This window comes from Algoriphagus yeomjeoni (assembly GCF_003259505.1).
GTDB classification, from domain to species: Bacteria; Bacteroidota; Bacteroidia; order Cytophagales; family Cyclobacteriaceae; genus Algoriphagus; species Algoriphagus yeomjeoni.
The window spans coordinates 1-44,494 of record NZ_QLLK01000018.1; the positions used below are offsets into that span (position 1 = coordinate 1).

Below are 44,494 nucleotides of genomic sequence, written 5' to 3' on the forward strand. Positions count from 1 at the left end.
CAATTTAGGCGGCCTAGCGCAGGGGTCCCACCTCTTCCCATCCCGAACAGAGAAGTTAAGCCCTGCAGCGCCGATGGTACTGGGGTTACACCCGGGAGAGTAGGTCGCCGCCTCATTTATTCAAAAGCCAGTCCCGATATCCTTCGGGACTGGCTTTTTTGCGTTACCCCCTGTTTTGGTAAGTGAATACAAAACCCGGAAGAACAGCCAACCATAGGAATCCAATGCAGCTTCATTTATCCTCAGCCCGATGGTTAATTCCATTGGGTTTTGGTTTTATATACTTTTTTGTATGCCAACTCATTCATTTATTAAGGTCAATACCTCATTTTTAAGGCAAAAGCCAGCTGTTAGAACTGGCTTTTAGTGGCTTAGACTTTAAGAAAAACTATTTATTATTGGGTAAAATAGAGGCTGATGATGTTTCTCAATTTGGTCAAAATTTAGGAGAAGGCTATTCATGCTTCAGGTTATTCCCAGATTCCGAACTGTTTGAAATGATGCTTAAAGTGCTTTGGGTGAAATATTTCCCACTCTTCATAAGTTAGAGAGCTGAACCTTGGGTGAACAGTTGTTGCATGAGGATCAAGTTCAAAGTAGGTATTATAAGCTTTTATGCTAGCTATGAGTTGTTGTTTCGCTTCATCTAGGTTGGAACTTCGTAGAGGCATTAAGTCACCAGCCTTCAAGCCAGGCGCTTTTATACCTATAGGAAATTCCATTGGACTTTCTAAAAGTGCTGTTTTCTGGAATTTTTGCTTTTCACTCAACTCAAACTCAGGAATCTTTAAACGGTTGTATGAAATCTTCACAGTGATGGTTAGGTGCTCAACCATATGCTGTGGTGTCATAATTCCAAATAAGGGTACTTTATCATTTTCTAATTTCTGTAACTTTTTGTCAATCTGGTTTGGGTCCATGTTTTAGTGTTTATTTGGCAATAAGTTATAAAAAAAGCGCTTGATCTCTCAAACGCTTTCTTGGTGATTCGTAAACTTTATATTTTAGCTTCCACACATTTCGCAGTTATCTGGGTCATCTAGAGAACATGCAATAGCATCTTGTTTTTGTGATTTTACTTCAACAATTTCTTGCTGAGCCTTTTCAACTTTAGGCTCAAAACCAGTTTTGTCAAGCGTGAATTTGATAGCACTTGTTGCTGCTTGGGATCTTAAGTAATACATACCTGTTTTCAATCCTTTCTTCCAAGCGTAGAAATGCATAGAAGTTAACTTACCAAAATTCGGATCCTGCATGAATACGTTCATACTTTGAGACTGACAGATATACGCTCCACGATCTGCAGACAAGTCAATGATGACCTTCTGGGAGATTTCCCAAACTGTTTTGTATATATCTTTTATGTGCTGTGGAATCCCAGGTAGGTTTTGTACCGAACCATTGGTGGAAATAAGGCGATTTCTCATGGTATCATCCCACAGACCTAATGCTATTAAGTCTTTCATCAAATGCTTATTAACAATAATGAACTCACCTGATAGGGTTCTTCTAGTGTAGATATTAGAAGTGTATGGCTCAAAGCACTCGTTGTTGCCTAAGATCTGAGAGGTAGAAGCAGTTGGCATCGGAGCCATCAACAGAGAGTTTCTCATGCCATACTTCTTTATCTTCTCTTTTACCTCAGCCCAGTTCCATCTTCCTGACTTTGGTTTTACTCCCCAAAGGTCGAATTGTAACTCACCTTTAGAAGCTGGAGAACCTTCATATGTTTCATAAGTTCCTTGAACTTTAGCTAACTCCATAGAGGTTTCAACTGCGGCAAAGTACATTGTCTCGAAGATATCCTCATTCAGACCTTTTGCTTCAGGAGATTCAAAAGGCATTCTGAGCATAATGAATGCATCAGCTAGACCTTGAATGCCCAATCCTATTGGACGATGACGGAAGTTTGATTTCCTAGCTTCTTCTACTGGGTAGTAGTTTACATCGATAACCTTATTTAGGTTTTTGGTAGCAACCTTAGTGATTTCGTAGAGTTTTTGATGATCAAAGAATAATTTCCCATCAGGACCTGAGGTTACAAACTTCGGTAGCGCTATTGATGCCAAGTTACATACTGCTACTTCGTCTGGTGCTGTATATTCAATAATCTCTGTACACAGGTTGGATGACTTGATCGTACCAAGATTCTTTTGGTTTGACTTACCATTTGCAGCATCTTTATAGAGCATGTACGGAGTACCAGTCTCGATTTGAGATTCCAATACTTCAAACCAAAGCTCTTGTGCTTTGATAGTTTCACGAGCTTTGCCTTCACGCTCATATTTTTCATAAAGTCTCTCGAATTCCTCTCCGTGACAATCAGAAAGTCCCGGTGCCTCATGAGGGCAAAACAATGACCACTCTAAGTTTTGCTCAACACGCTTCATAAATAGATCCGGGATCCAAAGTGCGTAGAACAAATCTCTAGCTCGCATTTCTTCTTTTCCATGATTTCTTTTTAACTCCAAGAAATCTTTGATATCAGCGTGCCAAGGCTCGAGGTAAATCGCAAAACTTCCTTTTCGTTTTCCTCCGCCTTGATCCACATAGCGGGCTGTCATATCGAAGTTTCTCAACATTGGCACAATACCATTGGAAACGCCGTTCGTGCCTTTGATATAGGATCCTTTCGCTCTTACGTGGTGGATGGAAAGTCCAATACCGCCAGCGGATTGAGAAATCTTAGCACATTGCTTTAAGGTATCATATATCCCATCAATGCTATCATCCTTCATAGTAAGCAAGAAACAAGAGGAAAGCTGAGGCTTAGGAGTACCAGCGTTGAAAAGGGTAGGAGTCGCATGAGTAAACCACCTCTCAGAAAGAAGGTTGTAAGTTTCAATTACTGATTCCATATCCTCTTTGTGGATCCCAACGGCCACTCTCATTAACATATGCTGAGGACGTTCAACAACTTTTCCATTCAAGCGAATCAAGTAACTTCTCTCCAAAGTCTTGAATCCAAAATAATCATACCCAAAATCCCTTTTGTAATCAATCGCTGAATCTAGTTTCGCAGCATTGTTCTTTATGATACCATATACCTCTGGATCCAACAAGGCTGCATTTTCGTCAGTCTTTGGATTCACGTGAGTATACAGTCTTTTCATTGTGTTTGAAAAAGACTGGCTAGTAGTTTTATGAAGATTGGAGATGGCAATTCTTGCTGCTAAGATTGCATAATCTGGATGCTTCACTGTCAGGGATGCACAAACTTCAGCAGCTAGATTGTCTAGCTCAGTAGTTGATACACCGTCATAAAGTCCATCGATTACCTTTTTGGCAACATCAATTGGCTGAATGAATTTTGAATCTAGCTCGTAGCAAAGGTTCTCAATTCTTGCCGTGATTTTATCGAATCGTACTGATTCGCGTCTTCCGTCTCTTTTTAATACTAGCATTTCTTTGGGATTTTTAGGTTGATGGAAAAGTTTGGATTAATTAGAAGTCCTCACCAATGGAGAATCTTGGTGAATCGTCTGACCCTTCAGTTGTTTTCATTACTCCTGCTTTTTGGTAGTCTCCCACTCTTTTCTCGAAGAAATTGGTTTTACCCTGAAGGGAGATCATATCCATGAAGTCAAAAGGATTTGTGCTATTCCATATTTTATCGCACTCTAGTTCATCAAGCAATCTATCTGCTACAAACTCTATGTATTGACACATCAGGTCTGAATTCATACCTATAAGTCTTACAGGTAGCGCATCAGTGACAAATTCTTTTTCGATCTCAACTGCATCTCTAATAATCTCTCTTACCGTCTCTTTTGGTAATTGATTATTCAAATGCTGTGTGTATAAATGACAAGCAAAGTCACAGTGTAGTCCTTCGTCTCTAGAAATTAGCTCGTTAGAAAAGGTAAGACCTGGCATCAATCCTCTTTTCTTAAGCCAGAAAATAGAACAAAAAGAACCAGAGAAGAAGATTCCTTCTACCGCAGCAAAAGCGATGAGTCTCTCTTGGAAGTTTCCATTATCTATCCATCTCAAAGCCCAGTCTGCCTTTTTCTTTACACAGTCAATATGTTCGATTGCATTAAGCAATTTGTCTCGCTCAGACGCATCTTTTATATAAGTATCGATAAGAAGACTGTATGTTTCAGAATGGATGTTTTCCATCGCGATCTGAAAACCGTAGAAAAACTTTGCTTCAGTATATTGAACCTCAGAAACAAAGTGCTCAGCTAGATTTTCATTTACAATTCCGTCACTTGCTGCGAAAAACGCAAGAACATGAGATATGAAGTGACGCTCACCATCATTCAATGCTTTCCAGTCAACCATATCCTGACCTAAGTCAATCTCTTCAGCTGTCCAAAAACTAGCTTCGGCTTTCTTGTAATACTGCCAAATATCGTTGTGTTGAATTGGGAATAAAACAAAGCGATTCTTATTCTCTTCTAATATTGGTTCGTACTGCATGCTACTTGGTTAGTTAATCGTAATGGAGTAATGCTTATATAATGGTATCCCAAAAGGATTTGGGATAAGAAAGGCTGCCTTTTTAGAACAGCCTTTGAGCAAATATGTGAATCAAAATCGGGAAATAAAACCTGTGAAGTTACTCTTTAAGGCCTTTTCTGAACGAAAGTCAAAAAGTATATAAAACATATAATATCAATTAGTTAGGCATATTCAAATATAGCTTTTGATTAATTGATTGGCTTGTTTTTAGGGGTTTGAAAAAAAATCAAATAATTTTGAAAAAGATTTTCAACCAAAATTCAAGACTGAAATTGAACTTTATTCAAGTATTTTGGATAAATAATTTTGCACTTCAATATTTTGATGATCAATATGTTGAGTAAAAATTACCGAAAATTTCCCCAATGATTTATCAATAAAATTGCCTTTTGTTTCGGAATTTTTAAGTTGGAATTATTTAAAAGATGACGAAATGCAAAGTTTGCCTTTAAAGCGGAAATAATATTTCTGAAGCCTGTTTTTTTGTTTCAATCAACTTTCCTATATTTGCACTCCGATTTCAAAAGAATCAAGAACTATGTACGCAATTGTAAACATCGCAGGAAAGCAGTTCAAAGTAACGAAAGATCAGTTTGTCTACGCTCCTAAGCTAGATTTAGAAACTGGCGCTTCCATCGACTTCGACCAGGTACTATTAGCTGAGGCTGATGGAACTGTGTCTGTAGGCGCTCCCCTTTTGGCTGGAGCAAAGGTATCTGGGAAGGTCCTAGATCATGTAAAAGGTGATAAAGTCATCGTCTTCAAAAAGAAGCGTCGTAAGGGCTACAAAAAGAAGAACGGTCACAGACAAGATTTCACCAAAGTTTTGATAGAAAGTATTACACTCTAAGTTTTCTTTTCGAAGACTATAAAAGAATAAAACCATGGCACATAAGAAAGGCGTCGGTAGTTCCAGAAACGGTAGAGACTCTCAATCTAAGAGATTGGGTGTTAAAAAATTTGGTGGCGAAGTAGTAATCGCCGGTAATATCATCGTAAGACAAAGAGGTACTAAGCATCACCCAGGTGAGAATGTAGGACTTGGTAAAGATCATACGTTGTTCGCAACATCTGATGGTGTAGTTACCTTCAGAAAGAAATTTGATGGCAGATCATACGTAAGCGTATTGCCAGCTGAAGCTTAACATAAGCAATCAACCAACACTAAAAGCTCCTTCATTCAAAGGAGCTTTTTTTGTGATTTTTTTTAGCCACAAAGCCCGAAATGAATTCGTAAAGAGTGCCTTCTGCCTTTGTGCCAATTGAGTAGATGATGAGATTTTAAAAAGTACAATACTTTCCAATAACATCGCATGTGTATTGGAAGGTTGCTTTAAAACTTAGGACTTGGAACAAAAGCGCTTAAGCATTGAAAAAGTAACTTAACTAACTCAAGGTATATTATCATAGAAAAGCCTGACTAATTATTAATTAGTCAGGCTTTTTATAGAGATTTTCATTTTATTAAAACGGTCTATAGCTCATTACCTCATCGATAAACGTCAAAGCACTGCTAGGGGAAACGATAAGAATAAACACAATTCCAAAGATCGCTCCATACAAATGCGCATCATGATTGATAGCATCATCTTGATTTTTGCCTTTGAAATACGAGTACATTAGAAATAATACACCCAATATAAATCCGGGTAAGCATAGAATCCCAAATAAACAAATATCCGAAAGTGGAAGGATGATAATACTTGCGAACACAGTGGCCGCTGTTCCCCCAGATGCACCAAGCGCTCTGTAGTAGCTGTTATCCTGATTTTTCAGATAGGTTGGGATGTCCGAATTAATAATACCCAAAAGATAGAACAGGACATAAATTGCTCCGCCAAAAGGAACCCCAAACTTGTATGCTAATATTTGTTCGACCACTCCACCAAAGAAGTAGAAGGTGAACATGTTGAAGAAAAGATGGATGTAGTCTTTGTGGATGAATCCGGAAGTTATAAATCTATCCCATTGACCGTTTCTCTTGATTTTATATGGAATGAACATACAGCGTTCCATAAAGGCTGCATTATTGATTCCATAGTAACTGCTTATTGCTGTGATAATAATCAGGACAACTGTAATTGATAACTCCATTTATTTTTCTCTGTGAATTAGGTCCTGTGTGATTTTTTTGAGTTCAAGAAAATAGTCTTCGTTTTTAAAATGTATAGCATCATACTGGGAAAATCCAGCCTTGAAATAAGAATTCATTTTGGCTTCAGCTATCACTTTGATGCCTAGCTTTTCATAAATTCCTTTTACAGCTTTTACTTTGTCTTCTTTATCAAAATCGGTTTGAGTGATCCAGTAGTTTAGTGCTTCTAAATCTTCACCTTCAGCCAATTCTAAAGCTTTGATCAGCAGGAATGTCTTCTTATTTGAAATGATATCACCACCAACCTGTTTTCCGAATTTTGCCTGATCTGCAAAGACATCTAATAGGTCATCTTTAAGCTGAAAGCCCACGCCTACATTTACACCAAAATCATAAAGTTTCTGAGCATCTTCTTTATCGGCTCCGGCGAGCAAAGCACCCAATTGCAGCGCAAAACCTAAGAGTACAGCTGTCTTTAAGCGGATCATATTCAGGTATTCCTCTTCCTGGACAGATTCCAAAGACTCAAAATTCATGTCGAACTGTTGTCCTTCGCATACTTCAGACGCTGTTTTGTTGAAGAGTCGTATGACTTCACCAAGCTTCTCTGCTTCAGTTGGCAAGAGTAAATCGTAGGCTTTGACTAGCATCACGTCCCCAGAAAGTATCGCGACGTTTTTGTTCCACTTTACATGCACAGCATCTTTTCCCCGTCTCAGCGGTGCATCGTCCATGATGTCGTCATGCATCAGGGTGAAATTGTGAAAAACTTCTACCGCTGCAGCCTGACTGAGGATTTCTTCTGGGTTGGATTTATAGATACCATAGGCCAATAAACTAAGCAAAGGACGGATTCTCTTTCCGTCCAAGCTTAAAATATAAGTAATGGGATCATAAAGTTCTTGGGGTGTTTTTCCTAACTCTAAAGCACTTGGGAGGTTCTGGATGAATGTTTCCAGCTTACCTAATAACTCGTGCGCGTGGTTTTTTCTTGTCATTATCGGCAAATTCCAAATCTATCGTTCTACGGTCAATATCGGTATTAACTACTCTGACCTTCACTTTGTCGCCCAAAGTGATCATTTTTTTTGTTTTCGAACCGACCAGTCTCATATTTTTCTGGTCAAAATCATAGTAATCGTCATCCATGTCTTGCACTCGAATCATGCCTTCACACTTGGTTTCTGTGATTTCCACAAACACCCCCCACTCGGTTACGCCTGCCACAATTCCTTCGTAATCTTTGTCTTCTGCAAGTGACATAAATTCTACTTGCTTGTATTTGATAGATGCTCTTTCTGCGTCTGCAGCTCTTTTTTCTCGCTCTGAGGAATGCACACATTTTTGTTCCCAGGCTTCAGCATCTGGGGACTTGCCATTTTCAAGATATAGCTCGAGTAACCTATGTACCATCATATCAGGATAACGACGGATAGGAGAGGTGAAGTGTGAGTAGTGGGCGAACGCCAAACCAAAGTGCCCTTTTGGCTCGGTGGTATATTTGGCTTTTGCCATGCTTCGGATCGCAAGTTGCTCCAGAACGTTCTGCTCAGGCTTACCTTGAATCTCCTCCATTAATTTGTTTAATGCAGTAGAGATAGTTCTTTCATTTTCGATTTCGAACTCATGTCCAAATCGCTTTGCAAAACCTGAGAATGTGTCCAAGCGCTCCATGTCCGGAGAATCGTGGGTACGATAGACAAAAGTGTCTTTTCCTTTATTCTTATTGAAAATGAACTCAGCCACATACTTGTTGGCAAGTAGCATGAATTCCTCGATAAGTTTATGGATATCCTTTCGCTCTTTGATCATTAGACCAAGTGGCGTGCCTTTTTCATCCAGCTTGAATTTGACTTCTACTGTTTCAAAGTTAACAGCACCCTGCTTGAATCTTCGTTGACGGATTTTCTTCGCCATCACATTTAGTAAGGTCAATTCTTCGAAATAATCGCCGGACTGCTTATCTATATTTTCCTGCGCGTCTTCATAAGCATACCTGCGATCAGAATGGATAACAGTTCTGCCAATCCAATGTTTCTTCACATTTGCTTCGTCATCCACTTCGAATACACAGGCAAAAGTCAGCTTGTCTTCATGCGGACGAAGTGAGCAAAGTCCATTACTCAATCGCTCAGGAAGCATCGGAATGGTTCTATCTACTAGGTAGACGGAAGTTGCTCTATTGTACGCTTCTTTTTCCAAAGCCGTTTTTGGTTGCACGTAGTGAGTTACATCTGCGATGTGAACTCCGATCTCGTGATTACCATTTTCTAACTTTCTATAAGAAATAGCATCATCAAAATCCTTCGCATCTGCTGGGTCAATCGTGAAAGTCAATACATCTCTGAAGTCTTTTCTCTTCTTGATCTCTTTTGCAGTTATTTTATCAGAAATAGCCTCAGCTTCTTTCTCCGGCTCCTCAGGATATTCGAATGGCAATCCGAATTCGGCCATGATGGAATGAATTTCTACTTCATGCTCTCCAGCTTTCCCGAGGACACGTGTCACTTCCCCAGTAGGGTTTTTGTCGCCTTCTCTCCATTCGGTTAGTTTGACTACTACTTTTTCTCCGTGCTGGGCTCCATTGAGTTCTCCTCTATGTACGAAGATGTCTTTGTGCATTTTCTTGAAATCAGGAACTACAAAAGCAAAACGTGGAGATATTTCTACACGCCCTACGAATTCATCCCGATTACTTTCTACCACCTCTAGTACTTTGCCTTCCACTCGACCGGTTTTACCCTTGAGCGGATAGACCATCACCCGGACTTTGTCCCCATCGAGCGCTTGCTTCGTGTCGGCTTCTTTGACCAAAATATCTCCATCGACTTTTTCTGGGTCAAGTGGGACAATGAATGCGAATCTTGGATTTACAAAGTCCACAATACCTTCAATAAATTCGGGATCTTGTGTGGATGAGTAATAATTTCTTGGGTTTCGAGAGACTGATCCAGCCTGTACCAACTTGCTAAGTACAGGTTCCACACCGCCTTTTGTAAGGGCATCTCTGATTTCAAGTTTCTTAATAATCTGCTTGGAGTTGAATTCTTCTCCAAAATGTGCATCTAAAAATTGAAGGATTCGACGGGCCAAGCTGGCAGCGTCTGTTTGTTTTCCTCCTTGATTTTTACTGTTGTTTTTTCTGTGTTGTTTTCTTCCCATGATTTGGGTTGTTGATTAGGGTTAAGGTAAAAAGATTTATGTCCCTGCAACCATTAATCTTTGTGATCTTTTTTTGAATTTTCTAAATGGATGATTTCTATTTCTAAGTCATCCGACTGCGGATGCATAGCCATGTATACACGAGCTGTGACTTCCACATCTCTCAGGCAATATTTTTTGATTTTTTCTACGTCTTTTTCCAGATGAAAAGTAGTGTTGACCTGACTCCCGTCAAGATCATCTTTTGAAGATGGAATTCCAAAAACTGAAGCTAGAAGCTCCAAGCGGGTGTAATGTTTATAGTCTCCAAACTTCCAAAGCTCCATCGTATCAAGATGACGAACTTCCCAAGGCTTTTTCCCTGAGATCTGCAAAGGCTCTGGCAAAGCTACTCCATTGATGAGCATTCTGCGGCAGAGGTATGGAAAATCAAATTCTTTACCATTATGGGCGCAAAGAATCCATTTTTTCTTCTCTAACAAAGCTTTAAACTCCAAAAGAAGTTCCCGTTCCTCTTCATGGGCATAACATTTCGATCTGAATGCCAGTTTTTTGTCTTTCTTTTTCCATTGGAAATAGCCTACGCCTACACAGACTACCTGTCCAAATTCAGCATGGATGCCTGCCCTATCAAAATATAAAGCGCCTGGATCGTGAAGATGTTCTGGAGATTGGATAAGCCGCTCTTTCTTTAGCCATTCATCTTGAATACGCTCTGGCAGTTCTTCAAATTTCTCAGTCAATGAGGCTGTTTCTATATCTAGAAAAAGAATGTCATTTAGTTGATCAAAAAAATCTGCCATAAGCTGTTATTATGAGTGGAGAACTCCTTCTAGCCCAATTTCGGGAATCATCTTGATGAATCCTGGATCGAAACTGCCTGAAGTAAAGATAAACTTTTTATCAAAAATCTGATCCATTATATAATAACTCACCCAAAACTCATTGTTCAAAACAAAAACCGAAGGATCAATTGCTTCAACTTTAGCTACAGCCTGCTCTCCAAGCTCATCGATTACGTGGCGAAGCGTGGAAGTCTTTTTCATTTCTCCATTTATCTCACCGTAGCCCTTAGAAGTGATCATCACATTCTTAAGTTCGATCAAATTCAAGTTGATGATATATACAGCCCATTCGGTTCCTGAAGCGGTTTCTTCTTTTGCTATCGCTAGCTTTACTCCAGTCACTGGACTGAAATCAATGTCTTTCTTCATATAAATTCTATACTCTCCATTTCAAATAAGTCGATCAAATGTTGCTTTACTCGAACTTTGACCTCTTGCATTTCTACTGTACGTCCCAATTCGAGGTGCAGTGATGTGACTGCTTTATCGTCGATTCCGCAGGGGATAATGTGACCAAAGTAACTTACATCAGAATTGACATTCAGTGCAAAACCATGCATGGTCACCCATCGACTTGATTTTACACCCATCGCACAGATTTTCCGCGGATTTTTCTGTTCCAAATGATCTATCCAAACACCCGTTAATCCTTCAATTCGCCCAGCTGGAACTCCATAATCTGCCAAAGTCAAAATGATTGCTTCTTCAAGAAAGCGCAAATACTTGTGAATATCAGTGAAGAAATTGTCAAGATCAAGAATCGGATACCCGACTAATTGCCCTGGCCCGTGATAGGTGATGTCACCACCACGATTGATTTTATAATACTGTGCATTATGATCTTTCAGCCCGTTTTCATCCAGAAGCAAGTTTTCTTCCTTTCCGCTTTTCCCCAACGTGTAAACATGAGGATGCTCGACAAAAAGTACATAATTTTTACTCGGGGATTGCTCGGCAAGAACCAAAGGACGATTGCTGATTTTTAGTGCAACAGTTTCCGCAAAGAGTTTTTCCTGATAGTCCCAGGCTTCTTGATAATCCAGCTGTCCGAGATCTCGGAATTCTACTTTTTTATTGATAATTTCATTCATTCGGCTAGTCCCGAGGGATTTACTTTTCAACTGAACTCAAAACGGGTTCGTTCATTGATTTTTCAAAATTAAACAAATATCCAAGATGGCTGAGCACAACGATTCCGGAAAACTCGCAGAGCAACAGGCGGCAGATTGGTTAGTAGGGAAAGGTTACGAATTACTAGATACAAATTATCGTTTTGGACACGCGGAAATCGATTTGATCTTAAAGCATCGTGGTCTTTTAATTTTTGTTGAAGTTAAATTCAGATCTGGTACTGGCTTTGGTTTTGCGGAGGAGTTTGTCGATTCGGTAAAGCGTAAACTGCTAATAAAAGCCGCAGATCATTACATTTTTGAAAATGATTGGCATAAGGATATCCGCTTTGATATCATAGGCGTTTACAAAGACCGGGCTGGAAAAATCAATTTTAGGCATTTTGAAGATGCTTTTTACTAAACGGCACCCCAGTTAAATTTTAAGAAATCAAGAAGTCAACCATGACCTAGATCGGCAGACTAAGATTCAATTATCTTTTCGATACACTAAATTTCCGTCCTTATCCCATTCAGCACGAATGTAAGGGCGGAAATTTTTTGTATAAGCAGTTTCCTGATATTGGATTTCCCGCTTTCGAATCGCTTTTGTGTTGTTCGTGTCCCAGTACTCTGTCCAAAGACCTACTTTTTCGCCATATTGATATTCTCCAGTGACGGCCACCTGTTTGTCTTCATAGAAGTAAAAGTAGTTTCCTTCCTCCAACCCGTATTGAACAGGAATTATTTCTTGAATGGTCTTTGAAGATTGATCGAAGTATCGAGTTCTTGATTCCCGAGGCCAGCCAGCCTCAAAGTGATTTTTATCCTGAAGCACATTGTTAGCATCGAAGAGCATCCAAGTTTTGTGTTTAGTGCCGTAGTAAAACATGCCGCTTTCTACCACTTCCTCATTGATCACCCGCTCATAAGGTCCATGAAGTAGGTAGCCATTGCCAGCTACATAGTCTTTGGTTTTTATACTTTTTTCCTGTGGATCGAACCAATATACATCTCGGATATAAGGATCAGGACGTCTATCTGCGTCTGTGTAATTGAAGTGCTCAAAAATCTGCTGTCCACGAATTTCTTGACGAGTGTAACCCTTTCTGGTTTTGATACCAAACCACTCATTCTTGCGTGCTTTCTTCTTTTTCTCCTTCTTTTCTTCCTTCTCTTTTGAGTCGTCAAAAAGTAGCAAAGGCATAGTTGTTGGTAGCAACCTAGAGTTTACCACACCACTGGAATCAGGATCTGATTTGGTTTTTTCCTCTTCGTTTTGGGCAAAAGAAACCTTGCTGATAAATAGCAAGAAAATAAAACTGATATAATATCTACTCATGTATTAGAAAAACGCAATATCCTTCGGAGTATTTTGTTCAAAAGTAACATTTCGAGATCAAAACCCATCGATTGTTTAGATTTTATAATCTTCTCTCTACTTTTGTGGAATTTGTAAAAAAAATCTCTCAAACAATGAACTCTATTTTATCAGACCGGATAATCAATATGGAAGAATCAGCCACTCTTGCGATGGCAAAAAAAGCAAGGGAGCTGAAAGCACAAGGAGTTGACATCATCAGCCTTAGTTTAGGTGAGCCCGACTTCAAGACACCAAAGCATATCCAAGAGGCTGCAAAAGATGCAATCGACGAAGGAAAGTACTTTTCATATCCACCCGTAGCGGGTTATCAGGATTTGAGAGAAGCTATCGCAAAGAAGCTTCGCGAAGAAAATGAAATCACTGAAGCTAAAGCAGAGAATGTAGTAGTCTCTACCGGAGCAAAGCATTCCATCGCGAATGTATTCATGTGTATGGTCAACGAAGGAGACGAGGTAGTAATCTTCTCTCCATACTGGGTGAGCTATGCCGAGATCATCAAGTTGGCTGGCGGAGTTCCTGTATTGATCGAAGGTACTTTGGAAAACAACTTCAAAGCCACTGCTGCTCAGCTAGAAGCTGCGATCACTCCTAAAACTAAGGGTGTGATCTTCTCATCTCCATGTAACCCTACGGGATCGGTATTTAGCAAAGAAGAACTGGAAGCAATTGCTGCTGTAGTTTTGAAGCATGAAAATATCATGGTGATCGCTGATGAGATTTATGAGAAGATCAACTTTGCAGGAAGAAATTACAGCATCGCATCCTTCCCTGGAATGTTTGAAAGAACCATCACTGTCAATGGATTTTCTAAAGGATATGCGATGACAGGCTGGAGAGTTGGTTATATCTGCGCGCCAGTTTGGATGGCAAAATCTGTAGAGAAAATACAAGGTCAGTTTACTTCTGGCGGAACGGGAATTGCTCAAAGAGCTGCCTTGGCGGGTATCGCTGGTGATCAAACGCCAACAACCGAAATGGCTGATGCTTATCTTAGAAGAAGAGGTTTAGTACTGGATTTACTTCGTGCTATTCCTGGTATCAAAACTCATGTTCCTGAAGGAGCATTTTATTTCTTCCCAGATGTGACAGCTTTCTTTGGCAAGTCAGCCAAAGGACATAATATAAAAGACGCAGATGATCTTTGTCTTTACCTTTTGGCAGAAGCACACGTGTCTTTGGTGACTGGGGCTGCTTTCGGAGCTCCTGATTGTATCAGACTGTCTTATGCAGCTTCTGATGAGGAGCTAGTAGATGCTTTAGGTAGGATGAAAAAAGCACTAGCTGAATTAGCTTAAAAATATCAATACTTAACCCCGGCAATAGTCGGGGTTATTTTTTGCCTCAGTAGAAAGGTCTATTTTTGGGAAAATTTACCCTATGGCTGACGTTATTGTAATCACTCCTGTTAAGAATTCTCTTGAAACTACCTTGGATACAGCAAGAGCAATTGCAGGATCCACCGTGCCTGTGAGGCATGTTATTTTTAATGACTTCAGTACTGCAGAGACCAAGACAGGTCTGGAAGAAAACCAAGCTGAGATTGGTTATGAGTTGATTCACTTGGAGGACCTAACCGATCATCCTTCACCAAACTATAAACTGGTGCTACAAACCGCTCAGAAAATGGCAAATGGGTCTGATTTGCCCCTTTTGGTTATTGAGTCTGATGTGGTCGTCAGGTCAACTACTATTGAGGATTTGCTAAAATTTCAAAAATCATCGGTAAAGTCAGGTTTGGTGGGATCTGTGACAGTCGATGAAAAAGACGTGGTGAATTTTCCTTATTTAAAATTCAAAGGAGTGAATGAATCAGTGATCGATACGTCCAGAAGTTTAAGTTTTTGCTGCACACTTTTCTCTACAGATTTATTGAAGGCCTACGATTTTTTGGGTTTGGATGAAGCAAAAGATTGGTACGATACCTTTATTTCAAAGAAATCAATTGAACTTGGTTTTAAGAATCATGTGCTCATGAATGCTCCGGTTTGGCACAGACCACATGCAAGCAGGCCTTGGAAGCAATTGAAATATAGCAATCCACTGAAATACTATTTTCTGAAGTTCTGGAAGGGGATGGATAAGATTTGATCGTCTTCACCTAAAGTGATTTTATTGAAAAAAATGCTCGAATTGAGTTAACTCTTTTTTTACAGCCAAGGTATCTCTGCCAAATTCCTTGAGGTTGTAATTCTCAGACCGAAGTAGTTGATAGCATTCCTCCAGATCCTGCGGGTTGAGGTTTTCGTTTTCGAAAATTATAGCATTCGGTTTGGTTTTTGGCACATCAAACATCTTCACGACTTCAAGGTCAAAGCCTTCTGCATCTATTTGGAGAAGGTCAATTTGGTGAATTGAGTAGGTTTTGATAAGTGTTTCAGGACTTATTACCTTGACTTCTTCAGACGTAATCTGTTGATCAGGGTCGCTAGGGATTTCTAATCCATTCTTCTCACAGTTTTTCTGTACTATCCCCTCGTCAAAAAGGCTTTTTATTTTTTCTTCTGAAAAGGAAGCCAGTCCAGTTGCCCATCTCATAGTGCTAAACCCAATTTTGTAAAGTTTTTGAGAGCCATCTTCATAGCCAATTGCAGCACACAACGGAGTTAATCCGGGATGATTTTTGTAAATCTTACTTAGAGATTCTCTGAATACATCAGGTTGCGGTTCTAGCAGCACTCCTTTCCATCTATCTCTTTTGATGAATTTATGAATTGGGTCATGTGTGATTCCATCATTTGCGCCGATCTGAATTACATGAAAATCACCTTTTTTGGATAAGGAGTATTGAGAAATAAAATCAGGTAAACTACCTTTTTTTGGAGCGTAGAGATATCGATAGAAAAACAGAAAAATATAATTGTCAGATGCGCTGAGGTTGAATCGAAGGTTTTTCCAAAATTTTTTGAATCCAGATTTAATTTGGAAGTTTGCCATTAGCTTAAGTGGAATTGTTTGGGGTTGTTTAGGTCGTTCTTCTGGTTCAAAGAGCCTGAAGCCGAATTTAAAAGTACTTATTTATGTAAGTTAAAATTCAGGGATTTTGAAATATTGTAAATAATTTGCCGATAAGAGTATTGATAAAACTGCTTTTCTAGGCCAGCTTATTTAAGAATTCACCTTATTTACTTCTATTTAATGAATCCGATTTTAATCTATACCATAGTCACCAATAACTATGATAAGGTGAGGCCAGCGCGAATTTTTCCTGGCTTTGATTATTGGCTGTTTACGGATGATCCTCATTTCAAAGTTGATGGCTGGGAGACAAAGGTAGTTCCCAAAAGTCCTAATCCGATTAAGCAGCAACGGCAGATAAAAATTAACAGCTGTGTTTATACCAAAGGGTATGATATCTCCATCTATATAGACGGGAATATGGAGATTATCAGAGATCCAGCCGATTTGTTGAAAAATCACTTTCATGGTGGATTATTGACAACGGTGCATCCCAAGCGAGCTACCTTGTGGGCTGAAGGGATGGAAGTGATTCGGAAGAAAAAAGATTTGGAGGAAAACGTAAATTCCACTTTGGAATTTGCCAAGCTAAATGGCTTCAAGGATGATTTGGGTCTGTTTGAGACTGGAGTGATGGTTAGGGATAAATCAAAGGATGTAGAAAAGCTGGAACAAAAGTGGTCAGAGCTACTTAAAGATTATTCGCATCGAGATCAACTGATTCTGCCCATCGCTTTGCATCTAACAGGCGTGTCTATCCATTCAATTCCTCGAAAAATAACCTTCTCTTATGTCAAATTTAATCGAGGACATCGCGTTTCATTGAAGTTTAGAAAGAGTGGGCAAGGATGGTTTTCTAGTTTGATTTCCCGATTGAAACGTTAATATATGCCATGGTTGAAATGAAAACATCCTTTTTTCTATTTGTAGGAGGGTGATCTAGATAGATCGATTTGTTGTAAGTTTATTTCGGTTTGTTCCAAAAAAACCAAACAATAATTTGTTTAATTAACTGAAGTTCATAACTTTAATCTGGTGATTAAACAACTTTTCAATAGAATTAGACTTTTTCAAACTCGGATTGTAACATTAATCCATTTTTCTATCTCGACCTGTTTCAGAGAAAATCCGAACCACGGTTCGGATTTTTTTTTGAGAATTTTTTAGTGAACTTTCGGCTTACGAATGCCCTCACCAACAATGATCCGATTAAAGATTTTACTAATCTTTCCTTTACTACTGTTCAGCGCTCAATCTATTGCTCAGAATTCTAAGTTTCAATACGATTCCAGCTACGTGGAAAGCTCAAAAGACATTTTGGCCTCCAGACTTTTTTTTAGTAGAAAATACACCAGACTGGTAGCAAGAAATCCAGAGTCCAACGAGAAATATATGCTAGTGCCGAATTCGGGACTGAAGATGGGGCTAGGCTTTACTTATCAGGATCTTACGATTAATGTGTCCTTTCCCGTTAACTTTTTGTATCCTGATAAAATTGGCGATTGGAATGGTAATTTGGACTTGCAGTCACATATCTATGCACCTAGGGTCATAGTGGATTTCTTTGGGCAGTTTTATAATGGCTATAAGATAAATGCTGAAGATCGTCCAAATTCTGACGAAGATTACCTGAGAAAAGACTTACGTCAAATTTCTTTGGGACTAAACATGAATTATTTGTTTTTTGGTGATAAACTTTCCATAGCTGCTGCCTGGAACCAGTCTTCCGTCCAAAAAAAATCTGCATATTCTCCTTTTGTGGGCTTTGAGGGATATGGTGGGAACATGAAAGGAGACTCACTGCTATTGCCGCTTAGTCCACAGACTGAATTGATTAACTTTGATAGGGCGAGTTATTTTATGGCGGGACCTAATGCAGGGATGGCAGGGACTCTGGTGTTTTGGAGAAATTTTTATTTAACGGGTGTAGCCGCTGTAAATCTAAGCGGTGGGTATACCAAGTGGAATAATGTGGAAGAGCAGAAGAAATGGGGAGTTGCTCCAACCTATTATGTCCGAGGATTTTTCGGATATACCGGCCCCAGATTTGGGATCACTACAAGCTATATTTATAAGAATCTAAACCTGATCAAAGGAGGTCCTTATGATCAAGCTGTAAACACAGGCGATTTTAGAATTAATTTTATATATAAAATCTACGCTGGAAAGAATTTTAAGAAGAAATTCAATACGGTGAATCCAGTGCGTATTATAAGTAAAGATTAAATCAAAGCCCATCTGTCTATTCAAATAGGTGGACTGGGTTTTAAATGAATTAAAACCTCAATTACAATGGAAAATCAATTCGGAATTCAAAATTCTTTGAATCGACTCGGACTTAAATCAGAAAACTTAGGCACATCTACTGGCGTCAACTGGATTGATTCTGGAGAATCATCCTTTTCTTCTTTTTCGCCGGCGGACGCTACTTTGATCGGAAAAGTGCAGCCAACAAACAAGAAAGCCTATGAGGAAGTAATAGCTCAAGCTCAAGTTGCCTTTGAAAGTTGGAGACAAGTTCCTGCCCCTCAACGAGGGGAAATAGTACGGGAAATTGGCAATGCACTTCGTGAAAAGAAGGCGGATCTAGGTAAGCTTGTTTCCTACGAAATGGGGAAATCCTATCAGGAAGGACTAGGAGAGGTGCAGGAGATGATTGATATCTGTGATTTCGCTGTGGGGCTTTCGCGCCAACTTTATGGTTTGACTATGCATTCTGAGCGCCCAGGGCATAGGATGTACGAGCAATGGCACTCACTTGGTATAGTAGGAGTAATTTCTGCTTTTAATTTTCCAGTTGCCGTTTGGTCTTGGAACGCTGCTTTAGCTTGGGTTTGTGGTGATGTTTGTGTGTGGAAACCTTCTGAAAAAGCACCACTTTCAGGGATTGCCTGTCAATTTATCGCAAGTGAGATTTTTGCCAAACATGGGATGCCTGAAGGCATTTGCTCAATAGTCAACGGGGATTACAAAGTGGGAGAGTTGATGTCAAATGATTCGAGGATACCATTGATTTCAGCTACAGGTTCTACCCGGATGGGCAAATTAGTAGCAGAATCAGTCGGAAGAAGATTAGGTAGGTCATTATTGGAACTTGGTGGAAACAATGCAATTATCATTACCGAAAATGCAGATATGGATATGGCGATTCGTGGTGCTTTGTTTGGAGCTGTAGGAACTGCGGGACAGCGATGCACGAGTACTCGTCGATTAATTATCCATGAGAATGTCTATGAGGAGGTCAAATCAAGATTATCCACTGCATATACCAAACTCGTGATAGGAAATCCTTTGGATGAAAAGAACCACGTAGGTCCAGTGATCGATAAAGATGCGGTGAATATGTATCTGGCGGCCATAGAAAAAGTAAAGAAAGAAGGAGGGAAGGAAGTGGTTGAAGGTGGAGTGCTAGATGGTGAGGGATATGAGTCTGGATGCTATGTGAAACCAGCTATCTATGAAGCAGAAAATCACTTTGAGATTGTACAGTATGAAACCTTCGCTCCGATTTTGTATCTGATGAAGTACAGCACGATAGAAGAAGCGATTGCAATGCAAAATGGTGTGCCTCAAGGCTTGTCTTCAGCCATAATGACTACCAATATGCGTGAAGCAGAAGCTTTCCTTTCCGTGGCTGGATCTGACTGCGGAATTGCGAATGTGAATATCGGTACTTCAGGAGCAGAAATTGGCGGTGCTTTTGGTGGTGAAAAAGAAACCGGTGGAGGTAGAGAGTCAGGTTCGGATGCCTGGAAGGCTTATATGCGTCGCCAAACAAATACCATCAATTACTCATCTACGCTGCCGCTGGCGCAAGGGATTAAGTTTGATATTTAGGCTGTGACATTTTCCTTTAGAAAATATTTTATAAATATTCTTTCTCATTTTCAATAGTTTAGGCTCGATACTTCAAAATGTATTTGCTTAAGAGGAAATAGAAATTACCTTTGCATTCCCTTACGAACGGAAAGGGATACAAAGATGGGAGTTTAGCTCAGTTGGTTCAGAGCATCTGCCTTACAAGCAGAGGGTCGGGGGTTCGAATCCCTCAACTCCCACATCTTATTCTAATAACTCAACAGTGAGTTAAAATTATTTCTTGGGAGTTTAGCTCAGTTGGTTCAGAGCATCTGCCTTACAAGCAGAGGGTCGGGGGTTCGAATCCCTCAACTCCCACATAAGCCTTAGAATAATTTCTAAGGCTTTTTTTATGTCGAATTGCCTGTTAATTTACTTTTTTGGCAAGAAAAATAGGCTGCTTCAATTATGAAACAGCCTACATTTGCTTAGCAAATAAAGGATCTAGAACCTCCTAGGGTCATGCCAAATTTTAGATAAGGCTACACTGGTCATCCGTCACCGGTCTTCAAGCCAGTATGTGCATCGTCCTACAAATTTATTTTCTACTACTCAAAATTCAACATAAACCCCGCTCGAAACCACCTTCCTGGCATCTGCACAGTTCCTGCTTCCACATAGTCTTCATTTGTAATATTAGAGGCCTCCGTGAAAACTCCAATTTTGCCCGTTCGGTTGTAATCCACCCGCATATCCAACAGGAAATAAGGATCTTGATTCATTCGCTCCACATATCTCATTTTGGTGTTCCACTCTAATTTCTGACCAATCCCAACAAGCACTCCACCAATTGCCTGGTTATTCAAAGCTGTCAACGCATATCGTGTTTCTATACCTGGTTGATTGATCAGGTCGGCGTTGATGTAGTTATAGGAAAGATTAAGTTCTTTTACTTGAACTACCTGACCATTCGGGCTAACTCTATAATTCAAAGAAGCTTCAATGCCGTTGAATTTTACTTCGCTGAAATTCTGTGGCTGCCAAGGAGTATCAGCATCAGGTCGGGTCCACTCGATTAGATTATCGGTACTTCTACTGAAATAAACCAGTTCAGCGAAAAGCCCAGATTTAGACCATTTAACTCCAATTTCAAAGTTTTGAGCTTGCTCTGGCTGAAGTTGATCATTTCCGATATTGGTTGGGCCTACATAGTATAAGTCATTGTAGGTAGGTATGCGGTAGCTGATTCCATAGCCTGAGTAAAGTCTCAAGTCAGTTGTCGCTTGAAAGCCAAATTCTGCTCCAGGGAAGTGCTTCCAGCCATATTCAGAATAGTAGTTAGAATAAACTCCGGCACGCAAATCTGCTTTTGAACCTAGGTTCACCAGTTGCTCTAGAAATATCCCTGTCAACACACGGGCACGGTTTCCAAGGTTTGTGCTTTCGATTGCTTCTTTTCTAGTTTCTAAGCCAAACCCTGTGGTACCAAGTTTAGTATCAAATTTTCCGTTTGCCTCCAAAGCAAAAACATCCGTGGTATGGAAGTTTTGGTAGAAAGAAGGCTCATTCCTTCTAAGAACGTATTCGTCAGTATTTCTTCTGAAATATGCTCTTGTGTTGAGGTAAAAATTGTTTTGTGTCAGTGTATGACTCAAAGAAGCGAGGGTGGTCTGTACACTTTCCCACTGGTCAGGAAAGGAACTGGAGTAAAAACCATTTGCGCCAAAACTCCTGTCCGTATAAGCAACCATGCCTTTCAGCTCGTTTTTCTCATTCATGTTAAGTCCACCTTCGTAGAATATATTACTCACTTGGTAGTCGGAGTTATACCAATGTCCATTTGAATCATCGTAGGAAATTGCCAAGTTTTGCTTGTAGTTTCCAATTGGAAGTGAGCCTGCAAAGTTGATACCTTTCATACCGAAATCACCAGCATAGCCCTGAACTCTGGCGTAGCTTTTATCACTTAGTTCGGTGATTACATTGATTGCTCCAGCATAGGCATTTTGCCCAAAAACCCGTGATGCAGGGCCTTTCAAAACTTCTACTCTGTCAATATTGACTAAAGGAACTGGTATGTTCATCATGTGATGACCAGTTTGCGGATCGCTGAGTTTGATGCCGTTCAGAAGCATAAGAGTTTGCTCGAAAGAGCCACCACGAATACTTACATCAGACTGTACGCCAGTTACTCCTCGTTGCCGAATATCCACACCAGGTACAAAGGATAATACCTCTGCTAAACTCCTCGCCGGAGTTGTTTCAAGCTGTAGTTTACTTACTAAAGAGATATTTCTACTCTGTTTGGAAAAAGGGATCTGGATTCTATTTTCCTGAATCAAAACTTCACCTAAATCCTGGGTTGTCGTGTCAGTTTGGGCAAATGCAGCTGCTGAAAATGCCAAGAAAGATATTAGTAAACCTAATTTTTGCATGGGTTGATCGTAATTAGTAGCTCAAAAGTGGAATGAAAATATGCTTTTTCCAATAATGAGATATATCTAAAAATTCGTTAAAGCAGTGGTACTGGTATAAAATATCCTAGAGCTTAACCTAGCAATTCTTACTTTTAGGGTTAAAACAACTATATATATGAGTAGGAAAATTTTAATTAAGCTGCTTTTCGGAGGGGCAATGCTCGCAGGAATTAGTGGTTCTTTTGCTCAGGAAGTAAAAGAAAACAATCAAAAAGAGTTTGGTGAATTCATCAATCGTAAGGGTACGTACACGCGTTCTGCTTCCGGAAAACCTAACGTAGGTTACTGGCAAAACAAAGCGGATTATCAAATCGCGGTGACCTTGGATGATTCCTTGCACACTCTTACTGGTAATATCACGCTTACCTACACCAATAATAGCCCGGAGAATCTTGATTTCATCTGGATGCAAATGGAGCAGAATAGGTTTACCGAGGATTCACGAGGTACATTGACTACGCCGATCCAAGGCAACCGCTACAACGGTGATGTAGATGGAGGATATGAGATTGCTAATCTTCAAGCTAAAGTTGGTTCTAAAGGATCTGTTTCTTCTAAACACATTGTTTCGGATACTAGAATGCAGGTTTGGTTCAATGAGCCTATTCCAGCAAAAGGCGGAACGGCTACCGTTTCTATGGATTTTTCTTTTAAAGTTCCAGTAGAAGGAATGGACAGAATGGGAAGACTTGAGGTAGAGGATGGTTGGATTTATGCTTTTGCACAATGGTATCCAAAAGTTGCGGTGTTTGACGACATAGAAGGATGGAATGTCGAGCCTTATTTAGGTGCTGGTGAGTTTTACCTTGAATATGGTAATTTCGATTACAAGGTGACCGTTCCATATGACCACATCGTGGTAGGATCAGGTGAGCTTTTGAATCCTAAAGAAGTATTGAGTAAGGAGCTTCTGGATCGCTACGCAAAAGCTAAAGACAGCGATACTACGGTGATGATGATCACAGCAGCTGAGCTTGGGAATACGGAATTGACTAGACCTAAGCAGAATGGAAATGTCACTTGGCACTTTGCCATTGAAAATAGCCGTGACATTGCTTTTGCGACTTCCAAAGCATTTATTTGGGACGCTGCCAAGATCAATCTACCAAGCGGAAAGAAAATTTTGGCTCAGTCTGTTTACCCAAGAGAATCCAATGGACAGGAAGCTTGGTCAAGATCCACTGAATACAGCAAAGCTTCTATCGAGCATTATTCTGAAAAATGGTTTGAATTTCCTTATGCAACAGCGACTAACGTAGCAGCTGATATAGGAGGGATGGAGTATCCAGGGTTGAATTTCTGTAGCTATAATTCCAAAGGTGAAGGCCTTTGGGGAGTGACGGACCACGAGTTTGGTCACAATTGGTTCCCAATGATCGTAGGAACTAACGAGCGCCGTTATGCTTGGATGGATGAAGGATTCAACACGTTCATCAACCATTACAGTACACAAGCTTTCAATGACGGAGAGTATCCATCAAATTTGAACGAAACTCGTAGATATACAAATTTCTTTACAAGCGAGACCAGAGAAGGGATTGACACATATCCAGATGTAGTGAACATAGGTAACCTAGGGATGCTAGCCTACAACAAACCTGCAATGGGTTTGCTGATGCTTCGCGAATACATTCTTGGTCATGAGCGATTTGATAATGCATTCAAATCTTACATCAAGACTTGGGCGTATAAGCATCCACAGCCAACAGATTTTTTCAATCATATGGAAAATGTAGCTGGTGAAAACCTTTCTTGGTTTTGGCAAGGATGGTTCTACGGCACAGGCAACATTGATTTGGGTGTAAGTGCAGTGGTACCTTATGCAGGTAACTATGTCATAGTATTGGCAAATAAGGGAGATATGCCAATGCCAGTATTATTGGAGATCACCTATGATGATGGCTCAACCGAGCAGAAAATGCTTCCTGTAGAGATTTGGCAGCGTGGAGATACTTGGAATTACTTGCTGAAAACAGATAAAAAAGTAGCGGGTGTAGTTATAGATCCTGCTAAGCTTCTTCCGGATGTGAATCTTGGAAATGATAGCTGGCCTCAGAAACTTTATGACAACTAATAAATCGTCAAAATGATCAGATAAGTAAAAACCCGGATGGAAGTCCGGGTTTTTTTATGAGCTACAACTAATTAATAAGCATCGTTGATTTCTAACCAAAGACCATCAGGGTCCTGAATGTATATCTGGCGAATGCCATCAACTCGAATGGTTACTTTGCCTTTTTCTCCAAGCCAGCTTTCAAAGGGGTAATTTGTGTTTTCTAGTGTTTTAATAAAAGCATCCATATCCTTCATGCTGAAGCAGAGGTGGTTCACTTTAGAGATTTGAGTTGGGACATTTGCAGCTTCAATGATATGAAGAGCAGCTCCACTTCCTATATCATACCAAGCATGGAGGCCATCTTTGAATGGCTCTTCGATTTCCTTCAAGCCTACTATTTTCTGATAAAACTCTTTGCTTTCCTCAAGGTTGCTGACATGGACAGCAATATGGTTGACTTTGATCTGGGCAAAGGTGCTCATGGTTATTGATAATAGTAAGATGGTGAATAAGATTTTCATGGGGATGCGAGTATGGCGTGTTTTAATTCCTAATGTTAGGTGATTTGAAGTTGTTTTGAAAGTAATATAAGGTTAAAAAAAGAAAGCACCCGACTAGTCGGATGCTTTCCACTATAAATCTAGGAATGAGGATTACTCTTCCTCTTCTTCATGAAGATCAGTTGCCATAGCTATTTTCTCCGCCTCATCAAATAACTTGATCGCTTGAAGGTAAACTTCATTGATGTCATTCACCACTTTGTAGAATGCACTATCATCATAAATCTGTCTTCCAACATGTGCTTTCATGAGTATTCTGAGATAGTCTTTTGATTTATTGAAGTCAGCGGCATCAAAGTCAACCTTATTCTTCTTGCCATATTCTACCAAATCATTCAGCATTGCGTCACTAACAGTAAAGTCAGAATAATACTGCTCTATAGTCATGTCTTCGAATTTAGACTTGTTTTCGTTTACGTAGTCAAGTGCAAATTCTCGTGCCGAATCAGAGTTGAAAAGCCTGCTTACATAAGCAGAATTCATTGTAGTATCCAACGGAACGAAATAGTCAGGCATAATGCCTCCGCCTCCATAGACCGTGCGTCCTTTTACCGTTTCATATTTCAAACTGTCATTGAACTTGATACTATCAGAAGAGAAAAATTCCCCATGCTTGTATCGATTCATAAAATCGCTTTCGTAAGCTTCGTAATCAGTTCCGTAAGGTTTCTGAATAGATCTTCCCGATGGAGTATAATATCTAGCGATAGTCAATCTTAGTTCAGCGCCATCAGACAAGTCTATCGGCATTTGTACTAAACCCTTTCCAAAAGATCTTCTACCTACAATCAAACCTCGGTCATTATCCTGAATAGCTCCGGCAAGAATCTCTGAAGCTGATGCAGAACCTTCATTCACAAGTACGATGATTGGTCCTTCTTCGAATAAGCCTGGTTTGAATGCAAAAGCTTTTTGATTGTATTGGTCAACTTTTCCTTCTTGAGAAACGATCAAAGCTTTTCCTCCCAATAGTTCATCAGCCATATTAATCGCAGCTCCCATGTATCCGCCTGGGTTGCCTTGAAGATCAATGACTAATTTTTTCATGCCTTTTACTTTTAGGTCATAAACAGCTTCTTTGAACTCATCATAAGTAGTGGCGGCAAATCGGGTTACTTTTATATAGCCAATTTCATCATTGACCATGTAAGAAGCATTGATGCTGTATTGAGGGATCTTGTCACGAGTGATTCTGTACTCGATCAGCTCCTTCTGGTTTTTTCGCTTCATATCCACCACTACGACGGAACCCTTTGGTCCACGTAGTTTTTCAAAGACGTCTCTATTAGTAACGCCGACACCAGCCATAGTTTCACCGTCTACTCTGATGATTTGATCGCCAGATTGAATACCTAGTGCTTCTGAAGGCCCGCCAGTCAATGGTGCTACTACATAAATTGTATCTCGTATGATTCCAAACTCTACTCCAATGCCATCAAATTCACCATCCAGTTGGGATTGCACGATTGAAGCGTCTTTTGCAGGGATGTAGGAAGTATGTGGATCCAAGTGTTCCAACATCTTATTGATGCCATAATCTATTAATTCATTGGAATTGACACTGTCTACATAGTCTCTGTTGACATATGTCATTATCTCCTGAAGCTTATAAAGTGCAGCCCTTAGATCATTTTGATTTCCTTTTGGCTCAGCAAAAGTTGCCCCGATCCATATTCCAGCTGAGATGGCTAATGCCAAAATTATGGGAAGTCTGATTTGGGATTTAGTGTTTTTTGTCTCGCTCACGGCTTTCTCTTTCAGTTGGTTATATTTCTTTATTGTTACTGTAAATTACCCAATTTCCCCCTCATATCGAAGAGTCTTTTGATAAAGGTTACAAATGTTTATACGAGGGAAGTATATAATGGCTCAATTTATTCCCCTTTTTTCTGTTAAAAAAAATTATTTTTGCACCATGCGATCTGGAGATGATTTTGAAAAGGCACTCATAGGAGACTTAGTTTCTGAAAACTACGTCTTTGCTTCTGTGCTTCATTATTTCGGAATCAGTTTCTATCAATACCCTACCGAGTCCCTTGAGGTAGTCTGTAAAAAACATAAGGTGCATTCAAGTCAGTTAAGCTTAGAGTTGGAATCTTGGGCTCAGCGAAAGGAGCCGTCTACTGAAGAGTTGTATTTGAATCCAATTGAGGTCTTGGTGGCATATTTGAAAAAAAAGCACTATTACTTTGTACGTCAAGAACTGCCATTTCTTTCCAATATCATCTCTGGTATAGTCCCTGAGCCTCATTACGCTTCATTAATGGCGGATCTTAGGATTATGTTTCCGCTCTTTGTAGAGGATTTTATCCACCACATTCATGAGGAGGAAAGTAGACTCTTCAAGAGAATTGAATTACTTCAGGAGATTGAGGAAAACAGGTTCTCTTTGACAGATGCAATTACCGTTTTGGAAAGGGACCCAATTCACATGCTCGCAGATCAGCATGAGATTCACGACGATGAGATGGAAGGGATCCGAAAGTTGACAGCTGATTATTCCTTAGCTCCAGACGCCCCACTCACGATGAAGGTGCTTTATCACGAGTTGCAGAACTTCGAACTGGAACTTAGAATCCATGCAAAAATAGAAGATGAACTTCTCTTTCCTAAAGCTGTGGAGCTGGAAAGGGAAGCACTGCGACAGTTCAGAAAACTAACCGGAAAAAACTGATGCCCAGAATAATCGCGATTGATCTGGGAACCAAACGAACCGGTCTTGCCGTTACAGATACCTTAAAAATGTTGGCCAATCCATTGGATACCATCGAGACTTCCACGCTACTTGAGTATCTGAAAAATTATTTTGGAAAAGAAGAGGTAGACACAATAGTTCTAGGTTTTCCGACTAGGTTGAATGGTCAGCATAATGAAATGACTCCCAAAGTGATTACTATGAAGGATCGGCTTTCAAAGGCTTTTCCCGATAAAAAAATAGAACTCGTCGATGAGCGGTTCACTTCCAAGATGGCCATGCAAAGCATGATTTCCATGGGAAGTAAAAAGAAAGACAGAAAAGAAAAGGCCGGAAACCTGGATAAGGTGAGTGCGGCAATTATTCTACAATCCTATTTAGAGAGACAATGATTTATCCAATAGTTGCTTACGGTAATCCAATTCTGAAGAAAGAAGCGGAGGAGATTACTGAAGGAACCGAGCTCGATGAGCTAATCAAAAGTATGTTTGCGACGATGGACAATGCAAATGGCGTAGGCCTCGCAGCACCTCAAATAAATCAGGGGATCAGCCTATTTGTCATCGATAGTACTCTAATGCTAAACGAGGAAGATGAGGAAGTTGGGATTAGACGTGCGTTTATCAATCCTATAATCCTGGAGGAATATGGTGATGATTATACGTTTGAGGAGGGGTGTTTGAGTATACCGGAAATTCATGCAGAGATCACACGTCCAGAGACACTGACTATAGAGTATTACGATGAAAACTGGAACTTGAAAGAGGAGGAATTCTCAGGAATGACGGCTCGGGTGATTCAGCATGAATTTGACCATTTAGAAGGAATCCTTTTTGTGGATTATTTGAAAGGTCTCAAAAAACGCCTCGTGAAGTCCAAACTCGTCGATGTGAGCAAGGGCAAAATCTCCACTGATTACCGCATGATCTATCCTCTGAAATGATCAAATCTCCCCAACTCAACATAGCACTGATTCAAACGAAACTTTACTGGAAAGATAAAGTTGCGAACCTGGCAATGCTGGAAGAGAAGATTTGGCAAGTAGAAGAGGGGGTGGATTTGATTATCCTGCCGGAAATGTTCCCGACGGGATTTAGTATGGATGCGGCTGAGCTAGCTGAGCCTATGAACCTGACTGTTTGCAAGTGGATGCGTCAGTTGGCTGCGCAAAAGAATGCTACAATCACTGGAAGTGCGATTATCCAAGTAGATGGTAAGTTTTACAATCGCTTACTCTGGGTAAGTCCTGACGGAATGATCCAGCATTACGACAAGCGCCACTTGTTCCGAATGGCAGATGAAGATCAATCTTTTTCTGCTGGAGATAGATTACCGATTTTCGAGTTAAATGGATGGAAGATTTGCCCTCAGGTTTGTTATGATCTGAGATTTCCGATCTGGTCTAGAAATAGAATGATCGATGGGGAGTTGGCATATGATCTCATTTTTTATGTAGCATCATGGCCGGCAGCGAGAGTTTCGGCCTGGGATGCGCTATTGCCAGCAAGAGCTATCGAAAATTTATCCTATTCTATAGGAGTAAATCGAGTAGAAGCAGATGGAAATGGAATCGCATATAACGGACACTCTGCAGTCTATGACTTCAAAGGGAATCAACTGGAGTTTCTTGGAGAAGGAGAGACAATCACTGCGTTTAATTTGGATGCAGAGGCTTTGGATTCTTATCGGGAGAAGTTTCCGGCATGGATGGATTCTGATAATTTTTCGATCAAATAATCCTTATTTCAGACAACCAGTACTTTATGTAAGTGGAATTTGAAACAAGGATATTTTCCGTATTTTAGCCCCAATATTTTAAAACCCTGTATCCTCTTTTTTCCAATCCAACAACCGTTTGAAATGGAGCTGACCTGACGAAGGTCAATTGAAGGTTCAGGGGATAACCTGTCTTTTTGAATTCCTAAAACCATGAGTAACCAAACTCCAAAAATCCTGTATACGCTGACAGATGAAGCTCCGGCTTTGGCCACGTATTCCCTATTACCAATTGTAGAAGCATTCACTAAATCCGCAGGTGTGTCCGTGGAAACGCGTGATATTTCCCTTTCCGGTAGAATTATTTCCAACTTCTCGGAGTTTTTGACTTCTGAGCAACAGCTGCCAGACACCTTGGCTGAGCTAGGTGATATCGCGAAAACACCAGAAGCTAACATAGTAAAGCTTCCAAATATATCAGCTTCCGTACCACAGTTGAAGGCTGCCATTAAAGAACTTCAAGCTCAAGGATATGCACTTCCGGAGTATCCAGAGGAACCTAAAACTGAAGCCGAAAAGACCATCAAAGGCAAATACGATAAAATCAAAGGTTCTGCTGTGAACCCGGTTCTCCGTGAAGGTAACTCCGACCGAAGAGCTCCACAGGCAGTAAAAGCTTATGCGAGAAAGCATCCGCACTCCATGGGCAAATGGTCTGCAGATTCCAAATCACATGTGGATAGCATGACGGAAGGTGATTTTTACGGAAGTGAAAAGTCGCACACCATGGCTGATGCAGCAGTGGTTTCCATTGAACTACATGGCGCAGATGGTAAAAAAGAGATTCTTAAATCTGGATTGAAAATTCAGGCTGGGGAAGTGATCGATGCTTCTACGATGAGCATTTCGGCTTTGACTGCATTTCTTAGAAAAGCAAAAGCTGAAGCAAAGGCCCAAGGTGTGCTTTTCTCCATCCACATGAAGGCTACAATGATGAAGGTATCAGATCCTATCATTTTCGGGCATGCTGTGAAAGTATTTTTCGCTCCGGTGTTTGCAAAGCACGCTGCTACGCTGGAAGAAGCTGGTGTGGATGTGAATAATGGATTTGGCGATTTGCTAGGAAGTATTGAAAAACTTCCTGCAGATAAAAAAGCTGAAATCTTAGCGGATATTGATGCCTGTTATGCTGCTAGTCCAGATTTGGCTATGGTTAATTCGGATAAAGGAATTACCAATCTACACGTACCTAGTGATGTGATTATCGATGCTTCTATGCCAGCGATGATTAGAACTTCCGGTCAGATGTGGAACAAAGCGGGCAAGCTTCAGGATACCAAGGCGATCATTCCAGACAGATCTTATGCTGGTGTTTACGAGGCCACGATCAATTTCTGCAAAGCTCACGGAGCATTTGATCCTTCTACTATGGGATCAGTTCCTAACGTAGGATTGATGGCTCAAAAAGCTGAGGAATATGGTTCGCATGATAAAACTTTTGAGATTCCTTATGCAGGTACGGTGAAAGTATTGGATCAAAACAATCACGAGATTTTCTCCCATGATGTAGAAGCAGGAGATATCTGGAGAATGTGCCAGACGAAAGATGCTCCGATTCAGGATTGGGTGAAACTAGCTGTGACCAGAGCAAGACTTTCTGACACTCCTGCCATCTTCTGGTTGGATCCGAATAGAGCGCATGATGCGCAATTGATCAAAAAAGTAAACAAATACTTACTTGATCACGATCAAACAGGTCTTGAAATCTCGATTCTTTCGCCAGTAGAGGCAACGAATTTCTCTTTGGCTAGAATCAAAGAGGGTTTGGATACCATCTCTGTCACCGGAAATGTATTGAGAGATTATTTGACAGATTTGTTTCCGATTTTGGAATTAGGAACCTCTGCGAAAATGCTTTCTATCGTTCCGTTGATGAATGGTGGAGGCTTATTCGAAACCGGTGCTGGCGGATCTGCACCTAAGCATGTGGAGCAATTTGTAGAAGAAGGCCACTTACGTTGGGATTCCTTGGGTGAATTTCTTGCCTTGGCAGTTTCATTGGAGCATTTGGGACAAACCTTCCATAATGACAAAGCTTTGCTTTTGGCAGAAACTCTTGATCAAGCGACAGGCAAATGGTTGGAAAATGATAAGTCTCCAGCAAGAGTTGTGGGCAAATTGGATAATAGAGGAAGCCACTTCTACATTGCGCTTTACTGGGCTGAAGCCCTTGCTGCGCAAAGCAAAGATGCAGAATTGAAGGCTAAATTCACTCCATTGGCTCAAGCTTTGGAAGTGAAGGAAGCTGACATTGTGAATGAATTGAATGGTTCACAAGGAACGCCTGTAAATATCGGTGGTTATTTCAGACCAGATGCAGCTTTAGCATCTCAAGCGATGAGACCAAGTGCTACGCTGAATGAAATTTTGACGACTTTAGTTTAAGAGAAACTTGAAAATATGGAAAGCCATCTGAGAAATCGGATGGCTTTTTTTTGGTTTATAACTACTATCTATTCACTCTCTTCTACATCACTTAATCGCAAAAACATGACAGTAGTGCATTGTCATGAAACTATTTAGTAATATTTTCAAGCTTAACTTTTTAAAGCCATGTCAAAACCCATGATCAAAACAATTCTTGTTGACGATGAGAAGCATGCACTGGAAACGCTCAAAATGCTTCTAGAGCTACATTTTCCAAATAAGTTTGACTTCATAGCTCTGTGTAATTCGGTAGATCAGGCAGTGTCGGCTATTCAGCAAAATGATCCGGATTTGGTTTTTTTGGATATACAGATGCCCCAGAAAAGTGGCTTCACTCTTCTTGAAATTTTTCCTCACCGGGATTTTGAAGTGGTGTTCACTACAGCGCATAAGGATCACGCGATTCCTGCTTTTAAACATGCAGCTTTTGATTACTTATTAAAGCCAATAGATTCCGTTGAATTGCAAAAGACCATAGTGCGATTTGAAGAGAAAAGAAAGCCGAATGCGATTGAGGAAACATTGGTGAGTATCAAAAATCAAATCAATTCTCACAACATTATTGATCTAAATACGCAGGACACCATAGAATATGTGAATTTAAACGATATTCTCTACCTCAAAGCGGATGGGAATTATACAGAATTTCACTTGGAAGGCGGGAGGAAATTGTTGATTTCAAAGCCAATAGGGCATTTCACCAAGCGTTTTGAAGAAAGCAATCTCTTTGTTCGGCTACATCATTCTTTTTTGGCTAATTCTACCAAATTCCTATGCTATGACAAAAAAGAAGGTTTTATGATTTTAAGAAATGGCGACAAAATATCTGTTTCAGTCCGAAAGAGCTCTACTTTAACTAATGGGTTTTATTAAGATACTCTTCCTGTTTTTTTTAACGGCTTTAGTTTTTTCTTTTTCTGTAGAAGCCCAGCAAATACCCTCGTTTAACTTCACTACAGCGGATGGTTTGCCTAATAATTCCATTCGATCGCTTTTGATAGATTCAAGAGGGATTCTTTGGATAGGCACCGAAAATGGTGTCTCAAAACTTGAAAATGGAGTTTTTCAAAATTTCTATGAATCTGATGGGTTGGGATTTAATAGTTGCTGGGCGATAGCTGAAGATAAAAAAGGGAATGTTTGGTTTGGAAGTTATGGCGGAGGGATTTCTGTTTTTGACGGTCAAAAATTCCATGTATTTACCACCGCTGATGGATTAGCCGATAATAGAATCCGGCATTTTTATCCCTACCAAAATAAGATGCTGATAGGGACAGAAGATGGGGTAAGTATCGCTGATTTGGAAACATTCGAAATCAGTTCTATTCTTTCGAGCATAGAGAAAAGTGAGCTAAACTATACCGCTGGTTTTTTCGAAGTTGACGATCGCCTGTTCTATTCTACCTATCGAAGTGGGAGCTACGAGATTGTTTGGGAAAATGAAGTTCCCCAAACCATAAAAATCAACGATTGGCTGCCCATATATTCTGTTTCTGTTGAAAATGACAGCTTGCTCTTGGCGGATAAAGGATCGGTGAAAAAAATAAGTTCTGTTGATTTTATTTTAGGAAAAGCTCCTTCCCATAGCTTTGGGCAATCCATCTTCTGGAAAAGTGTAGAAGGTCTCAAAGGAGAGAAATACCTACTGGCAGCAAGTACATTTTCTAAAGACGGAGGCGTTTTTCTATTAAAAGATGGGCAGATGGCCCCTCAAAATGAATGGTTTGGAGTGACATCGAATTTCATTCTTTCGGGTGCTTTGGATCAAAAGCGGGAGTTGCTATACCTGGGTTCGCATGATAAAGGGTTGTTTCAGATCCGGTTAGATGAGGTAATTTTCTATGAGGAATTGGACGGAGCTGAAGTCAAGGGAATTGCCGGTGAAGAGTCGAATCTAGGAATATTGAGTAACCAAGGCTTGGAGATCAGAGATTCTTTAGAAGGGACAAATCAGGTAGAATTGGGTGATTTTAAGAAAGTTCAAGCAGCTTATTTTCGGGATTTTCCTTCGAAAATACCGAAGCATATGGATGGCTTTTTTGAGTTAGACCCTTCGATTTCGGCTAAGGATATAGAGTTTTATGAGCTTCATTTCGAAGGAAATTCTTTTTGGACAAATACCAATATTGGTATTTTTCAGCTGGATTTGAAGGGTGTATTTTTGGCATACCTGCCAGTTCATGCGTTTTCAATTGGTTTTACCCCTGACGGAAAACTCTTGGAAACCAACCCTTATGCTGGCGTACGGATCTATTCCGACCCAAAAAACTTTGTGTTCACTTATTTTGAGCCTACCGATTCATCGACGCCTTTACAGATTTCCAAAGTGGTGAAAGGAAAAACACGTAACTACTTGGCATCGGTGTTTCATGGCTTGTATCACTGGGATGGAGAGAATTTTTTCTCATATAAAAATGAAGGAATATGGGATGAGTCCAAGTTCAAAACACTTCATTACCTGAAAGACGGGGTTTTATTGGCGGGGACGGAGTTTGGAGATTTGTATCAAGTCAAAATCAAACCCAATTTCGAAATTCTCAAGAAGTGGCCAAAGGAGGAGCTGGAAGGAGAATCCATTTTATTTATTGAGAGCTATCAGGAGACTATTTTGGTTGTGGCTGAGCTTGGATTACACATTTTGAAAGACGGTGAAAATAGGTTTTGGTCTGAAGGAAATAAGAGTTTTAAGCGGGTATTTAAAAGTGCGGCGAAAATTGCTGATCAGCTCTACCTAGGCTTGGACAAAGGGTTTTATATAATTAACCTTCCCAAATTGCTTGCTCAAGAATATCCTCCGTTGGGGTTGGTGGTGACAGAACTGAAGGTGAATAATAAACCTGTGAATGCTGACAACTTCAACTGGTTTGCTTATCAAGGGGAAAAGCTGTTGCTGACATCTAAGGAGAATTCTTTGTCCATCCGCTTTAAGCCGACGGGGAAGCTCAATGAAGCAAAATTGCGATATCATTATAGAATAAAGCCTGATGCTGAGTGGACGGCATTTAGTGAGGAGCCTCTGGTAGAACTGCCTTATTTACCTTCCGGGAATTATCAGTTGGAAGTAGAAGTGTTGGACTATTTTTCAGGAAAACTGACACAGATTTCCTTGCTGGAGTTTTCTATAGCGAAGCCCTTTTATCTTAGGGCCTGGTTTATCATTTCGATGATCTGTTTACTTGCAGCTATGGTTTTTGTGCTGTATCGAACCAGGCTAAACCGAATCCGAAGTCAATCACAACTCAAGCAACGACTGACGGAGATCAAGCTGGAGGCCCTGCAATCCCAGATGAATCCGCATTTTACATTCAACGCCATTAATAGTATACAATATTTCATCTTGAAAAATGATACTACGCAGGCACTTGCTTTTCTGGGTAAGTTTAGCAAGCTGATCAGAATCACGCTGGAGCAAAGTAGCAAATCTCAAGTTTCGCTAGAAGAAGAGATCAGCTACCTGAGTCAATATATAGAAGTGGAAAACTCACGCATGGATCATCGGATGAAATGGGAGATCAACGGTGATGCTTTGGAACGTCAAAAAGAGATTATGATTCCTCCTATGCTGATTCAGCCCTTGGTGGAGAATGTCTTTGTTCATGCATTTCCTGCAGAGCATCCCAATCCAGAACTAATGATCAGTTACGAAATCATCTCGTCGACGCAGCTCCGATGCATTGTCCAAGATAATGGGGTAGGCATGCACCAAGAATCCCAAAACAGACACGATTCCAAAGGCTTAAAAATGATCCGGGAGAAACTGAGTTTGCTTCCAGGGTATAGGGAGAATAGCTTTGAAATTCGCTCGGATGCCAGAGGCTATACGGTGCGGGTGGTTATTTTTTATGGGGAAAATTGACGGTTATGTATGGGGATGGGGCGTTTGTGAATTGGTGGGGGAATTAGGGCTTTTGTTTTTATAAATTCAATAAAAAAACAAAAGCTATGGAGATAATTACTGATTGTTTGAATTGCGAAAGTGAATCTTTCAATAACCGAGTTTACTATGAATGTTCAACATTGATTCATTGGTGATGGCTAAAGGTGACTATTCTTCAAAGTGGGGCGGTTCAAGAAATGGCTATGAAAAAGGAAAAAAAGATGCTAATGATAGTATGATAAATAAGGTCATTGACATCATTGGTAAAATAGCTGATGCATTTTTTGAGGCTAGGAAAAAAAGATAGATCCAATTTGAGATATAAATTTATTTAAAATGAGCTGGGGTACAAAAGAACAAAAAGGCGAGTTAGCATTACTTGGTTTAGAGTCAGGATTAAGTCTATTAAACTCTATGTTTGAGGAGAGTAAAAAGTTTAAAAAAGAAGCAAAGGAGGATCCGAAATTAATTGATGATACTGAGCTTTTGAGAATACTTGATATTAATGAAGAATATACTACTCGAGTAAACAATTTATTATATGACACTGAGTTAGGATGTAAGTTTAAAAGGACTGAAGAGATTTTTTTAATGATAATTGAGGTGATTATGTTGGATTTGGAATATGATTATGAAGAAGTTATTAAAAATTTCACGAATAGTTTTGATAATGAAGCATTCATTGAGGCTCATGATCAGGCTATGAAATTGAGGACAGAGAGATTAAAAAATGAATATGATGCAAATCTTATTCAATATAATGTTGATTATGAGGCGTATTTAGAAAATAAAAAGAACACAGGCTTTTTTAAATCTATTTTTGGAGAGTCTTTGGTTGAGCCAAGCAAGCCCATTTTAAGAAGCTAATCAGTTATGAAACATTTGATTTTTGGCATTTTAACAATTTTTATAGTGAAAGGTCTTGTTTATTTTAATATCCTGCATGAAAGTGATTTGAATAGACCATTTAAAATTGACTTAAATATAACAGGACTCAATTTGGATGTTTTTAATGAGGAAAAGATATATTTTGAAATTATTGATGGCAAAACTAGGGTTGGGGATAAATTTTTTAATGACTATGATTTAGTTGATGTTAATGGAAAAACTTATGTTGTAGATACGGGTTTGGAAAAGGCTCAACTTCATGAATATACTGTTGCTAAGCGCATAGAAAGAAACTTTCATCTATTGAATTCTCAGAAGTTGTTCTCTTGGTTTTCTTACTTAGTTATACTAGCTATAATAGTATATGTGCTTTTTGCTGTAATTCCTAATGAAGGTATATTATTAGGTGTTTTTCTTATATTTATTTTTGTGCTTGCCTATTTGATACCAATATTTTTTGTCATAGGATATTTAGGCTGGTCAGGATGGGTGGGGTTGCTTATTTTAATACTTTACATTCTGATAGATATATTAGTGTTATCATTTTTAGTTGGAGAATAAAATTAAGGATTTGATCTTAAAAATATTTTATGCCCACCTACCTCTGTCAACAATGCGGAACAAAATTCACCTCTATTCCCAACCTTACCAGCTCGCCTTGTTTCCGGCATCCGCTTGGATCGAATAAAGGGAAGCATAAGCTATTTGAAGGAGGAGAGAAGGCTACGTATGACTGCAAGTACTGCGGGACAAGTAATAATAATTTAGCAAATCTTATTGCCGCGCCATGCTTTCGCCATCCAGATGGTGCTAATAAAGGGAAACATTCTCCAGCTTTATGATAGAAGAACTTAGACCATACCATCGCGGTGAGATCAACCGTGCCTTTGAGCGTGTGAAAGCCTTGCTTCATTACGATGCTGTGAAGCGTGGTAATGGAATAGCTTTTTACATAGATACTTACACAGGAGAAGAACTCAGAGGTGGTGATGCCTATGACTACGATCATATTTTTCCTTCCGAAATGATCCATAGCCGATACAAAAATAAGTTGTCTGATTTACAAATCGCCGAGCTCGTCAATATTCCAGAAAATATCGCGGTGACGCTTAGAAGTATTAATCAATCCAAAGGGAAGAAAGATCCTGAATTTTGGATTCTGGACTCTAGAATTATGATTGGTACCTCTATAAAATTAGCTCGGGTTAAGTCAGCAATAGCAAAGGCGAAAGCAGCGATTGAGGTGAAAGCTTCTGAGTTCGGTTGATGATGATTAAGACGATTATCCACTAAAAGACGACACTTAAGAATTGTTAGCGTTTCTAAAGTTGACGTTTTCTAAACTTGCTACTCAATGGGAATAGCAATTCTCACGGTGTTAAGTAACTTTTATAAAATCGGACTTATTTCTAGGGGTGGAAATCTGTCCGATTTTTTTTAAACCCGAAATCAAGCACCCCAAAGCCGAAATCGACTACTCTTCCTCAAAACTCACCCCATTCGCACGCATAAATTCCTTGATCACTGACACGTGAATACATTCTCCTAAATGGATAAAGGCATAGTCATTCACTTTTTTAGCTTTGCCATGAGCGATTATTGCTTTTTCTTCAATATCAAAACCTAGGTGCAAATGCTTGGTTCTACTTTGCATGCCACAAACTTTGCCGCTGGCATCAAAAAGAGGCCCACCGCTTTGTCCTCTCAGTCCAGGCGTGCTCATTTCCATTCCATAGACTTTGCCGTTTTTGTCTCCCAAGAAGCGGGTAAGCATGCCTTCGATTGGAAATCGAGGAGAACGCATTGCTCCAGTACTAGTCCACTCTAGAGATTGTTTTTGCGTATTTAGCTGGTAATTTGAAAATTCTGGAAAAGGGAATCCTAGCCTACAAAGCATGGCTCCCGGATTAATATCAACATGATCTTTTTTGAATTTGGGGACGCTGGTGAAAAGTGTCTTCTCAAAACCTTCGAATTTGATCAAGGCCAAATCATATTCCGGATGAATAAAGAACTTCATGTTTTTAATCTGATCTACACAATCCACAAATGTTACACGCATCTCTGAGGTAGCGTCGGACTTTAAGCCAAGCTTTTTGGCTAGCGCAGAACGCTGACCTCCTCCGAGATCTCTGCCTTGCTGTAAGAAGGTGTTGTATTTTTGATTGATTTGATCCGCTTGAGAAAGCCACTGAGCTACATGTTTGCAAGTCAGTGCATATCCTTCTTGATTGACAAAGAATAGGGTAGCGGCACCTCTTTCGATTTGTGTGCTTCCAAAATTTCTGGATATAGAATGTATAGCTCGAGTGTAGCCGGCAGTTTCGAGAATTGCTTTTTCGAACATTAAAAATTGCTTAAGTCAGCCTTCAAATTAGGCAAAAGCATCGTAATTATGATTTTTTCAGAATTTTAAGAAACTATTTTTCTTCGAAATCGATTGAATTCACGTGGCTTCGAAGATAGTTTGGGCTAGCCAAATAAATGTAATAACTTAGCCACCCCACAGGGATTTTTAGCCAAAAGAGGCATACCCTTAAAAGGGAATTTTAGGAATCAAACCTATACTCAAAATCAAAATAATATGAGCAAGATTAAAGTTGGAATCAACGGATTCGGAAGAATCGGACGTTTGGCGTTCAGAGTTGCACAAGAAAGAGAAGATATCCAAGTAGTAGCGATCAACGATTTGATCGACGTAGACTACATGGCTTATATGCTTAAGTATGACTCTACTCACGGTAACTTCAAAGGTACTGTAGAGGTGAAAGACGGCGCATTGGTAGTGAATGGAAATAGCATTCGTGTTACTTCTGAAAAAAGCCCGGCAAACCTTAAGTGGGGTGAAGTAGGAGCTGATTATGTAATCGAGTCAACTGGTATTTTCTTGACCAAAGAAACTGCTCAAGGTCACATCGATGCTGGTGCAAAGAAAGTAGTAATGTCTGCTCCATCTAAAGATGATACCCCGATGTTTGTAATGGGTGTTAACGAAGATTCTTACACTTCTGACATGGTTTTCGTGTCTAACGCTTCTTGTACTACCAACTGTTTGGCACCAATCGCCAAGGTATTGAATGACAACTGGGGAATCGAGGAAGGCTTGATGACTACAGTCCACGCGACTACTGCAACTCAGAAAACTGTTGACGGACCTTCTGCGAAGGACTGGAGAGGTGGACGTGGAGCTGGTCAAAACATCATCCCTTCATCTACTGGAGCTGCGAAAGCGGTAGGTAAAGTAATTCCTGAGCTTAACGGTAAATTGACAGGTATGGCATTCAGAGTTCCTACTCCAGATGTATCTGTTGTCGATTTGACAGTAAGATTGAAAAAGCCAGCTACTTACGCTGAAGTTTGTGCTAAAATGAAAGAGGTATCTGAGACTACTATGAAAGGTGTTCTTGGATACACTGAAGACGATGTGGTTTCTAACGATTTCCTTGGAGATGCTAGAACTTCCATCTTCGATGCAGGTGCTGGTATCCAGCTTTCTGACACGTTCTTGAAAGTAGTTTCCTGGTACGATAACGAGTGGGGTTATTCTAACAAAGTAATCGACTTGGTAAGCTTCATTGCTAGCAAATAAGGAGAAGTAATTCTCAAAATATACACGAAAGCCGATCTTAGGATCGGCTTTTTTCGTTAATAGTGTAAACAAAAATAAAGACTAAGCCTGTTGTATAATAAAAAGCATGCCCATGATTCTTCCTTTTTTCCCACTGAAATTAGTCGTTTTTCCAGGAGAAGAACTTAACCTCCACATATTTGAGCCTCGATACAAGGAGTTAATCAAAGATGTTGAGGAGGGAGGTCTGACATTCGGAGTTTGCACCTTTATAGATCAACTTTCTGGATATGGTACAGAGGTCAAATTAAGTGATATTCACACCAGATACGATGATGGTAGAATGGACATCAAAACCGTTGGTCAACGAGTTTTCAAAATAGCCACCTTTGATAATCCTTCGCCCGGCAAGGAATATGCTGCAGGTGTTATAGAATGGCTGGATGATGATCTGAGAGTTCCGGATTTCTTACATCATAAATATATTTTTTACCTGAGGGAAATGCTCCATTTGCTGCGTTATGATGTGAGCTTCAACCCAGCTGATGTTGATTCATTTTCTTTTTCCCATAAAATAGGGCTTAAGCTCGAAGAGGAATTAGAGCTAATCAAACTTCCTTCTGAGGAAAAAAGAACTGAATTTCTCATCAAACATCTCAAAAGAATCATTCCTGCATTACAAGCGGCGGAGCAAGCCAAAGAGAAAATCAAACAGAACGGACATTTTAAGCACCTTGACCCTTTAGATTTCTAATCAGTGACGGATGGCTTGGACTCGCATCAAATCGTCCGTTGCTTGTAGGATTTTGTTTTTTAGGATAGGGTTGTAGTCTGTGTTGGATTTCAGGAAGCCTGAGACGATTTTAGCAGCTTCTGGCGATGAGTATTGCCCTGCGGTGGCAGAAATCCATCTTTTAGGAAAGAAGATGTCTCCGGTCTTTTGAATGTCTTCTAAAAGCGCTAGAGCAAGTGGAAGATGTTTTATAGCACTCGCTTGACGTAAAGGATGGTGAATATATCCACAAGCGGATAAAACCCAAGATTCCTTTTCGCGATTAGTTGGCTCTCTAAATGATTCGAATAGGGAATCTCGATCAGTCTCATTTTGGGAGAGAGCTGGAAAAAGAAAGTCAAACCGATCAAGTTTGTCAGGATTGCTGATTCTGGTTCTTTCTTCAAGAAGTATTTCGTCTGCTTTTGGGTGACCATAAAGTGCTAGAGTCATAGCTAGACTGGTGAAATTATCCGGGTTAAGTTTCAGGTCTTTGATCTCAATTTCTTTTTTCCAGACAGTATAAAGTCGGTCATAACCGGTTTGAGAATAAGCAATTCCGCTGTATAAAGAGAAGATTGTTTTCTTCAAATTAGTTGGAAGGTCCTTTTGCAATTGGTCCCAAAGTTGATTTTCCAAAGCGGGTAAAACCTGCTTCCGTTGCTCTTGGGTGAGGTAATTCCAGAAAATGTTATTGAGTTCTCCAGAAATCAATCGTGCAAGAATTTCATTTTGCTCTGCTATAATTCCTTTTTGGAACGTTTCAAAAGCTAAAATGGGCTGAATATTTCCTGAAAGCGTGTTTTCATACAGGTTGATGTAAGATTGACCTCGCATCACTTCGTCAGATAGCAAATGGATATTCGCTAAAGAAACTTGGTCTAAAGGAAAAACGCCATATCCAAGACCGTTGCTGTTGTAAAGAATAGCTGATGGATTCTGTTTTCCAATTGCTTCTTTGAGATCCAGAGTTTTATCCTTCATCGCTACTGAAAACGTTTTACTTTCATCTTCATAGAAAAACGTAATATCAAAAAGCTGGGGCCAAACTTTATCTGAACCATCTTCTGCGTTTTGTGTAATTACAAAAGAACTGATTGTTCCATCATTTGCGAGCTCGATTTTGTCGGATAGAATTGGTCTTCCCGATTGATTTACCCATACTTCGCTCCATTGTTGAAGATCGATTGGTGTATTTTCATCTAAAATCCTGACAAGGGCATTCCAGTCTGCATTTCCGTTTGCGTAAGTCTTGATGTATTTCCGGATGCCTTTCTGAAATGCTTCTTTTCCCATGGCAGTTTCAAGCTGCCTCATCATGATAGGAGCTTTGTCGTATATGATGCTTCCATAAAGGGAGCCTGCGTCCTTCAGATTGGCTAATTTCTGTCGAATAGGGTTAGTTCCTTTCGTACGGTCTTCTCCATAGGCAGAAGGGTAGTGATTGGTAAGGAAAGATAGCTCGTGGTTTATTTCTGGATAAGTTGGATTGACGAGCTTGCCAGCCATAAAGTTTGCGAAGACCTCCTTCATCCACACATCCTCAAACCAATTCATAGTCACCAAATCTCCAAACCACATATGAGCGGTTTCATGGCCTATAAGTTTTGCCCTGCTCAGTAATTCTGAATCAGTGGCATTTTCATCCAAGAAAAGGGAGGATTCCCGGTATTGAATAGCTCCCACATGTTCCATTCCTCCGTATTGGAAAATAGGAATAGTGGCAAAATCCAGTTTTTGAAAAGGGAAAGGGTAAGCTGTGTACTCCTCCAAAAATTCTTTAGCCTTTTGATGTAAAATGAAAAGCTCGGTGATTGAAGCTTCAATTTTTTCAGGATTAGTCTCCCTGTAAAGCATGGTTTGTGGAAAGTCAGAAGCTGATTTGGCTTCTTCAAATTCGCCTGCCACAAAAGAAAACAAATAGGTGCTCATCAAATCTGACTTGGCGAAACGATGGGTGGCAAACTCACCATTTTCCTCAGAAGCTATTTCTGGTGCCCCTGCCAAGACTTTCCAGTCTTTTGGTGCGGTGATAGTCAAAGAATAGTTTGCCTTCAAATTTGGCTGATCAAAACAAGGGAAAAGCGTACTAGCTCGGTCTGGGACAAGTAAGGTGTAAAGGAAGCTCTCGTTTCGGTTGAGCGAAAGCTCACCTGCGATGAATTCAATTTCAATGGAATTAGGTCCTTTTACCAGCAATTCCTTCGCTATTACCAAATGCTGGTCTCTATGATCAATCTTAGTGTCCTTTCCATTAACATTGAGAGAAAGCAGATGAGATGCTTCCTCATGAAAATCTAAAATCAATGGATGGGATAGATCAGATATTTCTACTTCCAGCAGCAAATGGGAATTTATTTGCTCTGATTTTTCAGCTGGAATTTCAAAAGACAAGTTGTAGTGAATATCCGATACTTGCTGCCTTCTATATTGGGCCAATTCAGAAGATATTCCGGAGTCATAGAAATGTGCATCTGAAACAGGTTTTTCACAGGATGCGAATAGCAAAGCGATTCCACAAAGCAGCAAGATGTTTTTCATGTCTCAACAATCAGCATATTTTGGAGGAATCGCAAGATGAATTCCACTTAGGAAACATTATTGTCACATCCGTGTCACGTCTGATTTTTTGATGTAGGCACTTTTATCCTTCCAATCTACCTCATACCAGATGTCTTTGCTTGATTTGATATGCACCCGATGTCCTGGTTCTACCATGTCTATCAGATCTCCTCCAGCAGATGGTTTGCTGACAATAAAAGTAGGGCTGCTGGTGATTAACCCAGTACGGGGGCTATTAAGGAAGTTATTTGCAAAGAAAATCAGAACGATAAGCAGTATGGTTGGCCAGAAAGTTTGCGTCTTCTCGGATTTACGACCCGTTATCCAGGATGTGACAATGGAAAGTAAAAGAAAAATCGCTAAAGCTCCCACGATGTATTCTTGGTACTCGGTGAGAAATATTAAAAAGCGTTGTCCGTCGCTCACTTCATATCCCACTAAGGAACTTTGTCCGGTAAGACTTTTGATTTTAGTAATGGCCTGTGGATTGGGTTCAAGGTCATAATATTTACTCAGATAAAGCGTCGCTCTTTCGTTGTCTCCAATTCCTTCTGAAATAAAGGCCATTTTAAGCAGCATTGCCGGCGAATAAACCCCGGATTGGTAGTTAGAATCATAGATTTCCATGGCTTCCTTATAGCTTCTAACATTAAACAAAGAATCTGCTTTATTTAGACCGATTACATCTGCTTGACAATGAATACTTTGTAGAGATATCGATAAAAATATCAAAAGTTTTGTGAGAAAGATTGATTTCACGTTTGGCATTTAAAATTTGTCCCCTTATTTTTGCAGTCCAATTACGGCAATGATCTGGCAAAAAGCAAGGCCAGGAAGTCAATTTGAAAGGTTTTAAGCCATGATTTAGTGGTTAAATTTTCTGAAATTTTCAGAGCAATATGATTCTTATCTCATCCCGATAGCTATCGGGAGGGTTCTGGGTTTGAGTCAAAGAGAAAGAAAATACCAAGTGGATAACGATCTACTAAAAACAATATGATTCCGTAGCTCAGCTGGTAGA

The 44,494-nt window shown here is 39.9% G+C and carries 40 protein-coding genes, 2 tRNA genes and 1 rRNA gene; 25 read left to right on the forward strand and 18 right to left on the reverse strand.

The genetic code is table 11. The features are described from left to right. Window positions 1–4: 4 nt before the first annotated feature. A 5S ribosomal RNA gene (gene rrf / locus LV83_RS20045) occupies window positions 5–116 on the forward strand. Window positions 117–120: 4 nt separating this feature from the next. On the opposite strand, the gene LV83_RS21445 is transcribed toward rrf, so the two are convergent. The 4 genes from LV83_RS21445 to LV83_RS20060 all read right to left on the reverse strand — a co-directional run bounded on the left by LV83_RS21445 (window position 121) and on the right by LV83_RS20060 (window position 4,425). After that, complete coding sequence (locus tag LV83_RS21445) at window positions 121–264, reverse strand: hypothetical protein (protein ID WP_158530504.1); 144 nt, start codon at window positions 262–264, stop codon at window positions 121–123. Window positions 265–470: 206 nt separating this feature from the next. Continuing rightward, on the reverse strand, window positions 471–920 hold the full coding sequence (locus LV83_RS20050; protein ID WP_111613352.1) for a DinB family protein: 450 nt from the start codon (window positions 918–920) through the stop codon (window positions 471–473). Between the two features lie 84 nt (window positions 921–1,004). Then, window positions 1,005–3,404, reverse strand: a complete 2,400-nt coding sequence (locus LV83_RS20055; RefSeq protein ID WP_111613353.1) for a ribonucleoside-diphosphate reductase subunit alpha — start codon at window positions 3,402–3,404, stop codon at window positions 1,005–1,007. 40 nt (window positions 3,405–3,444) lie between these two features. Then, window positions 3,445–4,425: a ribonucleotide-diphosphate reductase subunit beta gene (locus LV83_RS20060; protein WP_111613354.1), complete on the reverse strand. Its 981-nt coding sequence runs from the start codon at window positions 4,423–4,425 to the stop codon at window positions 3,445–3,447. Between the two features lie 580 nt (window positions 4,426–5,005). On the opposite strand from LV83_RS20060, the gene rplU reads away from it, so the two are divergent. Together rplU and rpmA are read left to right on the forward strand one after the other, a co-directional pair. Then, a complete protein-coding gene (gene rplU / locus LV83_RS20065; protein WP_111613355.1) occupies window positions 5,006–5,317 on the forward strand; it encodes a 50S ribosomal protein L21 in 312 nt (103 codons plus the stop codon). A gap of 34 nt (window positions 5,318–5,351) precedes the next feature. Further along, a complete protein-coding gene (gene rpmA, locus LV83_RS20070) occupies window positions 5,352–5,612 on the forward strand; it encodes a 50S ribosomal protein L27 (RefSeq protein ID WP_111613356.1) in 261 nt (86 codons plus the stop codon). Between the two features lie 319 nt (window positions 5,613–5,931). On the opposite strand, the gene LV83_RS20075 is transcribed toward rpmA, so the two are convergent. From LV83_RS20075 to lipB, 6 genes are read right to left on the reverse strand one after another with little or no spacing between them, the layout of a single operon-like run. Beyond that, entirely contained in the window at window positions 5,932–6,561 is a 630-nt protein-coding gene (locus tag LV83_RS20075; protein ID WP_111613357.1) for a rhomboid family intramembrane serine protease, read from the reverse strand. Next, entirely contained in the window at window positions 6,562–7,560 is a 999-nt protein-coding gene (locus LV83_RS20080; RefSeq protein WP_111613358.1) for a polyprenyl synthetase family protein, read from the reverse strand. Further along, window positions 7,523–9,724: a ribonuclease R gene (rnr, locus tag LV83_RS20085; RefSeq protein ID WP_111613359.1), complete on the reverse strand. Its 2,202-nt coding sequence runs from the start codon at window positions 9,722–9,724 to the stop codon at window positions 7,523–7,525. Before rnr ends, LV83_RS20080 begins: the two co-directional genes overlap by 38 nt. Window positions 9,725–9,777: 53 nt before the next feature. Beyond that, complete coding sequence (locus LV83_RS20090) at window positions 9,778–10,527, reverse strand: 3'-5' exonuclease (protein ID WP_111613360.1); 750 nt, start codon at window positions 10,525–10,527, stop codon at window positions 9,778–9,780. Between the two features lie 9 nt (window positions 10,528–10,536). Beyond that, window positions 10,537–10,938 carry a hypothetical protein gene (locus LV83_RS20095; protein ID WP_111613361.1) on the reverse strand — a complete coding sequence of 134 codons (402 nt, stop codon included), beginning with the start codon at window positions 10,936–10,938 and terminating at the stop codon, window positions 10,537–10,539. After that, window positions 10,935–11,660 (reverse strand): lipoyl(octanoyl) transferase LipB, encoded by a 726-nt coding sequence (gene lipB / locus LV83_RS20100; protein ID WP_111613389.1) that lies wholly within the window; start codon window positions 11,658–11,660, stop codon window positions 10,935–10,937. Before lipB ends, LV83_RS20095 begins: the two co-directional genes overlap by 4 nt. Window positions 11,661–11,745: 85 nt before the next feature. On the opposite strand from lipB, the gene LV83_RS20105 reads away from it, so the two are divergent. Beyond that, window positions 11,746–12,102: a YraN family protein gene (locus LV83_RS20105; RefSeq protein ID WP_111613362.1), complete on the forward strand. Its 357-nt coding sequence runs from the start codon at window positions 11,746–11,748 to the stop codon at window positions 12,100–12,102. A 66-nt stretch (window positions 12,103–12,168) separates the two neighbouring features. Here the strand turns inward: LV83_RS20105 and LV83_RS20110 are convergent, their stop codons facing one another. Then, window positions 12,169–13,020, reverse strand: coding sequence for a toxin-antitoxin system YwqK family antitoxin (locus LV83_RS20110; protein WP_111613363.1), 852 nt, complete (start codon window positions 13,018–13,020; stop codon window positions 12,169–12,171). Between the two features lie 134 nt (window positions 13,021–13,154). Here LV83_RS20110 and LV83_RS20115 point away from each other — a divergent pair, with 134 nt between their 5' ends. After that, window positions 13,155–14,357, forward strand: coding sequence for a pyridoxal phosphate-dependent aminotransferase (locus LV83_RS20115; RefSeq protein ID WP_111613390.1), 1,203 nt, complete (start codon window positions 13,155–13,157; stop codon window positions 14,355–14,357). An 82-nt stretch (window positions 14,358–14,439) separates the two neighbouring features. Further along, window positions 14,440–15,150, forward strand: coding sequence for a glycosyltransferase family 2 protein (locus LV83_RS20120; protein WP_111613364.1), 711 nt, complete (start codon window positions 14,440–14,442; stop codon window positions 15,148–15,150). Between the two features lie 21 nt (window positions 15,151–15,171). Here the strand turns inward: LV83_RS20120 and LV83_RS20125 are convergent, their stop codons facing one another. Continuing rightward, entirely contained in the window at window positions 15,172–15,996 is an 825-nt protein-coding gene (locus LV83_RS20125) for an FkbM family methyltransferase (protein WP_111613365.1), read from the reverse strand. Window positions 15,997–16,197: 201 nt separating this feature from the next. Between LV83_RS20125 and LV83_RS20130 the strand changes: the two genes are divergently transcribed. The 5 genes from LV83_RS20130 (at window position 16,198) to LV83_RS20150 (ending at window position 20,193) form a co-directional block, all read left to right on the forward strand. After that, window positions 16,198–16,902 (forward strand): DUF616 domain-containing protein, encoded by a 705-nt coding sequence (locus LV83_RS20130; protein ID WP_111613366.1) that lies wholly within the window; start codon window positions 16,198–16,200, stop codon window positions 16,900–16,902. Window positions 16,903–17,217: 315 nt separating this feature from the next. After that, the gene (locus LV83_RS20135; RefSeq protein WP_158530632.1) at window positions 17,218–18,243 is read left to right on the forward strand and encodes a DUF4421 domain-containing protein; all 1,026 of its coding nucleotides are present in this window, start codon (window positions 17,218–17,220) and stop codon (window positions 18,241–18,243) included. Window positions 18,244–18,309: 66 nt separating this feature from the next. After that, window positions 18,310–19,854 (forward strand): L-piperidine-6-carboxylate dehydrogenase, encoded by a 1,545-nt coding sequence (amaB, locus tag LV83_RS20140; protein ID WP_111613368.1) that lies wholly within the window; start codon window positions 18,310–18,312, stop codon window positions 19,852–19,854. Window positions 19,855–20,000: 146 nt separating this feature from the next. Next, window positions 20,001–20,075 (forward strand) — tRNA-Val (locus LV83_RS20145). A gap of 43 nt (window positions 20,076–20,118) precedes the next feature. Further along, window positions 20,119–20,193, forward strand: a tRNA-Val gene (locus LV83_RS20150). Between the two features lie 230 nt (window positions 20,194–20,423). Here LV83_RS20150 and LV83_RS20155 read toward each other — a convergent pair. Further along, window positions 20,424–22,250, reverse strand: a complete 1,827-nt coding sequence (locus tag LV83_RS20155) for a TonB-dependent receptor plug domain-containing protein (RefSeq protein ID WP_111613369.1) — start codon at window positions 22,248–22,250, stop codon at window positions 20,424–20,426. A 157-nt stretch (window positions 22,251–22,407) separates the two neighbouring features. On the opposite strand from LV83_RS20155, the gene LV83_RS20160 reads away from it, so the two are divergent. Continuing rightward, window positions 22,408–24,366, forward strand: coding sequence for a M1 family metallopeptidase (locus LV83_RS20160; RefSeq protein ID WP_111613370.1), 1,959 nt, complete (start codon window positions 22,408–22,410; stop codon window positions 24,364–24,366). Window positions 24,367–24,437: 71 nt separating this feature from the next. On the opposite strand, the gene LV83_RS20165 is transcribed toward LV83_RS20160, so the two are convergent. Further along, window positions 24,438–24,869 (reverse strand): VOC family protein, encoded by a 432-nt coding sequence (locus tag LV83_RS20165; protein WP_245947115.1) that lies wholly within the window; start codon window positions 24,867–24,869, stop codon window positions 24,438–24,440. 132 nt (window positions 24,870–25,001) lie between these two features. After that, window positions 25,002–26,654 (reverse strand): S41 family peptidase, encoded by a 1,653-nt coding sequence (locus LV83_RS20170; protein ID WP_111613372.1) that lies wholly within the window; start codon window positions 26,652–26,654, stop codon window positions 25,002–25,004. A gap of 169 nt (window positions 26,655–26,823) precedes the next feature. On the opposite strand from LV83_RS20170, the gene LV83_RS20175 reads away from it, so the two are divergent. From LV83_RS20175 to LV83_RS20230, 11 genes are all read left to right on the forward strand, one after another. Then, window positions 26,824–27,582 (forward strand): hemerythrin HHE cation-binding protein, encoded by a 759-nt coding sequence (locus tag LV83_RS20175; protein ID WP_111613391.1) that lies wholly within the window; start codon window positions 26,824–26,826, stop codon window positions 27,580–27,582. Beyond that, window positions 27,582–27,995 carry a Holliday junction resolvase RuvX gene (gene ruvX, locus LV83_RS20180; protein ID WP_111613373.1) on the forward strand — a complete coding sequence of 138 codons (414 nt, stop codon included), beginning with the start codon at window positions 27,582–27,584 and terminating at the stop codon, window positions 27,993–27,995. The genes LV83_RS20175 and ruvX overlap by 1 nt, the downstream gene beginning before the upstream one ends. After that, window positions 27,992–28,546, forward strand: a complete 555-nt coding sequence (gene def, locus LV83_RS20185; RefSeq protein ID WP_111613374.1) for a peptide deformylase — start codon at window positions 27,992–27,994, stop codon at window positions 28,544–28,546. Before ruvX ends, def begins: the two co-directional genes overlap by 4 nt. Next, complete coding sequence (locus LV83_RS20190) at window positions 28,543–29,340, forward strand: amidohydrolase (RefSeq protein WP_111613375.1); 798 nt, start codon at window positions 28,543–28,545, stop codon at window positions 29,338–29,340. Before def ends, LV83_RS20190 begins: the two co-directional genes overlap by 4 nt. Window positions 29,341–29,532: 192 nt before the next feature. After that, a complete protein-coding gene (locus tag LV83_RS20200; RefSeq protein WP_111613377.1) occupies window positions 29,533–31,764 on the forward strand; it encodes an NADP-dependent isocitrate dehydrogenase in 2,232 nt (743 codons plus the stop codon). Window positions 31,765–31,944: 180 nt separating this feature from the next. Next, window positions 31,945–32,679, forward strand: a complete 735-nt coding sequence (locus LV83_RS20205) for a LytR/AlgR family response regulator transcription factor (RefSeq protein WP_158530633.1) — start codon at window positions 31,945–31,947, stop codon at window positions 32,677–32,679. Further along, window positions 32,666–35,662 (forward strand): sensor histidine kinase, encoded by a 2,997-nt coding sequence (locus LV83_RS20210; protein WP_111613379.1) that lies wholly within the window; start codon window positions 32,666–32,668, stop codon window positions 35,660–35,662. Before LV83_RS20205 ends, LV83_RS20210 begins: the two co-directional genes overlap by 14 nt. A 151-nt stretch (window positions 35,663–35,813) precedes the next feature. Continuing rightward, window positions 35,814–35,990 (forward strand): hypothetical protein, encoded by a 177-nt coding sequence (locus tag LV83_RS21450; RefSeq protein WP_158530634.1) that lies wholly within the window; start codon window positions 35,814–35,816, stop codon window positions 35,988–35,990. Between the two features lie 29 nt (window positions 35,991–36,019). Further along, window positions 36,020–36,550: a hypothetical protein gene (locus LV83_RS20215; RefSeq protein WP_111613380.1), complete on the forward strand. Its 531-nt coding sequence runs from the start codon at window positions 36,020–36,022 to the stop codon at window positions 36,548–36,550. Window positions 36,551–36,556: 6 nt separating this feature from the next. Beyond that, the gene (locus LV83_RS20220; protein ID WP_111613381.1) at window positions 36,557–37,132 is read left to right on the forward strand and encodes a hypothetical protein; all 576 of its coding nucleotides are present in this window, start codon (window positions 36,557–36,559) and stop codon (window positions 37,130–37,132) included. Window positions 37,133–37,409: 277 nt separating this feature from the next. After that, window positions 37,410–37,838 carry a hypothetical protein gene (locus tag LV83_RS20230; RefSeq protein WP_111613383.1) on the forward strand — a complete coding sequence of 143 codons (429 nt, stop codon included), beginning with the start codon at window positions 37,410–37,412 and terminating at the stop codon, window positions 37,836–37,838. A 207-nt stretch (window positions 37,839–38,045) separates the two neighbouring features. Here the strand turns inward: LV83_RS20230 and LV83_RS20235 are convergent, their stop codons facing one another. Further along, a complete protein-coding gene (locus LV83_RS20235) occupies window positions 38,046–38,918 on the reverse strand; it encodes a S1 family peptidase (protein WP_111613384.1) in 873 nt (290 codons plus the stop codon). Window positions 38,919–39,155: 237 nt separating this feature from the next. Here LV83_RS20235 and gap point away from each other — a divergent pair, with 237 nt between their 5' ends. After that, the gene (gene gap / locus LV83_RS20240) at window positions 39,156–40,160 is read left to right on the forward strand and encodes a type I glyceraldehyde-3-phosphate dehydrogenase (RefSeq protein ID WP_111613385.1); all 1,005 of its coding nucleotides are present in this window, start codon (window positions 39,156–39,158) and stop codon (window positions 40,158–40,160) included. A gap of 112 nt (window positions 40,161–40,272) precedes the next feature. Further along, window positions 40,273–40,893, forward strand: coding sequence for an LON peptidase substrate-binding domain-containing protein (locus LV83_RS20245; RefSeq protein ID WP_245947116.1), 621 nt, complete (start codon window positions 40,273–40,275; stop codon window positions 40,891–40,893). On the opposite strand, the gene LV83_RS20250 is transcribed toward LV83_RS20245, so the two are convergent. After that, window positions 40,894–43,452, reverse strand: a complete 2,559-nt coding sequence (locus LV83_RS20250; protein WP_111613387.1) for a M1 family metallopeptidase — start codon at window positions 43,450–43,452, stop codon at window positions 40,894–40,896. A gap of 63 nt (window positions 43,453–43,515) precedes the next feature. Then, window positions 43,516–44,241 carry an SH3 domain-containing protein gene (locus tag LV83_RS20255; RefSeq protein ID WP_111613388.1) on the reverse strand — a complete coding sequence of 242 codons (726 nt, stop codon included), beginning with the start codon at window positions 44,239–44,241 and terminating at the stop codon, window positions 43,516–43,518. Between the last annotated feature and the right edge of the window lie 253 nt (window positions 44,242–44,494).

Coding starts and splice junctions, on each gene's coding strand:
- LV83_RS21445 (WP_158530504.1), bottom strand. CDS start 264: ATGGAATTAACCATCGGGCTGAGGATAAATGAAGCTGCATTGGATTCC.
- LV83_RS20050 (WP_111613352.1), bottom strand. CDS start 920: ATGGACCCAAACCAGATTGACAAAAAGTTACAGAAATTAGAAAATGAT.
- LV83_RS20055 (WP_111613353.1), bottom strand. CDS start 3,404: ATGCTAGTATTAAAAAGAGACGGAAGACGCGAATCAGTACGATTCGAT.
- LV83_RS20060 (WP_111613354.1), bottom strand. CDS start 4,425: ATGCAGTACGAACCAATATTAGAAGAGAATAAGAATCGCTTTGTTTTA.
- rplU (WP_111613355.1), top strand. CDS start 5,006: ATGTACGCAATTGTAAACATCGCAGGAAAGCAGTTCAAAGTAACGAAA.
- rpmA (WP_111613356.1), top strand. CDS start 5,352: ATGGCACATAAGAAAGGCGTCGGTAGTTCCAGAAACGGTAGAGACTCT.
- LV83_RS20075 (WP_111613357.1), bottom strand. CDS start 6,561: ATGGAGTTATCAATTACAGTTGTCCTGATTATTATCACAGCAATAAGC.
- LV83_RS20080 (WP_111613358.1), bottom strand. CDS start 7,560: ATGACAAGAAAAAACCACGCGCACGAGTTATTAGGTAAGCTGGAAACA.
- rnr (WP_111613359.1), bottom strand. CDS start 9,724: ATGGGAAGAAAACAACACAGAAAAAACAACAGTAAAAATCAAGGAGGA.
- LV83_RS20090 (WP_111613360.1), bottom strand. CDS start 10,527: ATGGCAGATTTTTTTGATCAACTAAATGACATTCTTTTTCTAGATATA.
- LV83_RS20095 (WP_111613361.1), bottom strand. CDS start 10,938: ATGAAGAAAGACATTGATTTCAGTCCAGTGACTGGAGTAAAGCTAGCG.
- lipB (WP_111613389.1), bottom strand. CDS start 11,660: ATGAATGAAATTATCAATAAAAAAGTAGAATTCCGAGATCTCGGACAG.
- LV83_RS20105 (WP_111613362.1), top strand. CDS start 11,746: ATGGCTGAGCACAACGATTCCGGAAAACTCGCAGAGCAACAGGCGGCA.
- LV83_RS20110 (WP_111613363.1), bottom strand. CDS start 13,020: ATGAGTAGATATTATATCAGTTTTATTTTCTTGCTATTTATCAGCAAG.
- LV83_RS20115 (WP_111613390.1), top strand. CDS start 13,155: ATGAACTCTATTTTATCAGACCGGATAATCAATATGGAAGAATCAGCC.
- LV83_RS20120 (WP_111613364.1), top strand. CDS start 14,440: ATGGCTGACGTTATTGTAATCACTCCTGTTAAGAATTCTCTTGAAACT.
- LV83_RS20125 (WP_111613365.1), bottom strand. CDS start 15,996: ATGGCAAACTTCCAAATTAAATCTGGATTCAAAAAATTTTGGAAAAAC.
- LV83_RS20130 (WP_111613366.1), top strand. CDS start 16,198: ATGAATCCGATTTTAATCTATACCATAGTCACCAATAACTATGATAAG.
- LV83_RS20135 (WP_158530632.1), top strand. CDS start 17,218: ATGATCCGATTAAAGATTTTACTAATCTTTCCTTTACTACTGTTCAGC.
- amaB (WP_111613368.1), top strand. CDS start 18,310: ATGGAAAATCAATTCGGAATTCAAAATTCTTTGAATCGACTCGGACTT.
- LV83_RS20155 (WP_111613369.1), bottom strand. CDS start 22,250: ATGCAAAAATTAGGTTTACTAATATCTTTCTTGGCATTTTCAGCAGCT.
- LV83_RS20160 (WP_111613370.1), top strand. CDS start 22,408: ATGAGTAGGAAAATTTTAATTAAGCTGCTTTTCGGAGGGGCAATGCTC.
- LV83_RS20165 (WP_245947115.1), bottom strand. CDS start 24,869: ATGAAAATCTTATTCACCATCTTACTATTATCAATAACCATGAGCACC.
- LV83_RS20175 (WP_111613391.1), top strand. CDS start 26,824: ATGCGATCTGGAGATGATTTTGAAAAGGCACTCATAGGAGACTTAGTT.
- ruvX (WP_111613373.1), top strand. CDS start 27,582: ATGCCCAGAATAATCGCGATTGATCTGGGAACCAAACGAACCGGTCTT.
- def (WP_111613374.1), top strand. CDS start 27,992: ATGATTTATCCAATAGTTGCTTACGGTAATCCAATTCTGAAGAAAGAA.
- LV83_RS20190 (WP_111613375.1), top strand. CDS start 28,543: ATGATCAAATCTCCCCAACTCAACATAGCACTGATTCAAACGAAACTT.
- LV83_RS20200 (WP_111613377.1), top strand. CDS start 29,533: ATGAGTAACCAAACTCCAAAAATCCTGTATACGCTGACAGATGAAGCT.
- LV83_RS20205 (WP_158530633.1), top strand. CDS start 31,945: ATGATCAAAACAATTCTTGTTGACGATGAGAAGCATGCACTGGAAACG.
- LV83_RS20210 (WP_111613379.1), top strand. CDS start 32,666: ATGGGTTTTATTAAGATACTCTTCCTGTTTTTTTTAACGGCTTTAGTT.
- LV83_RS21450 (WP_158530634.1), top strand. CDS start 35,814: ATGTTCAACATTGATTCATTGGTGATGGCTAAAGGTGACTATTCTTCA.
- LV83_RS20215 (WP_111613380.1), top strand. CDS start 36,020: ATGAGCTGGGGTACAAAAGAACAAAAAGGCGAGTTAGCATTACTTGGT.
- LV83_RS20220 (WP_111613381.1), top strand. CDS start 36,557: ATGAAACATTTGATTTTTGGCATTTTAACAATTTTTATAGTGAAAGGT.
- LV83_RS20230 (WP_111613383.1), top strand. CDS start 37,410: ATGATAGAAGAACTTAGACCATACCATCGCGGTGAGATCAACCGTGCC.
- LV83_RS20235 (WP_111613384.1), bottom strand. CDS start 38,918: ATGTTCGAAAAAGCAATTCTCGAAACTGCCGGCTACACTCGAGCTATA.
- gap (WP_111613385.1), top strand. CDS start 39,156: ATGAGCAAGATTAAAGTTGGAATCAACGGATTCGGAAGAATCGGACGT.
- LV83_RS20245 (WP_245947116.1), top strand. CDS start 40,273: ATGATTCTTCCTTTTTTCCCACTGAAATTAGTCGTTTTTCCAGGAGAA.
- LV83_RS20250 (WP_111613387.1), bottom strand. CDS start 43,452: ATGAAAAACATCTTGCTGCTTTGTGGAATCGCTTTGCTATTCGCATCC.
- LV83_RS20255 (WP_111613388.1), bottom strand. CDS start 44,241: ATGCCAAACGTGAAATCAATCTTTCTCACAAAACTTTTGATATTTTTA.